This is a genomic window from Photobacterium sp. DNB23_23_1 (assembly GCF_052873815.1).
Window position 1 is genome coordinate 1 of record NZ_JBNNXT010000046.1, and the last position, 40,883, is coordinate 40,883.

38 protein-coding genes and 1 pseudogene are annotated in these 40,883 nt (G+C 45.6%); 22 read left to right on the plus strand and 17 right to left on the minus strand.

Annotation, left to right across the window (positions count from 1 at the left end; genetic code table 11):
• Positions 1–639: 639 nt before the first annotated feature.
• The 9 genes from ACVA53_RS21080 to ACVA53_RS21120 all read left to right on the plus strand — a co-directional run bounded on the left by ACVA53_RS21080 (position 640) and on the right by ACVA53_RS21120 (position 8,187).
• Positions 640–801 carry a hypothetical protein gene (locus ACVA53_RS21080; RefSeq protein ID WP_446506164.1) on the plus strand — a complete coding sequence of 54 codons (162 nt, stop codon included), beginning with the start codon at positions 640–642 and terminating at the stop codon, positions 799–801.
• A gap of 3 nt (positions 802–804) precedes the next feature.
• Positions 805–1,356, plus strand: coding sequence for an ABC-three component system protein (locus ACVA53_RS21085; RefSeq protein WP_446506165.1), 552 nt, complete (start codon positions 805–807; stop codon positions 1,354–1,356).
• Positions 1,350–1,853, plus strand: a complete 504-nt coding sequence (locus ACVA53_RS21090) for an ABC-three component system middle component 5 (protein ID WP_446506166.1) — start codon at positions 1,350–1,352, stop codon at positions 1,851–1,853. Before ACVA53_RS21085 ends, ACVA53_RS21090 begins: the two co-directional genes overlap by 7 nt.
• Positions 1,840–3,756 carry an AAA family ATPase gene (locus ACVA53_RS21095; RefSeq protein WP_446506167.1) on the plus strand — a complete coding sequence of 639 codons (1,917 nt, stop codon included), beginning with the start codon at positions 1,840–1,842 and terminating at the stop codon, positions 3,754–3,756. The genes ACVA53_RS21090 and ACVA53_RS21095 overlap by 14 nt, the downstream gene beginning before the upstream one ends.
• A 373-nt stretch (positions 3,757–4,129) precedes the next feature.
• Complete coding sequence (locus tag ACVA53_RS21100) at positions 4,130–4,723, plus strand: hypothetical protein (protein ID WP_446506168.1); 594 nt, start codon at positions 4,130–4,132, stop codon at positions 4,721–4,723.
• Between the two features lie 122 nt (positions 4,724–4,845).
• Positions 4,846–5,670: a hypothetical protein gene (locus tag ACVA53_RS21105; RefSeq protein ID WP_446506169.1), complete on the plus strand. Its 825-nt coding sequence runs from the start codon at positions 4,846–4,848 to the stop codon at positions 5,668–5,670.
• 674 nt (positions 5,671–6,344) lie between these two features.
• Entirely contained in the window at positions 6,345–7,343 is a 999-nt protein-coding gene (locus ACVA53_RS21110) for a permease (RefSeq protein WP_446506170.1), read from the plus strand.
• Between the two features lie 20 nt (positions 7,344–7,363).
• Positions 7,364–7,597: a thioredoxin family protein gene (locus tag ACVA53_RS21115; RefSeq protein ID WP_255040231.1), complete on the plus strand. Its 234-nt coding sequence runs from the start codon at positions 7,364–7,366 to the stop codon at positions 7,595–7,597.
• 83 nt (positions 7,598–7,680) lie between these two features.
• Positions 7,681–8,187 (plus strand): sigma-70 family RNA polymerase sigma factor, encoded by a 507-nt coding sequence (locus ACVA53_RS21120; protein ID WP_446506171.1) that lies wholly within the window; start codon positions 7,681–7,683, stop codon positions 8,185–8,187.
• A gap of 187 nt (positions 8,188–8,374) precedes the next feature.
• Here the strand turns inward: ACVA53_RS21120 and ACVA53_RS21125 are convergent, their stop codons facing one another.
• From ACVA53_RS21125 to ACVA53_RS21135, 3 genes are all read right to left on the minus strand, one after another.
• The gene (locus ACVA53_RS21125) at positions 8,375–9,124 is read right to left on the minus strand and encodes a hypothetical protein (protein ID WP_446506172.1); all 750 of its coding nucleotides are present in this window, start codon (positions 9,122–9,124) and stop codon (positions 8,375–8,377) included.
• 4 nt (positions 9,125–9,128) lie between these two features.
• Positions 9,129–9,527: a hypothetical protein gene (locus ACVA53_RS21130; RefSeq protein WP_255040228.1), complete on the minus strand. Its 399-nt coding sequence runs from the start codon at positions 9,525–9,527 to the stop codon at positions 9,129–9,131.
• Between the two features lie 326 nt (positions 9,528–9,853).
• Positions 9,854–10,069 carry a hypothetical protein gene (locus ACVA53_RS21135; RefSeq protein WP_274124867.1) on the minus strand — a complete coding sequence of 72 codons (216 nt, stop codon included), beginning with the start codon at positions 10,067–10,069 and terminating at the stop codon, positions 9,854–9,856.
• Between the two features lie 747 nt (positions 10,070–10,816).
• Between ACVA53_RS21135 and ACVA53_RS21140 the strand changes: the two are divergent.
• The 4 genes and pseudogenes from ACVA53_RS21140 to ACVA53_RS21155 all read left to right on the plus strand — a co-directional run bounded on the left by ACVA53_RS21140 (position 10,817) and on the right by ACVA53_RS21155 (position 15,086).
• A pseudogene (locus ACVA53_RS21140) lies at positions 10,817–11,705 on the plus strand (IS982 family transposase).
• 473 nt (positions 11,706–12,178) lie between these two features.
• Positions 12,179–12,667: a hypothetical protein gene (locus ACVA53_RS21145; protein WP_255040210.1), complete on the plus strand. Its 489-nt coding sequence runs from the start codon at positions 12,179–12,181 to the stop codon at positions 12,665–12,667.
• A 254-nt stretch (positions 12,668–12,921) separates the two neighbouring features.
• On the plus strand, positions 12,922–14,367 hold the full coding sequence (locus ACVA53_RS21150; RefSeq protein WP_255040209.1) for a methyl-accepting chemotaxis protein: 1,446 nt from the start codon (positions 12,922–12,924) through the stop codon (positions 14,365–14,367).
• A 209-nt stretch (positions 14,368–14,576) separates the two neighbouring features.
• Positions 14,577–15,086: a glycine cleavage system protein R gene (locus ACVA53_RS21155; protein WP_255040208.1), complete on the plus strand. Its 510-nt coding sequence runs from the start codon at positions 14,577–14,579 to the stop codon at positions 15,084–15,086.
• Between the two features lie 261 nt (positions 15,087–15,347).
• Here the strand turns inward: ACVA53_RS21155 and ACVA53_RS21160 are convergent, their stop codons facing one another.
• The 7 genes from ACVA53_RS21160 to ACVA53_RS21190 form a co-directional block, all read right to left on the minus strand.
• A complete protein-coding gene (locus ACVA53_RS21160) occupies positions 15,348–15,764 on the minus strand; it encodes a MarR family winged helix-turn-helix transcriptional regulator (RefSeq protein WP_255040207.1) in 417 nt (138 codons plus the stop codon).
• A 13-nt stretch (positions 15,765–15,777) separates the two neighbouring features.
• Entirely contained in the window at positions 15,778–16,725 is a 948-nt protein-coding gene (dmeF, locus tag ACVA53_RS21165) for a CDF family Co(II)/Ni(II) efflux transporter DmeF (RefSeq protein WP_446506173.1), read from the minus strand.
• A gap of 185 nt (positions 16,726–16,910) precedes the next feature.
• Complete coding sequence (locus ACVA53_RS21170) at positions 16,911–17,429, minus strand: CueP family metal-binding protein (protein ID WP_446506174.1); 519 nt, start codon at positions 17,427–17,429, stop codon at positions 16,911–16,913.
• A 16-nt stretch (positions 17,430–17,445) separates the two neighbouring features.
• A complete protein-coding gene (locus ACVA53_RS21175) occupies positions 17,446–17,943 on the minus strand; it encodes a cupredoxin domain-containing protein (RefSeq protein WP_446506175.1) in 498 nt (165 codons plus the stop codon).
• A gap of 45 nt (positions 17,944–17,988) precedes the next feature.
• The gene (locus tag ACVA53_RS21180; protein ID WP_446506176.1) at positions 17,989–21,117 is read right to left on the minus strand and encodes an efflux RND transporter permease subunit; all 3,129 of its coding nucleotides are present in this window, start codon (positions 21,115–21,117) and stop codon (positions 17,989–17,991) included.
• Positions 21,114–22,682 carry an efflux RND transporter periplasmic adaptor subunit gene (locus ACVA53_RS21185; RefSeq protein WP_446506177.1) on the minus strand — a complete coding sequence of 523 codons (1,569 nt, stop codon included), beginning with the start codon at positions 22,680–22,682 and terminating at the stop codon, positions 21,114–21,116. The genes ACVA53_RS21180 and ACVA53_RS21185 overlap by 4 nt, the downstream gene beginning before the upstream one ends.
• 8 nt (positions 22,683–22,690) lie before the next feature.
• Complete coding sequence (locus tag ACVA53_RS21190; protein WP_446506178.1) at positions 22,691–23,989, minus strand: TolC family protein; 1,299 nt, start codon at positions 23,987–23,989, stop codon at positions 22,691–22,693.
• Positions 23,990–24,193: 204 nt separating this feature from the next.
• Between ACVA53_RS21190 and ACVA53_RS21195 the strand changes: the two genes are divergently transcribed.
• Positions 24,194–24,367 (plus strand): hypothetical protein, encoded by a 174-nt coding sequence (locus ACVA53_RS21195; RefSeq protein WP_446506179.1) that lies wholly within the window; start codon positions 24,194–24,196, stop codon positions 24,365–24,367.
• Positions 24,368–24,603: 236 nt separating this feature from the next.
• Here ACVA53_RS21195 and ACVA53_RS21200 read toward each other — a convergent pair whose 3' ends face one another.
• The 6 genes from ACVA53_RS21200 to dinG all read right to left on the minus strand — a co-directional run bounded on the left by ACVA53_RS21200 (position 24,604) and on the right by dinG (position 31,144).
• Positions 24,604–26,031 (minus strand): hypothetical protein, encoded by a 1,428-nt coding sequence (locus ACVA53_RS21200; RefSeq protein WP_446506180.1) that lies wholly within the window; start codon positions 26,029–26,031, stop codon positions 24,604–24,606.
• Positions 26,032–26,555: 524 nt separating this feature from the next.
• Positions 26,556–26,741 (minus strand): pleiotropic regulatory protein RsmS, encoded by a 186-nt coding sequence (gene rsmS, locus ACVA53_RS21205; RefSeq protein WP_446506190.1) that lies wholly within the window; start codon positions 26,739–26,741, stop codon positions 26,556–26,558.
• 15 nt (positions 26,742–26,756) lie between these two features.
• A complete protein-coding gene (locus ACVA53_RS21210) occupies positions 26,757–27,689 on the minus strand; it encodes a histone deacetylase family protein (RefSeq protein ID WP_446506181.1) in 933 nt (310 codons plus the stop codon).
• Positions 27,689–28,240 (minus strand): primosomal replication protein, encoded by a 552-nt coding sequence (locus ACVA53_RS21215; protein ID WP_446506182.1) that lies wholly within the window; start codon positions 28,238–28,240, stop codon positions 27,689–27,691. The genes ACVA53_RS21210 and ACVA53_RS21215 overlap by 1 nt, the downstream gene beginning before the upstream one ends.
• Positions 28,241–28,266: 26 nt before the next feature.
• Positions 28,267–29,040 (minus strand): sulfite exporter TauE/SafE family protein, encoded by a 774-nt coding sequence (locus ACVA53_RS21220; protein ID WP_446506183.1) that lies wholly within the window; start codon positions 29,038–29,040, stop codon positions 28,267–28,269.
• Positions 29,041–29,062: 22 nt separating this feature from the next.
• Positions 29,063–31,144 (minus strand): ATP-dependent DNA helicase DinG, encoded by a 2,082-nt coding sequence (dinG, locus tag ACVA53_RS21225; RefSeq protein WP_446506184.1) that lies wholly within the window; start codon positions 31,142–31,144, stop codon positions 29,063–29,065.
• 537 nt (positions 31,145–31,681) lie between these two features.
• Between dinG and ACVA53_RS21230 the strand changes: the two genes are divergently transcribed.
• Both ACVA53_RS21230 and ACVA53_RS21235 read left to right on the plus strand, forming a co-directional pair.
• Positions 31,682–32,668, plus strand: a complete 987-nt coding sequence (locus tag ACVA53_RS21230) for a porin (RefSeq protein WP_446506185.1) — start codon at positions 31,682–31,684, stop codon at positions 32,666–32,668.
• A 110-nt stretch (positions 32,669–32,778) separates the two neighbouring features.
• On the plus strand, positions 32,779–33,420 hold the full coding sequence (locus ACVA53_RS21235) for a YccT family protein (RefSeq protein WP_446506186.1): 642 nt from the start codon (positions 32,779–32,781) through the stop codon (positions 33,418–33,420).
• A gap of 81 nt (positions 33,421–33,501) precedes the next feature.
• Here ACVA53_RS21235 and ACVA53_RS21240 read toward each other — a convergent pair whose 3' ends face one another.
• Entirely contained in the window at positions 33,502–33,867 is a 366-nt protein-coding gene (locus ACVA53_RS21240) for a conjugal transfer protein TraR (protein WP_255040194.1), read from the minus strand.
• 450 nt (positions 33,868–34,317) lie between these two features.
• Here ACVA53_RS21240 and ACVA53_RS21245 point away from each other — a divergent pair, with 450 nt between their 5' ends.
• The 6 genes from ACVA53_RS21245 to ACVA53_RS21270 all read left to right on the plus strand — a co-directional run bounded on the left by ACVA53_RS21245 (position 34,318) and on the right by ACVA53_RS21270 (position 40,104).
• The gene (locus tag ACVA53_RS21245; RefSeq protein WP_255040193.1) at positions 34,318–34,698 is read left to right on the plus strand and encodes a YbaN family protein; all 381 of its coding nucleotides are present in this window, start codon (positions 34,318–34,320) and stop codon (positions 34,696–34,698) included.
• Positions 34,699–34,853: 155 nt separating this feature from the next.
• A complete protein-coding gene (gene apt / locus ACVA53_RS21250) occupies positions 34,854–35,399 on the plus strand; it encodes an adenine phosphoribosyltransferase (RefSeq protein ID WP_255040192.1) in 546 nt (181 codons plus the stop codon).
• A 152-nt stretch (positions 35,400–35,551) separates the two neighbouring features.
• Positions 35,552–37,783, plus strand: coding sequence for a DNA polymerase III subunit gamma/tau (gene dnaX / locus ACVA53_RS21255; protein ID WP_446506187.1), 2,232 nt, complete (start codon positions 35,552–35,554; stop codon positions 37,781–37,783).
• A 27-nt stretch (positions 37,784–37,810) separates the two neighbouring features.
• Complete coding sequence (locus ACVA53_RS21260; protein ID WP_107350272.1) at positions 37,811–38,140, plus strand: YbaB/EbfC family nucleoid-associated protein; 330 nt, start codon at positions 37,811–37,813, stop codon at positions 38,138–38,140.
• A 3-nt stretch (positions 38,141–38,143) separates the two neighbouring features.
• Positions 38,144–38,746 (plus strand): recombination mediator RecR, encoded by a 603-nt coding sequence (gene recR, locus ACVA53_RS21265; protein ID WP_446506188.1) that lies wholly within the window; start codon positions 38,144–38,146, stop codon positions 38,744–38,746.
• A gap of 365 nt (positions 38,747–39,111) precedes the next feature.
• Entirely contained in the window at positions 39,112–40,104 is a 993-nt protein-coding gene (locus ACVA53_RS21270) for a porin (protein WP_446506189.1), read from the plus strand.
• Positions 40,105–40,883 lie beyond the last annotated feature (779 nt).

Consider the following 40,883-nt stretch of genomic DNA (forward strand, 5'->3'; position numbering starts at 1 on the left):
AGGGGTAGAGAAAAGCTTGGGGAAAAGGGCGTCCGGTTAAACGCGGAATGGGTGTCCGGAATCAGCGGAATACGCACTGACAACACGTTCGATGTGCAGCTTGTACCTAGCCAGTATCCCATAAGCCGATTTCTCCCTACCGCATTTGACTTAGCTGCCCCCTCAACCTGTCAGTTAACTTGGGAACTAAATTAGAAATGCCCAGAAGTTTTTTACGCTTTTAAACTCGCCATAGATAGTTAGTCAGTTTTGGTATACAAAAAGTAATGAGTGGTAAAACGACAAGACCTGATCCGTTGCCCTTTCTAAACGTTTGGTGGGTTGGCGGGAGTATCCTTTAAGCCTCATAAAAACAGTTACTTAATCAAGCATATCTACTAACTTCGTTTAAATTTTACGCTAAGTAATTGATTGTCTTTGGTTTCAACTCCCAAGTAGGGAGTTGAATGGAGCTAATTAATAAAGGGTAATTTTACTACTTTAGGTTACGTCACGATTCCTTGGTAGCGGTCACAAATTCCATTTCTTTCAGATGCTTACTTTGTAGTACAATCAGACTCATATTAAGGTAATGTATCTTTGGTAATTATCAAACATTTCCCTACCACTTGGTATACCTCATGAATTTTAGGTGTTTTGATGAATGATCTTATGACAATCGGCTTGATTGGTGTTGCTGTAGTAGCTGTTCTAGGTTTAGGGATCCGTGTTGTATTGAATTTTAAATCTGGCAAAAGCGTTAAGAATAATTTGAAAAATGTAGACATCGGTCGCGACTTTACAGGTCGTGATAAGAAGTGATAAATGACTTTGTTCAATCGACTAAAAAATGTACTAATTAAAGGTGATTATGCTGGGAGGGATATGGTAAAGAATGTCCTTCCTAAGCCTACTCAACTTGACCACCTATCAAAAGCTTATAAAGATGAGGTCACTGGCGATCAACTGACCTTTGAGTTTATTGATGAGCTGCAACACTATAAGACCAAAAAAAAGAAGCGTAGAGACCTAGTTCAGAAACTGTCTGATGTAGGTCTTTCAGAGTTTATTGAAGATGCAGAAGAGCTAAAAGAGCTAATAACTAAACTCATTTTGAAGTATCAGCATTACAACTCAGCACAAAAAATAATCACTTATCTTCTTGCAGATGTTGAGTCTATCTTTAATACAGAGATTAAACCGAAGCTACACCCTAGTATTTCAGCATCTGAAGTAAAAGTTCTCTTAAGAACATGTGTTGAAATAGAGATCTCTGAAAAGTTAGGGGAAAATGTTTTAGAGATATATCATAGACAGATTAATGGGATGGTATTTTATTTGACTGGTAACTGTCATCTGGAGTGGGATGAATGTTAGTTTATAACAAGTCTATAGACGTAAATCATACAGTCTTAAGGTTATCTGCTTTATCGATGGAGTTAGATGGCAAAGAAGTGGAAAAGGATAGGCTGAGAATTCTTGATTTTATTTTGGCACACCCTGTTCATATATCTAAAATGAAACTTGGGCGAGATATGGTCAAAGAAAGGAATGAGTTTAAGTCGTTTAATAATAACTATCAAAACTATAGTGATAATAACCTATTTGAGATTATGAAGCCTGTTCAAGATATGGCTATTTGTTACTTGGAAACTCTAGGTGTTATTAGCTTTGCAAAAGAAAACAATAGATTAGGATTGAATTATGATAAAGTTTCTCCAGAGATAAAATATATTCTATCTAAAGAACTAAATAGTATATCATCGCAAGCAGTGTCTTTTATAAGAAAGCACCTTATAGATATGGACTTAGTAGGTGATAATGGTTTGAAGTCAGCAAGTAACTTAATGGGATGTAAATATGATGCTATATAATCCATCATTAAGAGTTTCGAGGCTTATCGCTACTAAAAATAGTAGTTATATGTATGACGAAGACTTTCACTATGGAATAAATATTCTTAGCGGATGTAATGGTGGGGGAAAGACCTCAATTATTCAATTATTAGTTTTTGGAATGGGGTATGAAGTAACTAACTGGAAAGATGAAGCTGGTGAATGCGATTCCGTATATATTGGGCTTAAGGTAAATGGAATTGATATTACGATAAAAAGAGATATCAATGGTAAGGAAAAACAACCAATGTGGTTTTGTTTTATGCCAATATCTGATGCTCTAAATACTGGGATTGAAAACTGGAAAAAACACTCATACTCATCTCAATACGGTAGTATTAGCTTTTCTCAAAAGTTGTTTGATATTCTTAATATTCCTGAAGCTAAAGCGGATGCAAATAACAACAATGTTACTATTCACCAAGTATTAAGACTTATTTATGGTGATCAATCTAACGCTTCAGGAAATATTTTCAATATCGAACCATTTGACTCTGCATTTAAGAGGGAATCTATAGGTAACTACCTGTTAGGCTTGTACGATAACGATCTTTATGCTTATAAAATAGCACTTATTGAAGAAGATAAGAAACTCACCAAATTAGTTTCAGAGATTACAGCAATACACTCAGTTGTTGGTAAAACGTCTTTTTCTAGAGAGCATAACTCCATTGAAGAAGAAAAGCAGGAATATTTAAATCAGATAGTTGAATTAAATCAGGATGTGATTAATAGTAAGTTAGAGTCTTTTGGTGAATATAAAGATGAGAAGTCTACATCTGAGAAAATTGCTATTAACAACATTAAGCTGAAAACAAGTCTATATGAGTGTGAAAGTGAAATAAGGACACTTCAGTATGATATTGAAGACTCTGGACAATTTATCTCAGAGCTGAAAGACAAAAAATTAGCTATTAAAGACGCAATTATTGTTAATAAGTCAATATCAAACTTCTCTTTCCAAGTATGCCCTTGCTGTCAATCCAAACTGAACTCATTGAAAGAGAATAGTTGCGGATTATGTGGTTCAGAAACTAATGATAAAGGTGAAGCAAACGAAAATTTATTGCGTATGTCAAGCGAAATAGACCTCCAACTTGCTGAGTCTAATCGAATCATAGAGCGGAAAAATAAAAAACTTATCGCTCTTGAAGGAAAGAGAAAAGACTTAAGAACGCAGTTGAGAAAAAGCATTTCGGAAAGTTCGTCTGTCATAACATCTATAAATAACAAGAATGAATCAAAGATATTTGGTTGCTATCAGAAGATTGGTTATCTAGAAGAAAAAATTGAGAACTTAGATAAAATTGCTGAATTATTAAATTCAATAGCAGAGCTTACTGAAGAAAGAGATCGGACTCAAGAGGCTGTCAACGATCTTAAAGATAAAATATCTAGAAAAGAAAACATTTATAGATTGAGAGAGCCTGAAGTTAGAGAATGCATTTCAAAGAACCTTATCTCAGTTCTTAAGAAAGATATTGGTTCGGAGGATGAGTTTTCTTCTGCTGAAAATATAGAATTTGATTTTGCCTCCAATAGTATATCAGTTAATGGCAAATCATCTTTTTCTGAAAGTGGTATGGTCTATTTATACAACTCATTTAGGCTAGCATTATTGATGACATCATTAGAGAAAAAATACTTACGTGTTCCGAGGTTTTTGATTCTTGATGGTATTGAGAATGGTGGTATGGAAGATAGTCGTTCTAAAAACTTTCAAAAAGCTATTCATGATCTTCTTTCTGATTCTCAAGTTGAGTTTCAAATAATTTTTGCAACCAAGAGTATTGAGGGAACGTTAGACAATAATGAATATCTTGTAGGAAAGACATTTACCAGAAATAGTAAGAGTTTGAATTTCAAAGTATCAAAAGCATAGTAATAAAGCTATGTGTAAGTCTATCGATACATAGACTTTATCATCAGTAAATTACGTAATGTTGTGGATTAGAAAACTTGGCCAGCCACATTTAGGATGGCCAAATCATTGCGATACCAGATGGATTTCGTGGGGAATTTAGCTTACCAGAGCACGTTGAGAAGCCAATCGATGAACTCAATGAACTTTCGCGTCAATGCTATGAACTTCATCAGGAGTTGGTCAAATTCGTACGTGGTAAACTAAAGTGCTAACAAGGCAATCAAGGTGACCTTGGACACTCTGCGGTTTGGTGTGAGGTTCGGTTTGTTTTGCTGGTTTAGTATGGGGCACCTTATTGCAGATGTTATGTATTTGAAAGGGATTTTAAGTAGTGTTTGAGTTCTTGTATTCGCTTGTTTTTCGTTTTGAGTCTGGAGCTCTGAATGCAACTTTGTTTGTCGTATTGACCATAGTCATTCCTGCTGCACTTATGGCTCATACAGCAATAACCTTGAATAATCCTACTCGGTCGAAGCTTCTTTTCAATGGAGGGGGGTTGATAGCATATTGCTTGCTTGTTGCACCGTTACTCTTAGTTGTTTTAGACACAATTGGAAACTATGAGAGGGAATATGAGACGTGTCAATTAAACTATGTGTATACGAAGCTATCTGAGCCTGAGGCTGTCACTGACAGTCTTCCTAAATGTGAGCGTAGGCAAGAGTCAATAAATGACGAATTAAAAGATTTTAAAACGTTTATGGTTATCATTTCACTTTTTGTCAATGTTGTGTTGTTGTCACTAAGTGTAAATTTGATCTCCTCAGCATCAACAATGTCCAGCGAGAGGATGTGTCAGGATAACATTCACAGTGAAATTGATCACTTAAGCTCTAGAATTAGAAATTTGGCTTCAAATGTGAAAGTGCTAACAGTTGTTTTGGTTGTCCTACTGGTAATATCTATTGCATTGGTGTTGGCATAAATACATAACAATGCCACTTAGGTGACTTGTTATACTCGGAATTTTTGGTTTGAAGTCCTGCTGAATTGGTGAGTTTATAGTGGCGCACCTTATGGCTGGCGTTAGGCTAAAAGGATTAAATAGTGACTGAAAATTATGCTGCAAGAACTGAAGAGTTTATTATCCATGACCTTGCGGTCCTAAGTGATAGCGACAAATGGAAGAAATACTGTCGCATAACTGCTAATGCGATGAGCGTTATTCCTTGGGTTGGTAGCTTACTAGCTTCAGGTGCAGCGGTTCATGGAGAAAAAAGCCAAGGGCTGGTTAATGCACTTTATGAAGAGTGGTTAAAAGTTCACAAGATTAAAATTGAGCAATTGGGTCAATCGCTTGATGAAGTTACTGAGCGCTTGGAGTCGATTCCTGAACAATTTGAAGATCGTATTCAAAGTGAAGAATATTTAGGGTTAGTACGCCGAGCGTTTAGGTCTTGGGACAACTCGGATACGGCTGAGAAAAGGCAGTATGTTGTTAATCTAATCTCTAATGCTGCAGCTTCAAATCTATGTCCTGATGATCAAATCAGATTATTCAATGATTGGCTTGATACTTATCATGAAATTCATTTCAAAGTAATCAGATCAATTTACCAAAATCCTGGTGTTACAAGGTTAGGTATATGGCAGTCGGTGAGTGATATTATGCCCCGTGAAGATAGTGCAGAAGCAGATTTGTTTAAGTTACTTATTCGTGATTTGAGTACAGGTGGGGTAATTCGCCAGTTTAGACCAACGAATGCTTATGGTCAGTTTGTAAAGCAATCACGCACTACAAAACGAGCTGGATCTAGCAGTAGCACAATGGAGTCGGCATTTGAAAACACCAAGCAATATCAGCTCACAGAGCTTGGTTCTCAGTTTGTACACTATACGATGAACCAAGTTGTTAAACGCTTGGAAAAATAAGCTATGCAAACTATTTAAGAGGGATTCGCAACACTTGGCATTTCTCATTCTATCGTTGGTTTTGTGTTTACAGCGAGCGTTCTGACTGCTTAACGAAGCTACTTACTGTACCTAATCCATAATATTCTAATTTAGTAATATAACTGTCTCTGTTTTGTCTATAGGTGGGTTACGTAGGCGTTTACCTGCCTTAGGTATTTTATCTGTCGTCAGTAAATTTCTTTCATAGGGATGGTAAAAGAGAATGAATACTCTAAGTATATGCAAGGATATGATTCTAAGTCATGCATACTTATGCTGCATATTTTAGTGTAATGTATTGATTATTATGCAGGCTTATGCTGCAAGCAACACGTTTGCCTTTTATATCAGAAGCTTATCTGCTTTAACTTCTCCCCTGTGACACATTATAGATCACAAAATAGATCCCGCTAAATTTGTTCATATCACCTCTTGATTGAAGTTTATTTCAAATATAGTAATTCTGCTTAATGAATGATACTCATCGTATTGTATTTTGCTTGCCTGCGAACAAGGCGGTTGCTTAGGTTATTGATATAAATCGAATAGGTGGTGCAGCGAAATCTTTTGGCGCTTAACTCTTTTAAAATAAAATGCATCCTTTTGAACGCCCATACGTGTTGTAAATAGATATACATTTAAAGGGCACATCAATGTTGGATGTATTTACTCATTTTGCCGATTGGTTGAGCTACTCAATCATGGGGCTAGCACCTGATACTTCGGTAGGTATCGGGGTTCATTTCTTTATTGAAGATACCAGCAAAATTCTCGTGTTATTGATTGTTCTTATTTATGTTATTTCGTATCTAAGGGCGAGCTTGAGCGTTGAGAGAGTTCGTGATTACTTGAGTGGCAAGAATCGTGGTGTTGGTTACGTTTTTGGATCCATGTTTGGAGCGATTACACCATTTTGTTCTTGTAGCTCTATTCCTTTATTCATGGGCTTTGTCACTGCCCGTATTCCCATCGGTATTACCATTGCTTTCTTGATCACTTCACCATTAATTAATGAGGTTGTGGTGATCATGCTTGGCAGCATTTTGGGGCTGAAATTCACAGTGATGTACATCATTATTGGTATGCTTTTGGGCATCTTGGCTGGCGTCATTGTGGATTTATTCAAAGCTCATCGTTGGCTGCAGCCGTTTCTTGCCAAAGCTTATCTCGAAGATGAGATGAGCGATAACCAATCTCATTGTAATCAAGTTGCTACCCCCACGGCTCCAGCACTGACACATCACCAGCGCCATGCCTTTTTAGTGAATGAAACGAGCACCATTGTTAAACGTATTTGGAAGTGGGTAATTATTGGCGTTGGGATTGGTGCGTTTATTCATGGTTTTGTACCGGCGCAATGGTTTGAGCAGAACTTGTCGGATGGTCAATGGTGGACCGTACCTATGGCCACCTTAAGTGCGATTCCAATCTACACCAATGCTTCTGGGGTGGTGCCAATTATGGCTTCTCTCATTCAAAAAGGTATGCCTTTAGGGACGACCTTAGCGTTCTGCATGGGAGCCGTGGCAGTGAGTCTGCCTGAATTTATGATGCTCAAGCAGGTGATGCAATATCGCTTACTCGGCTTAATTGCCGGTTACTTATTTGTTGCTATCTCTGTTGTGGGGTGGCTGTTTAATGCTTATCACTGATTCTATTCGTGGAGATGAAGATGAAAACAATTCAAGTATATGGTCCAGGGTGTAATAACTGTGCGGTCACTGCGGAACGTTTTGCTAAGGTGGCAAAAGATCTCGGCCAAGATGTTGTGGTTGAGAAGATCTCGAGTTTAGAAGACATCATGAAAGCCGGGGTAATGAGTACCCCTGGAGTCGGAGTGAACGGTATAATTCAACATACAGGGTCTGTACCAACGGAAGAACAAGTACGTGCTATGCTTGCATAGCTTTATTGAGGTGCGGCCCGCGTTGTTCACTATAGTGGGCAGCACTCTTGTCTTTTTTGAAGGGTAAGATGATGAAGTGCTTAATGAAAGCATGGGATGAAACAGAGGCGATCTTGTACAGCTGGTTGTTGAAGCAAACAAACAGCCAGCATGAAACAGAAGATATTATTCAAGAAGTGTTTCTTAAAGCAATGAGTAACAGCAAGCGGTTTTGTTCATTAACGGATGGCAAAGCTTGGCTGTTTAAGATGACTAAGAATCACTTTATTGATCGGTTGCGTAAAAGGATAGCGTTGGAAGATATAGGCGAGCACCAGGCCGCCGAAACGTCATTACCGGTAATGACTCAATTACAAACGTGTTTGCCGCGCATTTTGCCCAAACTATCGGATAACGATCGACATATAATCGAAATGTGCGACCTGAATGGCCTCACCCAAGTTGAGTACGCCAATGCGCATGGCCTGACGTTGCCAGCAACAAAAGCGCGACTTCGCCGCGCTCGTATAGAGTTAAAACAGAGGCTCGTGAAAGAGTGTCAGGTTAAGCAGGATACATCTGGTGTTTGTTGTTTCAAACGCGTTCAATGAATCTCGTCCGCTAGCGAATCAAGGGCACCTAATCCGCTATCTACTCAATTAGAAAATCACTAGCTTTAAAGTGTCCTGAGGTGTGCCAGCGTGAACAGCTCTAGTACGTTTCTGCCCCAAAAACTTTTAGTTAATCTTATCAGTAGTGATAAGCAGGCAACACAGATGGTGGAGCTGTGATAGATGATTACTTGAGCTCACTAAACGGTGTTCCTGCTGGGTTGTTATACAGAGTGCGAATTAACTGTTGCGCTGGTCCAGAAAACTCGGTCAACCACCAATCTCCAACGAGAAACTCTCTTGGTAAACCTAGGCTACGTAGCAACTCATTTGCGATCACCTCCGGTGTGAGGTTAGCTTGGTTGCATCTTGGATGCCCCACATGCACCCAAATAACCTGATCCTCTTGATAATAATGGGTGTCAGGCGCGAAATAGGTCAGAAGCTGGCTTGAAAAAGGCTGGTTCGAGGTACCGACACAATAATCATTTTGCCCCTCACTGAGCAATGAGAACTGAGTATCATGACCAATCACTACGCCAAAGTCGATTTCATGCGTGGCGTAAAAATGCTCATCAAATTGGTTGTTGGAAATGTTCAATACGTCGTCACGATAGTCACTCAATGGGTGATAGAGGACTTGCGGCACGCTAAACACCTTAAACCCAATAGCCGAATGAATTAAATCAATCGCTTCGCTTACATTGGCAGGTACCTTGCCCTCTGTTTGCGATACAAAGTAAAGTGGTACGGGGTGTTCGGTGTTCCAGCGTACGGTGGCTTTATTTTGCAGGTAGCCATGAATGGAAACACCATTGCGAAACTCAATGATTTCGGCGATCTCCTTGGTATTCAGTCGCCAAGATTTATTTTCATCCTTGTCATCGAAACACCCAGTGAGCAGTATCAAGCAGGAGGCGAGTAATGCTTTTTTCATGTGATTAGTTTTCAAAAATGATTTTAGAACCAAATGGTATTCCATCGGTTTTGTCAGTGAAGATATTGACCATGTGCAGTCTTCCGCGCTCAGTCTGAACGGTCGCGACAAGCGAGTTTGTCCAACTTCCTAAAGAGATAATAAGAGATTTACCATCTTGACTAATCTCTGCTCTCATATTTGAGCTGCTTGAATCTAAGTGGTAGTCGATAACTCTGTCACTACCAGTCAATACAATTGCTACCTGCCCATTTTGTTGAACAGTGGTTTCGACCATCCCATTATGTCCACGCTCTGCGTCAATCACTAGTGGGCCAACGTAGGAGCCAACACAACCATTTGCTAATACTTGACCGGTGAACATCGTTGCCGCAATGACCGAAGCAACTAATACGTTTTTCATTTTTATTCTCGATTGTTAAAGGGGAGGGAGCATAGCATTTACTGAGTAACAACCTAATAAATCAAAGTGTTAATTTGTATTTCAATGTTTAGTTGCATGTTCCTGAGTATTGTCCCACTGATTCCGGGATTATCCGGCCATTTTTACCTAACTCGGGAAGCTATGATCGTAATCGCTGGAATCCCTGCTTTTTCTCTTTTAAATCAATGGCTCAGTATCCTTGCTATACATCAGATGGTTGTAAGGAAGTGACAATGCGAAAAATGAGAATACCGGTGACCAAAATTAAAGAGGTGTTACGCCTGAAATTCGATTTATTCATGGCGTTAATCTGGAGCAAGCCACACAAGGATAATTCCAGTTAAGGTAAACGATGCAAGCAACTTAATGTCCAGGTTCTGATAATTGTTATATACCTCAAGAACACACATAGCGAGCAGATAGGCTCCCATAATGCGCATGGCACCACCGATAACAAACCTAACTATGGAAAAGGTACCGCCTACAGCAGATCTAATGATGGAAAGAGGTGTGTTACGCATGATAATCCTTCTGTATTGCTAGAATATGAAATGAGGGAGTAAACTTATATTGAACTCACAACCTGTATAAGTCATTGTATAATATGTGTTTTAATTTAACTTTCGTTAGAGTTAGCAAACTAACTAACACATTATGTCCAAAACTATGTAACAGTAGCCGAACTACAACTTTCGGTCGCTTAACCTAGTGCCATACATAAAAGACAATCGAGAGATGTTGTTAATTAACAACACGAACTATTGAAAACCGTCCAGCGATGAAGTTATTTATTGCAAGGCTATGTGAAATTATGTTGCAAATAGTCCTTTAACTTAATGATTTTATAAACTTATCAGGCTGGTATTTTTCGTATTTCTCTTAATGCCATGCATCATTGCCATGATAGCATGCATAAGCTATTTTTTTGTGGCTTAACAACAAAACGGGTGAGGTACATCATGTGCCATTGTCAGCTAAAACATTCCTGAGGAAAGGATCTTTTTAAGCTCGTCAGTGCAAAAATGAATCGGGTAATGGCAGTCGAGCCATACTCAACCAGAATGGTTAAAATGATCTTATTTTCATTAAAATAAGATCATAAATGATGGGGCAGGGTAGACGACGAGTTAGTCTTTAATAAGTTTATTGATTAGTTTGTTCGATCATGTGATTGACCTGAACTCGGGATAAGAATAGAAGGGAACTAAAAGCTGGTTCTGCGATCAGATCTTTCGACCAAGAACGACTAATCGCAAAAGGAACCAGCTATGAACAAATTAGTAGACTTTTTTTGTCATGTCGATGACTTTTTGTTTGGCTTTTTTACCTCAATGGCAAAAACTTCAGTTAAAAAATGGTGAACGTAAACGGAACCGAAAAGGTCGCATGTCGGAGAGCGAGATAATGACCATCATTATTGCTTTTCATATGTCTCATCAGCGTGATTTCAAGAACTTCTATCTTGGCATCATTCATCGCTATCACAAAAGTGATTTCCCAGCCTTGTTGAGTTACACCCGCTTTCTTGAAGTCATGCCATCAGTACTCATTCCGCTTAGTTCTTTCTTCACGCATGTAAAAGGTGAGCCAACAGGGATTGAGTTCATTGATTCCACAAGCATTAAAGTCTGCCACAATTTACGCATACCACGGCATAAGGTTTTCAAAGGAGTAGCCGCAAGGGGTAAAGGAACAATGGGTTGGTTTTATGGATTTAAGCTTCACATCATCACTAACCATCTTGGTGATATCGTTGCAGCCAAACTCACACCCGCGAATACTGATGATAGAAAGCCAGTTCGAGAGCTATCAAAAGGCCTACTCGATAAACTCTATGCTGATAAAGGTTATATCAGCAAAGCACTTACCGCCGATTTAAAAGAGGATGGGATCACTCTTATTACGACTCACCGTAAAAACATGAAACCCAAAATACTTGCTGCTTGGGATAGAGCAATGTTATCAAAGAGGTTCATTATCGAGACCATCAATGACCAACTGAAAAATATTTCTCAGATAGAGCATTCTCGCCACCGGAGTCTACACGGCTTCATGCTGAACTTACTTGGCGGGTTAATCGCCTACTGTCTGAAACCAGAAAAGCCATCGCTCAACATCACAAGCACAGAAAAATCAGGGTTGATGGCGATGGCTTAAACCGATCTGAGGTTAATTACGTACTTTAGTCTTCGCGTATTACAATATTCATTTTTTGAAAGTGAAGTCCATGGAGGTAATGAGCGGTTTATTTTCATACAGACCTAGATGGGAGCTTGTAAGTCTGGAAGAAGCCATGTAGAGATCTAAAGGCAGGCGACCGAGATTAAAACTATCAAATCCTCAAGAATGAATCGAGTAGATGTACCGTTCCATTACATATGGCAGCCGAACAGCTTGAGGCAGTGACCGAAGGTATTTCGTCGAAGCCTACTGCATCTTTATTGAATGCCAGAACTGATTTTTTTGTGAAAGATTATGCTTTGTGGCACGATATGCTCGCCAGCTTAATTGCCAAAGCTTGAAGTCGGTCACCCTATTTGCAACAAATATTGATAAAACGCATAGTTCTTTGTTGCTGGAGTGCATAATGTCACTGTTGTTCTGTTCCAGAGAAATGAAAGGTTACCAATATGTCTGATGTACCAGTATCTGTTACAACCGCCGCCGAAGTGATCCAGCCTGTTGCTGAATCTTCGGGTTCTATTTGGGGTTATGTAGCTGGTGGTGTTGCCTTACTGATTCTTGCCGGTTTCTTCGGTTACAAGATGATCAATAAGCCAGCATTTATTATCAATCGGGTGCGAAAGCGTAACCTGAAAGAGATTAAGAAGTTAGGTGTTGAAAATTCTGACTTCGTGAATGATTTAGATAAGCTGTTGGATTCTGTTGAGAATTACGCTACTAAAAACGGCATGAAAGGCACCGATGTGGTGAAAATCATTAGCCCAATGAACGATAGCGCTCGTATCAAAACAGCAGGTGATATGTACCAGTCAATGATTTACATTGCCAACGATATCAAAGATACGTCGCTGGCACGTGAGTTCAAGACTAAATCCAAGCAAGTTAAAGCAAATTCACCATTAATGGCTGGTTTGTTCAAGCGCGCAGGTATCTAAGCTTCCTTCGTTTATTGACGAAAAGTAACATACAAAACCGGTTGGTATCGCTCTGGGATTCAGAGTGATAACGACCGGTTTTTTTTATGTCGGTATTAGTTAGAAGCATTAAATTGGTGGTTTTTTTGTGATAAAGATCAACTTTTCGTGAAATGGTGTGCTTCTGTTATCTGAAAAATAAATCCTGCATCACAACAGCAAACGTTGAGCTGTTACCATATGGCCAAACCCAATAATAACTACAGGGAACGAGGATGAGAGAGGTTGAATTTCGTACCGTTGACAGACTGTTTGTCAAGATGTCTGTCAACGATAAGTTTTGGGTGCTCTTTGCACTGATTGCCACGGTCGTCACGGCGATTGCCGGGTTGCATTACCGCCAAAGCGTTAGCCAACTTGAGCGGCAGCAATTGATGGTGACCGAAGCAAGACTTGCGGCAATGGTCGAAACAGTACAGGGTTCCGGTTTGGACAATGATGCCCAGCGCAACTTATTGCAACAACAAGGTGTGAACTTTACCGGCAATACCTACGGGACAGCCCGAGAGCAGGCGCAGATGGTGACATCAATGGGCATGGCGAGCTTGCCACAGGCGTTGTCCACATCATTCCAGGCAGAAAAAGATCAGGCCTTGCAGCGCTTTTTTTATTCACTGGCTGCACTCTTACCAATTGGTTTGCTGTGTTACTGGATAGCGACTTTCCTTGGCGGTGCGCTGTGGGTGATGCACCAAGCCACTAGGCGTATTGCCGATGGTGATTTGACGTCGCGACTGGGTTTCCACGTTGGCCGAGACGAGTTCGGTATCATCGGTTTTGAATTAGATCGCACTATGGATACCTTAAGCGAGCTGGTCAATACGGTGAAGCACAGTGCTCAGAACCTGCAGATTGCGGCAGGTAATTTCGGTAATGATGCACAAGGTGCAGGCCAACAAGTGAACCAGCAATACGCTTCGCTTGATTCAGTAGCGACGGCGATGGAAGAAATGACAGCGTCGGCTAAAGATATCGCTGGTTTGGCACAGCAAACCTCTGATCAATCGGATGCTGACATGCAAAGCATCGAGCAGGGTAATCGCAATGTTCAACAGGCGATTGTCAAAGTGACCCAGCTGTCTGAGCAAACCGACGAAGCCTCGCGTGCTGTTGGTAGCCTCAATGAGAAGGCCGAAGAAATCAATGCGGTGATCACCACGATCAATGCTATTTCTGAACAAACTAACTTGCTTGCGCTGAATGCGGCAATAGAAGCGGCCCGTGCCGGTGAGCAGGGGCGTGGCTTTGCTGTGGTTGCCGATGAAGTCAGAACGCTGGCGGGGCGCACGCAGCAGGCAACGGTTGAGATTCAGGCTATGATTGACAAGCTTCAGCTTGAGACGAACAGTATCTCCAACATTACCGCTGTGACGCTTGAGCAGTCGCACCACAGTCGTGAGATGATCACCGAAATCGGCCGCGACGTGGATAACATTGCCGAATCGGCACGTCAGGTGATGGACATGAGCACTCAAATTGCGACGGCGGCACATCAACAGACTACGGTTGCCAATGATATAGCCTCAGAGTTGCATGATATCCGTTCCCAGTCGGAAGTGATCCGTACTATGAGTGAACAGTCGATTGATAACAGCACCAGCTTGGCGGATACCTCGCGTCAGTTGGGTGATATTTTGCATAAATATCGTACCAATAGCTGAAACCTTAAATCAGCTTGAAAGATCCACAGCCCTTATGAGCCAGTTACTTTAGTAACTGGCTCTTTTGCATGGATTTGTGAATTCAGTATGGGGGAAACAATGGTTTTCATAACCAGAATGGAGCCTGGTCACGGCACGTTGCCCAGTTGCTTGCTAATCTGACTATATAGCCAGCGTGTTTCTGGCTGGATTGTAGAGGGGAAGCGCGTATGAATACTCAATTAACCGTAACATTGGCGGGAACAGATCATCCTCAACTTATCAATAAATTAGCAGCCAAGACTCACGAACTTGGTGGCAAGTGGCTGATCAGTAAGATTAACAGGCTGGATAACCAAGTTGTCGGGATTTTGAAGATTGATATTCCAGCACAATCTGCGGGTCAGCTAAGAGAGCTTTTCCAAGCCCAGCAAGAATTAGATATCCGGATCATAGAAGCGGCGGAGGTTGGTGAAATCAAAACCGACCATCTAACTTTGAAGGTCGAGTCGAGTGATCGTCCGGGTATCGTCAATGATATTACCCGTATTTTGGATAATATAGGCATCGGTATCGTGAAGATTGAAAACCACCGTATAGGTGTCCCTGATCTTGGCCAGGCTTTATTCTTTGCCGAGTTGCAAGTTGATGTGCCTACCGAAGTGGATACTGAACAGTTGCTTGAAGCGTTGCAGCAAGTCGACGATGGTCTGATTGTGAAAGTGTTAGAAACGGCTTAACGCTATAGCGTATTAAACACAACGCTAAAGAAGACAATAACAGGTACGGGTCCGTACCTGTATCGGGTGGATAGCTGGCGTTGATAGGATCGTAACGTTTATACCAACCTACATAAATATTTGCTCAGTCTTGCTGGTTAAAATCGATGTTCTCTGCGTTAGATATTTTGTAATTAGAGCCACTAGTTACTGCAATATCTGCTTTGATAACAACGATTTTTCCAGTGCAAATACTTGATCAACGACTTATCCAGATTGGTATTAGAACTCTTGGTTCATTTTGGCCAGGCTAGCAAGCAGTTGTTGCCGCTCTTCAGTACTGAGCTTTGCGGTGATGTCTTGCGTCAGGCTGAGATGAAGCTGATCGTGCTCGTGATACAGCTCCTCTCCTTCTCCAGTTAGCTCAACGAGAATCGATCGACGATCTGATTCATGCGGGCGGCGCACCAGAAGACCCAGCTTGACCATTTTATCGACCTGAACAGTCAGGGTACCGGTCGTCACGCCAATTTTATCCGCCAACTCCTTCATCCTCATTGCACCATGTGCACCTAGAATTTCAACGACATGAATCTGTGGCAGGGAGAAGCCCTTGCCACGGACAACGGATTGCTCCCAAGAAGAGAGCTTTTCGTAGAATTCAATGATGGTGTGGTTCAACTGTTCAATGTCTTTCATTTCTGTCTCGTTGTCAGTGTGCCGTTTGGCACGGGTTGACCTCTATCGTGAGATGACTAAGTTTATCGAACTCTTTCAGTAATTGCTTGTATTCGTTGGCTGCTTTGGGTTGGTGGGTCACCAGCGAAATCATCGCAGCATAATGGTCGGCGCTGATTTTCCAGATATGGATATCACTGACTTTGTTATCGGCATTACTTTCAAGTGTGTCGACAATTTTTTGTTGGTATTCATGGTCAATACTGCCATCAAGCAAGATTGGGCTGGTTTGCTTCATCAAGCCCCATGCCCAGCGAGTAATGATCACCGCACCGACCATGCCCATGATGGCGTCGAGCCAGTCGTAGCCAAGGTATTTACCAAACAACAGGGCAACGATGGCCAATAGAGATGTCAGGGCATCTGCCAATACATGGAAATAGGCTGCGCGGAGGTTATGATCGTGACCATGACTATGCCCGTGGTTATGGCTATGTTCATGATGATGGTGACCATGATCATCATGGTGGCTACCGTGCAACAAGAATACGCTGACGATATTGACTAATAAACCGATCACAGCCACAAGAATGGCTTCATTGAATTGTATGGTTTGTGGATTAAGCAGGCGGTCTAAAGATTCAACCAACATCAATAAGGCAACAAGGCCAAGTGCGATGGCACTAGTGAACCCTCCGAGCACACTGACTTTGCCTGTTCCGAACGAGAACGTTGGGTTGTTAGTGTGCTTGCGGGCATAGCGGTAGGCAAACAGAGTAATGAGGAAAGCGGCTGCGTGGGTCCCCATGTGCCAACCATCGGCCAATAACGCCATCGAGCCAAAGAGTGTACCTGCGGTGATCTCCGCCACCATAGTCACGACTGTCAACCCTAGCACCCACCGCGTCCGCTGTTCCCCTTTATGGTTGATTGAAACAAAGTCATGGCTATGCTGCCATTGTTGCAAATTAGAACGGTGCATGAGTGTTCCCCTGATTGGTACAAGCTATTTTGTTTGATAATTATATATTTTGATAGTCAAGGTATTCTGTGATCATATAGTTTGAAAGTCAAAGCATATTGAGAGGTGAGGGAATGCGTGGCGCATAGAAAACACCCTGCAGAGTTATGGTCTGCAGGGGAGAGGCTATAGCGTGATGACGCTTTTTAGATTAGCTGCATAGTGGTGATACAGGTGCGGCTGTTACCTTTGGTGCTCAGTACTTCCGTAGCTGTTTTGCCTTGGTAGGTGAAGGTGAACTGGTAGTTACCATTTTTCGGCATCCAGAAATCAATAAAACCGTCTTTCTGGGTTTTTACCATGCCAGATTGAACCACTTCATTGGTTTGGGTATCGGTAATTTCCACCGTCATGGCTTTGTTGACCATTTCTCCTTGGCAGCCAGTTGGAACATGGAAGGTACAGCCATGGGTCACGTTCTCGAACGGGGCTATAGAGAGAAGAAACTCTTCTTCAATGGGGACCGTCGCTTTTGAGCCGTCAGCAAACTCTGCATAGATAGCGTCAGGCATGATTCTCACGGTTGCCTCGCCAGTCCGGTGCCACTGATGGGATTGTTTCAGTGCCGCTTGCGGTGACAGCTTACTGAAAGCTTGTGCATCTGTATTTGCTAGCGTTTGTGCGCTGCTTAAAGAGAGTAGAAGTGCAGGTAGTAGGTATTTCATCGTATGTTCCATCTCGTTATTTTAAAATTGTATTACGCTTCATGCCGGCCTCGGAGTGGCCTGCTATGTTGCAAGAAAACTCAACAAAGTTCTGGCCCATGAAGTGCCATCCCATTTCTGCGATTTCACCTGGTGCTAAGGTGAGAGTGGTTCCGTCATGGTGCTCCATATCCGGCATTGCCCGCATCATTTCGCGATGCTTGGCTTGTTCGTCGAGACTGCCGATGGAAAACTCATGGGGGATCTGGCCTTGGTTGGTGATAATAAACCGCACCACATCACCTTGTTGGATGGATAAGTTTGGCTCGAATTGCATTTTCATATCGTCGGTCAGTACCACTTGATAGGTTTGGCTCGCTTGAGTGACTGGTGCAGGCATACCAACGGCTGAGGCCATCGCGCCGTGGCCAGACATATTACCGTGCCCTTCGTGATGATGAGCGTGGTCCCCAGCGGCAAAACTCAAGGGAGTCGCCAGTATTAGAGCCAGTGATAAGGTGGTTTTTATTATCATCATAGTTCCTTACCCGGTGCAGGGCACCGGGAATTGTGTTTGTCGTTATTGCGTGAGTTTGTAGCTAAAGCGTTTCCAAAGCTGGAAGGAGGCAGGTAATACCACAAGCGTGAGTAACAGCGCCGAGGACATACCGCCAATCATGGGTGCGGCAATACGCTGCATGACTTCCGAGCCAGTCCCTGAGCCGTACATAATAGGGATAAGGCCGATGATGACGGTGGAGACGGTCATCATGATTGGCCGCACCCGCAGTCCCGCCCCTTCCTGAATGGCCTTGTTGAGTGAAAAAAGCGTCAATGGCTTGTTGGTGTGCTCGGCTTCTTCTAGCTGGTACTTCCAGGCTTGATTGAGATAAACCAGCATGATGACCCCGATTTCTACCGCCACTCCGGCAAGGGCAATGAAACCGACACCGACGGCAATCGAGAAGTTGTAGCCCAGCCATTCCATCAGCCATACCCCACCGACCATCGCCAAAGGCAGGGTACCCATGATGATCATGACTTCTCCAGCACGGCGGAAGCTCAAGTACAACAACAGCATGATGATGGCGATAGTCGCCGGTACCACCACAGTCAGTCGGGCCTTGGCCCGCTCCATGTACTCGTATTGGCCTGACCACACCAGCGAATATCCTGCGGGCAGTTCAAGTTGCTCGGCAACCACTTGCTGGGCATCCTCCACATAAGATCCGAGATCGCGACCATCAATGTCGATAAAGACCCAGCCGTTGGGGCGGGCATTTTCGGTTTTGATCATCGGCGGGCCATCTTCAAAGCGGATATCGGCGACATCAGCCAGTGCGATCCGAGCACCACTAGGAGTAACAAGAGGCAGGTTGCGCAATTTATCCAATGAATCTCGGTAGCTCTGCGGGTAGCGGACATTGATAGGGTAGCGCTCCAGCCCCTCGACAGATTCTCCAACGTTCATGCCACCAACAGCGGTACTGATCACTTGCTGAATATCTCGGATGCTTAGGCCATAGCGGGCGGCTTCTCGGCGCTTGATATCCATGGTGATGTAGCGGCCTCCGGCGACTCGTTCGGCATAGACTGATGCTGTGCCTTCAACGCCTTGCAGTACGGCTTCCAGCTGGGCACCGATTTGCTCAATGTGTTTGAGATCTGGTCCGGCAATTTTGATCCCTATTGGGGTTTTAATACCGGTGGCCAGCATGTCGATACGGGTCTTGATCGGCATTACCCAGGCGTTGGTCAAACCGGGGAACTGAATCAAGCTATCCAGCTCACGCCGTAAACTTTCTGTGGTGACGCCGTCGCGCCACTCTTCTTTCGGTTTGAGCTGGATAATGGTTTCGATCATGGTCAACGGTGCGGGATCGGTCGCGGTTTCTGCTCGGCCGATTTTGCCCCAGACGGTTTTTACTTCAGGGATGGTTTTGATCAGCTTGTCGGTTTGTTGCAACAGTTCTCGCGCCTTACCGATTGATATGCCAGGGTAGGTGGTAGGCATGTACATCAAGTCGCCTTCATCCAGCGGTGGAATGAATTCGCTACCCATCTTTTGCATTGGATAGTAGGCCGATGTCATCAACGCCAGTGCAATCACAATGACTGTTTTTGGGAACGCCAAGCTGAAATTAAGCAATGGACGGTAGAGTGCAATCACCAAGCGGTTGATGGGATTCTTATGTTCGGGCATCACGTTGCCACGGATCAGGTAGCCCATCAGTACCGGTACCAAGGTGATTGCCAAGCCAGCGGCCGACGCCATGGCAAAGGTTTTGGTGAAGGCCAGTGGCGAGAACATTTTGCCTTCTTGGCCTTCCAAGGCAAACACAGGTACAAAGCTTAGGGTGATGATAATCAGCGAGAAAAAAAGCGGTGCGCCGACTTCTTCTGCTGCTCGGCTGATCACCTGCCAGCGGTTTTTATCCGTGAGTGGGGTCCGTTCAATGTGTTTGTGGACATTCTCGATCATCACGATGGCACCATCGACCATAGCGCCGATCGCAATCGCAATCCCCCCGAGTGACATGATGTTAGCGTTGATCCCCTGCCAGTGCATGATGATAAATGCAGACAGAATGCCGATAGGCAAGCTGATAATCACTACCAGTGATGAACGGAAGTGGAATAGGAATAGGGCGCAGACGATGGCGACAACAATAAATTCCTCGAGTAATTTCTCGTAGAGGTTCTTTACTGCGCTGTCGATCAAGCCTGAGCGGTCATAGGTGGTTACGATCTCCACGCCATCAGGCAAGCTGCGCTCTAGATCAGCTAGCTTGTCTTTAACGTTGTTGATGACTTCTTGGGCATTTTCGCCAAAGCGCATGACGACAACCCCGCCAACCGCTTCGCCTTCACCGTTGAGTTCCGAGATCCCGCGGCGCATTTGTGGACCGAGGTTAATATCGGCAATATCACCAAGTAGCAGTGGTGTGCCTTTGTCGGTGACTTTGAGCGGTATGTTCTTGAGGTCGTCGATGTTGGTAACATAGCCGGTTGCCCGCACCATGTGCTCAGCTTCGGCCAACTCAATCACCGAGGCTCCCGCTTCTTGGTTACCGGCCTGAATCGCCATATTGACCTGTTGTAGCGTCAGGTTATAGGCGCGTAGTTTGTTGGGATCAATCTGGACTTGGTACTGTTTGACCATACCGCCAACCGTGGCGATTTCCGATACGCCTTCAACGGTTTGCAGCTCGTATTTTAGGAACCAGTCTTGCAAGCTTCGCAGCTCGCTCAAATCGTGTTGGCCGGTTTTATCAACCAGAACATAGCTGTAAATCCAGCCGACACCGGTAGCATCAGGCCCTAATGTTGGCTTGGCGCTGTCGGGTAGGTTTGGGGCGACTTGGCTTAAGTATTCCAATACCCGCGAGCGTGCCCAGTACATATCGGTCTCATCGTTGAAGATGATATAGACATAGGAATCGCCGAAGAAGGAATAACCACGAACCGTTTCTGCCCCCGGTACTGCCAGCATGGCAGTGGTCAGCGGGTAGGTGACTTGATCTTCTACCACTTGCGGTGCTTGGCCGGGATAGCTGGTTTTGATTATGACCTGTACATCAGATAAATCTGGGATGGCATCAATCGGAGTTTGCTTGACGCTGTATAGGCCGGAAGCAATTAAAAAAGCGGTGGCAACCAAAACCAGAAAACGGTTTTGGATTGACCATCGGATGATGGTACCGATCATTGTTCAGTCTCCTTAGTCGCTGGAGTCTGGATATCATGTTCCATGTTTTGATGGTCGTGGGCGCTGTGATCGATCATTGCACCACTTTCTCCGCTATCTGCTTCTATACCTGAAAGCGTGTACTGGCCATTGTCCTGCTTGGTCACTAGAAACCGTACCGACTGGCCACCGACCAATTGGTTTAGGTCACTGTCATCGCTGACCGTAAAATCCATGGTCATGGCAGGCCAGCCCCATTCAGGGATGGGTGGGTGCTCTATCGTTAGCATCTTATGATCCAGCATGATATTTCGGATCACCCCGGTGGTGTGGACTTGGCTGGAAGGTTGACTCAGTGTCTGGGTGTTGATGCGGCTGAGATCGGCGCTTTGGCTCGATTCAGAATCAAGCATAAAGTGAGCCGAGGTCACGACGGTGTCGTCAGTCGTCAGCCCGTCAATAACCTCAATCATGCCAGCAGCGGTACGCCCCGTTTTAATCCGTACTGAGCGGTATTTGCCTTCACCTAGGGCGAGGACAACACGGGCCATATTGCCAGAGCGGATCACGGCTTGCTCCGGTACCACTAATACCGATTCCTCGGTTTGCGGGATCAAGGTTAAGTTGGCAAACATGTTGGGTTTTAGGTTGGCTTCGCGGTTACTGAACTTCAAGCGCACCCGTAATGTACGGGTTGCAGGATCTAAAATCGGATAGATGTAGTCGACCCGGCCCTGCCAACGTTTACCCGGAAGGGCATCGACCCACATATCCGCACTGGTACCGGGTTTGATCCAATGGGCTTGGCGCTCAAACACCTCGGCATCAACCCAGATATCAGAAAGAGAACCACCGCTAATAACGGTTTGCTGTGGTGACAAGTAAGCACCATTACGGATGTTAAGGGTCGCAATGACCCCATCGGAAGGGGCTTTGATCGCAATGTACTGACGCGGTTTGCCGCGGCGAATAATATCGCTGATCTGGCCGTTATCCACGCCTAATGAACGCAAGCGATCTTTGGCGCCATTGACCAGCACCGCTTTACCCATGCGCTTGGCATTGAGCAGCTCTTCCTGGGCTCGGACTAAGTCTGGCGAGTAAATTTCAAACAGTACCTGCCCAACAAGCACACGCTCACCAATGGCATTGACACTGAGGTTTTGGATCCAGCCACTGACACGGCTGTTGATCTGCCATAGCTGGCTTTCATCAAAACTAACATAGCCCACGCTATCAATTTTTGGGGCGAGCTGCTGGCGTTCAACCTGGGTTGTTTTGACGCCGAGGTTGTTCTCAACCGCTGAATTGATCGTGACGGTACCGGCCGGGTCATCATTGCCGCCTGCAAGATCTTCTTCATAGACTGGGATCAAATCCATCCCCATCGGTGATTTACCGGGCTTATCACGCTGGTAGTTCGGATCCATGGGAGCGACCCAGTAAAGAGGCTCGTTGCTAGCTGCTTGGCTGTTTGTGTCATGGCTTGTGCCTAATGGCTTATTAGCGAAGTAGCTGTTACTGAAATAACCCAGACCAGCACCAATGGCGAGAGCGATGAAGGCAACAGAAAATGACTGTTTCATGATATCCCTTAATATTTGTTCAGCAGGTAAGCCAAGGTGTTATTTGTTTGTTGTAAGTCGGCGGCAAGGCGTGCCTGTTCCAGCTCGATGGCCAGTTCTTCACTGGCTGCCCGGATATATTCATCCAACTGGCTGGTATTGTTTTGATAGCCTCGCTCGACCGCTTGGGTTTTTTCCTTGGCTTGCTTTAGCAAGGCTGAGCGGTAGCGATCCAGACGCTGCAGGGTGTTATCCCTGTTGATAACGGCAGCACTGATCTGTGCATGCATCTGGCGCAGCATGAGATCACGCTGTGTTTTGGCCGCCCCGACCTGATGCTGGGCGGCTGATAGCTTTCTGTCCTGGCGTTTTTCGGTGAACAGCGGGAGATCCACGGTGACATAGGCGCTGACCAAGTCTGGAGCGGCAGAGCCATCCATCCTATCCGCCTGACGATGGGCATACATCACCTCGACGCCGAACTGTGGTTGGTAGGATTCATTGGCAATCTCGACACCGGTTTCACTACTTTTGATCAGCTCATCTGTCACGAGAATATTCGGATGGCTGGCGAGTTGTTGATAGTGATCCTGTGTAGACGCAGCTAGATAGGCTTGCAGAGCCTGCCATTGTGGATAGGCTTTGGGTTTGATCTGCCAAGCTTGTTCTCCTAACCATTCAGATAACTGGGCACGCAGCTGCTGTTGCATCTGTTGGTTTGACTGAAGTTGGTCATCAATTTTGTTGACTTGTAACTCGGCTTGGATCAAATCCTGCACTTGGCTAGCCCCGACACCGTAGTTGGTGCTGAGGTAGCGGGTGAGTTCGCGGAAGAGATCTTGGTTTTGTTTAATCAATCGCTGGCTTTGTTCAAGGTAGGCCAGTTCGATCCAGCTAGTTGTAATCGCTTTGGCGACATCCAGCTTGCGGATATCGGCTTGTTTGCGAATACTCCCGGCTTGTTGCCGGCTCTGCTTTTGCAGCAGGGATAAGCTATCGCCACGACCAAATTGTTGCATTAAGCCGACAGAAATATTGGTCATTGGGTCTTCATCGAAAGCAAAGCTATCGACCGGTAAACCGCCGATACCCACTTTCACTTTGGGATCCATAAGTTGGCTATTGGCAATCCCCATTTCGCTGATCGCATCAGCCTGAAACTGTATTTGCTGTTGGGCAACATCATGTTCAACCGCCCAGTTAATAAGTCTCTTTAGTGTTGCTGGCTCTGAATGGGCATGTTCTGGATAAGAATTCGCCCAAGAACTGGCGGCAAAACCAATGAGAGACACCATGCGGATCGCACGGAATATCTTGTTGTTATACATGTTTTTTTCACTTTTTCGACGTAAATAGCGACTGGACAAGCGAACTGGCCCAGTGATGTAAACGGAAGCGAATTAGTGAATAGGGGGGCGGAGGCTATTTTCGGGGCGGGAAATTGGAGCACTTACCAATAAACGCTGGGGAGTACCTTGAGCGGATAAGTTTACTTGTGCGAGATAAAACTCGGGCAGGGTGGAGTATTGACAATGGCTGCTGTTGCAGCTTTTACAATGCTTGTTATCGCTATCATTGCCGCAGTGGTTGGCGTCCATTGTCGAACCATCAGCGCAGTTATCACAGTGAAGCATGCCTTGGTTATGAACACTGTGATGAGCAGTGCTCTGGGCCGTCGATACAGCAGAGTCTGTATGATGGCTTGAACCTGTTTGTTGACTTGGCATGGTTTGATGACCAGACATAGCAAAAACTGGGTTGATAATCAGGCTGATTATCAATACCAGAAGTAATGCCAGCATATTGTGCGGTCGGCGCAAGATCATCAATATCTAACTGTAAATTATAAGATTGCCAATAAGTGTAAACCTTCCCCTAGGGGAAACGTCAATAAAAAGAAGTGGCCAATTAGCCACTTCTTACTATTGAGATGGTTTAGGGGTTAGCTTGCCGCTTCTGGCTCAATTTCAGCGGTGAGTTTTTGTGGTGCAGACTCTACGTCGGCAGCCTCAACCTCAATGGTTTCATTCGCCACTTTTTCTGTTATTGCTTCTTCAGGCACTTCTTCATTAGCTACCGCTTCTACAAGTGCTGGTTCTTCGGCAACGGCTTTCTCTGTAGCTTCTAAAGCTGTCTCGTCTTCTGAGGCTGTCTCTTGTTCTTGTGCTAAATCTTCTGATTGCTCGCTCGCTTGAGTGTAGGCTGCAACAAGGGAGGTATTCAGTTCAGCAACCTTGGCTTCCAATTGCTTCATTTTCTCACTGGTTTGAACGCTAGCTTGCTGCTCTGCTGTCAGTGATGCTTCAAGCTCAGTGACTTTTTTCTGCTCGTCAGTCAGCTGCGCCAAAAGTTGTTGTAAGCTCTGCTCACCTTCGCTTGATTGGGCTTTCTGCTCTTCAATCAGAGAGACAAGAAGTTTGCCTTGTTGATTAATCGAGTTATCACGCAGGTCGTCACTACCAAGTGCTTTAGAAATGTTGACCAGTAGTTTTTCAAACGTCAGTACATGACGCTCATAGTCTTTTTCTGGTAATGCTTTTAATTGCTGTACTACGTCAGCGATGTGCTCGGCATGCTTTAGCGAGAACATGGCTTCAGCTGCCTTGTCTTCAATCTCGTTAATCGAACGAGGCTCAGCACCAATGAAGGCTTCAGCAGCAGTCACACGAGTTGCGGCTACAGCTAGGGTATCTGGCGCATGCAGTGCCGTGTTACTCGCCTTCAATCGTGCCAATTCTTTTTGTGCATCGGATAGATAAATACGAGTGACTGTTTTGACTTCTAGCGCACGCTGGCGGCTTACTAAATCCGGTTGGCCAGATGTAGCACGTTCTGTTCTGTCCTCTGCAATAAAGTTGACCAATGTTTGCAGCTGAGTGTCTAAACGTGCATTAGTTTTCGGATAATATTCATTAACGTCTAAAGACGCTAATTGTGCACGGTAAGAAAATGCTTCATCGAGAACAGATAATGCTTTCTCGCGGATCATTTCTGCTTTTGCAATATTTAAGTTGAATTGGTTTAGCGCGTCTTCAGTTGCTTGAATATTGGTTCTTGAGCTAAAGAAGCCGGTACTACTGTGGGCTTTGCTTGGGTCCGTTTCAAACACAGCGTAGTACTCTTTGGCATCACTGAGTGCTTTATCAGCATCTTGGTAGTGCTTAGTTGCAAACCAAGGAAGGTCATCCGCTTTTGCATTGCTAAGCTTTTCTTTAGCTTGATTAATGCTCTGAGCAATTGAATTTATCTGGGTGGAGATTTCAGACTGATTGCTTTCTAGAGGAAGTGTTTTTGTTGCATCAGAATCAGACGCACAGCCTGATAAAAGTACAGTAACAGCAATGGCTGACAGTGTTAGTCCCTTTTTCATTACAGCTCCAACGGGTATGTATATGAGTAAAAATATGTTCTGAAAATATAATTATATTTTTTGCGGTAAAGATTGTAGAACGATATAAAAATAAGTTAAATACCAATGATTTAATTATTTATTTAAAAACATGTCAATTGAATAAAGTGACTTTTTCATGGCGAGTAATGGTCGGTTAGTCATTATTTTGACGGGCGTTGTACCTATTGGGTATATGTTTAAAATGGAAATAGGTAAGCAGCTTGAGGATGAGCTTCGCTGGGTATTAATATCAACCTACATAAATATTTGATCAGTCTTGCAGGTTAAAATCGCTGTTCTCTGCGTTAGATATTTTGTAATTAGAGCCACTAGTTACAAAATATCTGCCTTGATAACAACGATTTTTCCAGTGCAAATACTAGATCAACGACTTATCCAGATTAGTATAAGCTGCTTGTTTGAGATGCATTAATGATAGGCAGTGACTACTCACCGTCCTCATCGGACGAGGGTTTACGGCGAAATTGCTCAAAGAGGTCGGGCTATTGGGCTTTTGACACTTTTAGTGCTTTTAACTTGGCTTCTAGATCCCCTTTCACGATATTGATCGCAGACAATCCTGTTTCAAGATCGACCTCATTGCTTTCGAGTAGGTAGATAAGATCCACCGCTAATTTGATATCGTCCGGGGCGTTGTCTAGGGGTGATGATGTTGATTCAGTCATAATGCTCACGTTGTCTGGTTAGTTACAAGGGCGCTGCGCCAGTATATCCAGCGCTGAGTATATAAGCTGGGCATGCAGGTTGACCAGATGTTGATGCTCACTGCGGTAACCACCGCCAACGACAGCTGCAACGGGGGTACTGGTATTATGGCAAAGGGCCAATACTAAATGATCGCGCCGGTAAATACCGTCGGTACATACGTTGAAGTAGCCCAATTCATCGTGCTGGTGGATATCAACTCCGGCATCGTAGAGCACCATATCCGGTTGGTGCTGTGCCAGCGCAAGGTGCAGAATACCGGCAAAAGCGTCGAGGTATTCTTCGGTGGTCGTTTCCCTAGGCAGGGCGAGATCGATATCTGAGGCTGGCTTACGGGCGGGGAAATTCTTGTCGCAGTGGACGGAAAAAGTAATGATCTCCGGATCATCAGCCAATAAGGTTGCCGTCCCATCACCATGGTGGACATCACAATCAATGATCATGACCTTGTCGATACCGTCAAGGGTAAGGGCGTGGCGGGCAGCAAGTGCCAGATCGTTAATGAGACAAAAACCACTGCCAAAATCATGATGGGCGTGATGATAGCCGCCGCTAAGGTGGATCCCGATGCCGTGCTGGTAAGCTAAATCGACGGTTAGCTTGGTGCCACCCGAAGAGGTCAGGGTACGCTCAATAAGCTGCGTACTCCATGGAAAACCAATTCGACGCATTTTTGCGGCAGGCAAGGTGTTGCCAAACAGGGCATCAATGTAATCGGGATGATGCAGTTGTTTGACCTCATCAACACTGATGGGGTGTGGTTGGTGCAGTTTGAGCTGGGGGTGGGCTTCGAATCCCAGTTCTTGGTCAAGGTGCTGATACAACATCCGGTATTTGTGGATGGGATAGCGGTGCTGCGGTGGCAGATCAAGCTCTGAGTAAATAGGGTGATAAACCAAATGAAGTGCCATTAACCTTTTCGCTCCCGCATACTGATCTGCTTTTCGAGTTTTGCCAGTGCGGCGCGGCAGCGGTACAAGCGATCAGCCAAGGTTGCGGCTTCGCTCTCCAAACTTTGTCGCTCTTCAACTGAGCGGCAGCGGCTCACTGCACGCTCTTTGTTGCGCTGCATCGTCGTTAAGCGTTTGGCCCATTCTTGGTGCTGGGCGAGATCTTGCTTGAGTTCATATATCGGCTTGCGCCAGCTCCTTGTTCGTTGCGGTTCATTTTTGCGAATTTGCTGCGTGGCCAGTTCCCGCTGTACCGCCTGGATTTGTGAAACGATGCGTTCACAAATATGCTGGGTACGGCTGGGGGCGAGCTTTCCTTGGCTGTGCTCACGGCTGAGTGCCAGAATTTCTTCTCGGATTTCCTCGACACAAGGAACCAGCAGTTTACTGCGGCAATGAAACAGCTGCTCATCAAATAGCGGACGCTGGGCTTCTCCCCGCTTGCTATCGGTTCTGGCAGCCTCGTCGGTCAATTGGGTAGCGATTTCTTCCAGTCGTTGGAAGTCGAGCATAGTATGACTCCAGATTCAGCGGCGGGTTAAAACCAGGCCTGCAGGGCCAGTTTGATGGCTAGAACAATAACCACGGTGACAAAAACGGGCCGGATGAAGCGTGCGCCAAAGCGAATGGCAGAGTGAGCGCCGATATAGGCACCGATCATCAGGCAGACGCCCATTGTTAGGCCTAGCAATACATTAATATGCCCTAAGATGGCAAAGGTCACCAGTGAGGTTAGGTTACTGGTAAAGTTCATCGCTTTGGCAAGGCCTGATGCCATCAGGATATCGAGACGGTACAGCGCCATATTCGACACGGTCCAGAAGGCACCGGTTCCGGGACCTGCAACGCCATCATAGAAACCTAAGCTTGTTCCCTGTGCCCACTGTTTCTTGGTCAGGCTGGCTGATTTTTCCGGCAAGCTATGGTTGCTAGCTTTTGGGTGCGGATGCCAAATAGTGTATACCGCGGCAGCTAGAATGATCAGCGGTAGCGCTTTCTCTAACCATTCGGTAGAAATCATATCAACCACCAGGGTGCCGCCAATCGCACCGATAAGGGTGGCGATGAAGGACTGACGCCAAAATGAGGGTGAAAAAAGCTGTTTCTTGTAATAGGTCCATGCCGCTGTAGAAGAAGCAAAAGTGGCTGCCAGTTTATTGGTGCCTAATGCAATGTGAGGCGGCAGGCCAATAGACAACAGGGCGGGGACGGTTAGCATGCCCCCTCCACCCGCGACCGCATCGATAAAACCGGCCAGAAGGGCAATTAATCCAAGTAAGAGCCACATTCCTGGCTCTATCATTTCAATCATGAGTCGTAATCAACTATATCTACTATTTGACGTGTTCTATGACACGTTCGAAAGGTGGTAATGAGTCGAGCAAGGCTTTGCCGTAGCGTCTGGTGATCACCCGGCGGTCGAGCAGCACGACTCTCCCTGTATCATCTTCTTTACGCAGCAGGCGTCCCACCGACTGGATAAGCTTCTTGCTCGCTTCCGGTACCGAGATTTGTAAAAACGGGTTACCACCGCGGCTTTCAATGTACTCTGCGTGGGCTTCTTCTACTGGCGAGGTCGGCACCGCGAAAGGGATCTTGGTTATGATCAGGTTTTTAAGTAAATCACCTGGCAAATCAAGACCTTCAGAGAAGCTACCAGTACCAAGCAAAATGCTGGTTTTACCTTTTTTACAGTTCTCTTTATGTTTTTTTAGAGTGGTTTGGCGTGACTCTTCACCTTGAACAAGGAGTTCCCACCGGTTCTTTTTCGCCAGAGGTCGGAGCTTGTCTGCGACTTGGTTCATCTGCCAATAGGAAGAAAATAAGACAAGGCTAGATGTTTCCCCTTCGAGGTATTCTGGCAGGGTGTCGATAAGCAAATCGGTAAATTTGTCTGCTTGCGGCTCGAGAGGTAGGGCCGGGATCACCAGTCGGGCGTTATTTTGGTAGTCAAACGGTGAGGCCAGGGCTAAGAAGCGGGTGGCTTCTTTTTCATAAATACCGGCCTGGCGACAAAAGTAGTCAAACTGGTTCAATGCCCGTAGGGTTGCCGATACCAGAATTGAGCCTACAGCGCGGCTCCATAGTAATTGATCGAGGCGGTAGCCGACTTCAAGCGGGGAGACTTCAATAACGTAGTCATTCTCACGGTCTTGGCTTTTTTCTATCCAGCGTGCGAGCGGGGCGCCTTTGTCCTTGTTGGGCTGGGCCATTAAGCTCCAGACCTTCTCAAGGTTTTCAAGTCGCTGTAAATAAAAGCCGGATTCGGTAAGTGCTTGTTCACCGAGTCTTGGTAAGATTTCATTGTCTTTCGTGCGCTCGGAGATCAAATCGTGGATTTTCCCCAATGCCTGTAAGGCCTTCTTGCTGGCATCTTTACACCCCTTGGCTTCTTCTTGCAGCCATGCTGGAAGTTCGCCGTGTTCAAAGCGGTAAACGCCGTCTTTATTGAATTGGCTGTCATCGATGCTGCTGGCGATTTGGCGCAGTGTTGGAATCAGCGTCGCAATGTTCTCGCTCAATGCGGTCTGGAACCGGCCTGATTTTTTGTAATCGGCCAACTCTGCCAATTTACCGATAGATTGGTTGAGCTTTTCCAACCAGCTGGCTGCACCTTTAAGGCTGGCTGCAGCCGAAGAAAAGTCGCGCGCAACCTGAGGCAAGTGGTGTGCCTCATCAATGACATAGATGGTTTTTTCTGGCTCCGGTAAGATAATACCGCCGCCCAATTCAATGTCTGCCATTAGTAAGGCATGGTTGGCAATAATGACATCGGCTTTTTCTAGATGCTCTCGTGCTTTAGAAAACGGACAGTCCCGGTGCTTGGGCAATCCGGCATGACAGCTGTGCTTATCGGCAACGATCTGCTGCCAGACACGGTCCGGGATGGTGGTTGGCCAACTGTCCCGGTCGCCATCCCATTTTCCGCCCTCGCTGGCTATCAACATCCGCTTCAAAAGATCTAAATCTGACTTTTTAGGTTTTTCATCCCAAAGGCTAACCTGCTGACTTTCATCACTATTACAACTGGCTTCCAATTTATGGTTACAACAATAGCGTTGACGGCCCTTGGCCAAGATAAAGCTGAACTCTTTGGGATAAATGCGGTTGAACAGAGGCAAGTCTTTATTGATCAGCTGCTCTTGCAGGGCAACCGTCGCGGTGGAAATCAACACCTTCTTGTTGTTGAACACCGCAAACGGGATCGCCCCTAGTAGGTAGGAGAGTGATTTACCAATTCCTGTCCCGGCTTCACCGACCAGCATGCGGTGTTTGGCATGGTATTCACCGCCAAGTGTCTTGGCTATCTCTGCAACCAGATAGTTTTGAGCTCTTCTAGGTATAAAGTTATCGAGCTGATTGCCCAGGTTCTCATAGCACTGCTTGATATCACTCTTTATCTGGTTGTGTAGCATAACTGAAACTTCATCGGGACAGGGGCGCGCATTATAGCACGAACATCTGAATGTGACCGCTCACTGGTTTTTGAGCTTTGCCTTTTAAAAATGAGAACCAGTTCACGAAATAAGATTGAACTAGTGGGAAGCAGATCTGTGCCGGTGGTTTTTAATGCTAAATCACCACAAATATCTGCTAGTCGCGGTGTTTTGCGCTTCTAGTTGCTTTATTTTGCTAAATTTGTAGTTTTTTGTGTTGATAATTCATGCATTACTTTTTTGTGAATAGGCATTTTTTATATAAAAACAATGCTCAATTAGCATGCGTGTATTTTGTAACTCATTGAATTTAATGCTTGTTAATGTTTTTTTAGTTTGGCTTTAGAAGATTTGACACAAAGAGGAATCTTCTGTCAGGATGAGTTCATAAATTTCGACTCTTTAGTTTTCTTAATGCGTTATATGTTTGTAGGGCATGGAAAACTGGGGATAAAAAAAGAAAAGGAATTCTGGAAACAGGAATTCCAGTCTAAATAAGAAAAGGCAGTGGATATTATGAAAAAGACTCTTCTAGCTCTAGCAGTACTAGCAGCAGGCTCAGCGCAAGCTGGCATCAACCTATATGACGCAAACGGCGTTCTCGTTGACCTTACCGGTGCTGCGGAAGTTCAGTACATGCAAGGATACGCCCCAGATAGCAACCCACTATTACGTTTGGATGATGGTGACCTACAACTAAACACAACGATTGCACTATCTAGCCAGCTAAATGCGGTTGCCGGTATCGGTTTCTCATTTGATGATGATGCTGACTCAAAGGTAACAAATGATAAGTTGTTCGTCGGTCTTGGTGGTGATTTTGGTACCCTAACGTTCGGTCGCCAGCTTTTGATTGCTGATGACTCAGGTATCGGTAAAGATTACGAGCTAGGTGGTGACGGTCTGGATTTTGTGCAGGCTGAAGGTAATCAGGCTATCAAATACGTTTTCGATAACGGTCAGTTCTACGCCGGTGTTTCCGGTATTCTTGGTGAAGACAATAAAGATGGAACACCAGACACCAGTATCATCGATGGTCGTTTAGGTGCCCGTTTTGGTGACTTTGATGCCCGTGTTTACCTATACTCAGGCTCTGATGTTGACGGTGATTTTGTTGATACCATCTCCAGCTCTGAATTGTTGGACATCGATGGCTACAACCTTGAGCTTGAATATTACATGGGCCAATTTGCTCTTGCTGCTTCATTCGGCCAAGTCGAGTATGAAGATGCCGCTGCAAATGAAGGTAAAGTTGAAGCTAACACAGCAGCCCTTGCTGGCTCATACACTATGGACAAGACCACCTTTGCTCTTGGTTACACCTACCTAGATTATGATAAGAAGCCTACAGCTGGCGCTAAAACATCTGGTGATGCCAACACTTTCTATGCGAACGTGACTGAGCAGCTTCACAGTAACGTGAAAGCTTACGGTGAAATTGGCTACACAGACGCTGATGACGCAGAGTTCGGTTATGTAGTTGGTATGGAAGTCATCTTCTAATCGTCATTTTCGGTTAAGAAACGCTCCCAAAAAAGCCGCCTCATTCAGGCGGCTTTTTGTTATCTTAGTGATGACAAAATTGTGTTATGACAGCAAGTAAGGGATTAACAATGAATAAATGGTTAGTGGCCATTGGGCTAATGGCGCTGCCGGTGGGCCTGCAGGCAGCCACACTGAGTACCGGCCAAAACATCAAGCTGCTGGTAGTGGATGGTAAGCAAGTCGAGTCAACGTTTTGGTCAGAAGCCGACAGTATTGAGCTGACCGAAGGTCGACATCAGGTAGTGGTTCGTTTTGACGGTGAAGTTAAAGATGGCTCGAAGAGCAAGATGTACACTACGCGACCATACCTGTTTGAGATGGATGTGCCCAAACAGGATGCCACTATTGTCTTGCCTCGATTATCGAGCCTGAGTCAGGCTAAAGCCTATTTCCAGCGCGGCCCTGAATGGCAGCTTGAATTGGCGGATGGCACCACGAAGGCGCTTGAGCATGTCGAGTTGCAAGGCAAAGGTTTCGCGTCTTATAGCGACATGGAAGGCTTGGTTGCCGATTACAACCGTGAACACGGGATCACTTTTGAAGAAGGTTACGCGGTCGATCTAGAACAGGCAACAGTCGAAGTGAGTGATAAAGGGGAAGTCAGCATCACTGGCGATGCATTTATCCAGCTCAAGCTCTGGTATAGCAAAGCCAATGCGGAAGAAAGAGTTGCTTTTGAGCAATGGGTTAAGCAGCAATCAGCGCCCTAATGACAAGCCGTATTCAGGGCGGTACTGTATTAGCTGAAACCCTGATATACCAAGAGGCGGGAGAGCCCGCTTATTGGTGTATTAGTTGTCGTGGTGGTAGCGGCTGTGCTCGCGGCAACTGCTGCAGCGCGGTTGAGCTGGGTCTTTTTCAAGATCTTCAATTGCAATTTCATCTTCGCAATCGACACACAGTCCATACATCCCCAGCTTGACCGAGCATACTGCCGCGTCAATGCGCTCCATTCGAACGGCCAAATCAAATAGGTTGGGGATGAATGCAGATTTGGCCATCACGATTAACTCGCTCAATTCGGCATCCTCAATCGCTGTTGCCGACGGCACCAAGGTATTGAGTAGCATCTCGTGCTTGAGTTCGCGTGACAACATACCGTGCTCTTGTTCCAGGCGCTGTTGCAGCTGCTCGTAAAGTTTATCTGACGTTGTCATAAGCCTTTTATTATTTTATTAGTGATTATTTCAGTCTAAGACGATCCTTGAGAATGATTGTGATTTGAATCAAATAATTATGGGGTTGTATGGCAATAACCATAAATTCTCTCGGTTTTTGTCGTAGTACCTTTCCGCTATATTGATTGCACAAATAAATGGCGGCCTAAGAGCTGTTAATACCTAATCAATCAATAAAGGAAGTCTACCATGGAGCAGGGATTTCAAGATCCGTATAACGTTAAATATTTCTTCGGTTTTGTTGCTGTGTTGGCGCTGCCGACACTACCCGCAATCTTAACTTGGATCGGTATGCTTACCTCATAAGCACTGACGATGCTTGCCAAGGCTTGAAATAAATACCAACAATCCACTCTGACAAGATTTGGATTGTTGGTATTTTTATTTTAGCTGGTAAACTCGTAGTAAAGGGTAAAGAGCCGTTTCGCTATGGTAAAGAAAACACTTCTGTTGTTATGTGGCTGGGTCTGTGTTGCCTTGGGGCTAGTCGGGGCCTTTCTGCCACTGCTACCCACGACGCCATTTTTGCTGCTAGCCAGTGCCTGTTTCATGCGGGGATCGCCAAAGCTCAACCATTGGCTGCTTAACCATCCGAGATTTGGCCCTATTTTGCAGAATTGGCACCATCACCGAGCGGTGTCCAAACACGTTAAGCGACGAGCCAATATCATGATTGTCGCCAGTTTTAGCCTGTCTATTTTCCTCGTGCCGCTGCTTTGGCACAAAGTCATGCTGGTGGGTATGTTGGTTATTCTGCTGGTTTGGTTTAACCGCTTACCTGAGCGCGATCATTCCACGGCGCAAGGTTAGCAGGCCCCTCGTCACTCTTTGATGGTATCTGGATCATCCTCTGAACGTTGAGTATGTAGCAATCCTTGCCCCGCCATGGGAAAAAAACTACTATTTGAACCAGTTTTTTCGGCAGTGTGTCATCATGCTGCCGTATTATTTATTGGAAAATTATTATGACCCAAGAAAAGCTCGCGTTGATCAAAAATAGCATCAAATCCATTCCTGATTATCCAAAGCCAGGGATCCTGTTTCGCGATGTGACTAGCCTGATGGAAGATCCAGCCGCTTACCGCGCGACCATGGAGATCCTCATCGATAAATATAAAGGTAAAGGGATCACTAAGGTAATTGGTACTGAGGCGCGTGGCTTTTTGTTCGGTGCCCCTCTGGCTCTTGAATTGGGCGTAGGTTTTGTGCCGGTTCGTAAGCCTGGCAAGTTGCCACGTGAAGTGATTGGTGAGAGCTACGAGCTAGAGTATGGGCAGGATACGCTTGAGATCCACGTCGATGCGATCAAAGAAGGCGACAAGGTTTTGCTGGTCGATGATTTGCTGGCAACCGGTGGCACCATTGAAGCGACAACCAAGCTGGTACGCCGCTTAGGTGGCATCGTTGAAGATGCTGCTTTCGTCATCAACCTACCGGACATTGGTGGCGAAGAGCGACTGAAAGGGATCGACCTGAATGTGTTCAGTATCTGTGATTTCGACGGCCACTAATCATCTTCTTCTGTTTTGGTCATTCAGCTTACCTCTAAGTTATATTTTTCTGTGGTAGCTGGCTAATCATTGGGCGCTCGTTGGAGCGTCCTCTCGCTCAAAAATCCTCCCTGTGCTAGCATTGAGTTCTTGATTCTGTAAGGTTAGTTAACATGAGTTATCAGGTTCTGGCACGTAAATGGCGTCCGCACCAGTTTGATGATGTGGTCGGTCAGTCCCATGTCTTGACGGCACTGGCCAATGCGCTTGCCCATAACCGTCTTCACCATGCCTACTTGTTCAGTGGAACAAGAGGGGTAGGTAAAACCACGATTGCCCGTATTTTTGCCAAGGGCCTGAACTGTGAGCAAGGTGTTACAGCCTCGCCATGTGGCCAGTGCGAAACCTGCCGAGAAATCGATGAAGGTAGATTTGTCGATTTGCTTGAAATTGATGCGGCATCACGTACCAAGGTCGAAGATACCCGAGATCTACTGGATAACGTCCAGTATAAGCCGGCGCGTGGTCGTTACAAGGTATACCTGATTGACGAAGTGCACATGCTCTCTCGTCATAGTTTTAACGCTTTGCTGAAAACGCTTGAAGAGCCGCCTGAGTATGTAAAATTTATTCTGGCGACCACCGACCCGCAAAAACTACCGGTTACTATCCTGTCCCGCTGCCTGCAGTTCCATCTTAAGCACCTGGACAATAGCCAGATCCAGACGCAGTTGGAAAAGGTTCTGGGCGAAGAGCAAGTTGCATTTGATTCTAGGGCACTGGGACTGATCTCTCGTGCCGCCGAAGGCAGTATGCGAGATGCTCTGAGCTTAACCGATCAGGCGATTGCGCTGGGTAATGGCCAGGTTGAGGCGGATGCCGTGTCGGAAATGTTGGGTACTCTCAATACCGAACAGGCTCTTTATCTGCTTGAAACCGTTGCGGGTGGCGAAGCACAGCCTGCGATGGCTTGTTTGGAAGAGCTTGCCTCGGTCGGTGTCGAGTGGGATAGTTTGCTACGTGAAATGGCTACCCAGCTTCACCGTGTTGCGATGCATCAGGCGTTGCCAGCTTCGCTGGATGACAGTGCTCCAGATGCATCGCGAATTAGCACGTTGAGCCAGTCGGTATCACCACAAGAAGTCCAGCTTTGTTACCAGATTGCCCTTCAGGGACGCCAGGATTTGGCTTTTGCCCCTGACGGCCGGACCGGCCTAGAAATGGTGTTACTTCGTATGCTGGCTTTTAGGCCGGTATCGGTTAATGCCGTGACACCGCAGCCTATCGCTGTACCAACAACTCAACCAGCAGCGGCACAGCCGTCGCAGGTACAAGAGCAGGGTATTCAGCGGGTGCAGGCACTGAAAGCACAGATGAATGGCAGTCAGGCGGCGGCTCCGCAGCAGACTATGTCGCCCCAGAGGCAGCCACCACAGGGTCAGCCGCAGAATAACCAACCACAAACCGGTTATGAACAGCCGATGCCAGAGCACCAGCCGCCAGCGGGGTATGATTCAGTCGGTACTGCGCCAGCACCAAGCTATCAGTCATCACCAAGCCATCAGCCAGCACAAACTCAGGTTGCTCCTCAACAGCAAATGGCGCCGACAGCCCCGGCTCAATCCCAGTCTCAACCCTCATCGGCAGCGTCTGGGCTACTGGCGGCAAGAAACCAGCTTCGCAGTAAAAACAAGCGTGACGGCCGTGGGCCGGACAACGGAAAAAAGGGTGAACCGGTACGGGCTACAAAGGTTGCAAGCAGCAGCGTACTTGATCGTATTGCCAGTAAGCAAAATGGTCAGGTAAAGGCGGCTGGAAATGCGATGCCGGTACCGGGTGCACCGATAACAGCGGCAGCGCAGGTTGACGCCATGGAGCCGCGAGGTGATGATTCCTCCGAGTACCGATGGCGCCCGACCATGCTTCCTGAATCGACCGAGACTCAGCAAGTCGTTGCTCCCAAGCTTTTGAAACAAGCCTTAGAGCATGAAAAGACACCTGAAATGGTGAAATTACTTGTCAAGGAAGCAGCAATTCAGGATAGTTGGTCGGATTGGGTGACCAAGCTGCAAGTTGGCCGTATGGTTCAGCAGCTGGCACTTAATTCAGCGTTCGAAAGAGAAGGTAATCAGGTGAAATTATGTCTCCGCCCTTCTCAGCAGCACCTGAATACCCCCAAGGCGCGGGAGCAACTGGCGATGGCAATGAGTGAACTTTTTGCTGAGACCGTGTCGCTAGACGTTGAATTAAATGATAATGGCCGCTCGCCCCTTGAATGGCGTGAGGCGATTTATCAGCAGAAATTGGATCAGGCCAAGCAAAGCTTAATGTCCGATCCGAACGTTAATTTCATTTGTCAGCGGTTTTCTGCTGTACTTGATGAAGATAGCGTAAGACCCTTATAGATTAACCAGACCACAGAGAGAGAAGATATGTTTGGTAAAGGCGGTATGGCTAACATGATGAAGCAGGCGCAACAGATGCAAGAGCGCATGCAGGAAATGCAGGAAGAGATCGCAAATATGGAAGTGACCGGCGAGTCTGGTGCTGGCCTGGTAAAAGTGACTCTAACTGGTAGCCACAGTGTACGTCGCGTTGAGCTGGATGAAAGCTTGATGGAAGACGACAAAGACATGCTAGAAGATCTGATTGCGGCAGCGTTTAACGACGCCGCTCGTCGTATCGAAGAAGCGCAGAAAGAAAAAATGGCAGGCGTAACCGGTGGTATGAACTTACCAGCCGGCTTCAAGATGCCATTCTAATTAATGCGTACCAGTCACTTACTGGAACAACTGATGGAGGCCTTACGGTGCCTGCCTGGGGTCGGTCCCAAGTCAGCGCAACGTATGGCCTTCAGTTTGTTACAGAGAAATCGACAGGGTGGCCTGCAACTGGCTGATGCTCTGAGTAAGGCAATGACCGAGATTGGCCACTGCCGCGACTGCCGCACGTTTACTGAAGAAGAGGTTTGTGCTATTTGCGTTAACCCTCGTCGTCAGGAAAACGGTGAGATCTGTGTGGTGGAATCGCCGGCAGATATCGTGGCGGTTGAAGCAACTGGGCAGTTCTCTGGCCGTTATTTTGTGTTGATGGGACACCTGTCACCACTTGATGGCATTGGCCCTTCGGACATTGGCCTAGATACTTTGGAGTTTCGTTTGCAAAACGAGCCGATTAACGAGTTGATCTTGGCGACGAACCCAACGGTGGAAGGTGAAGCGACCGCTCATTACATTGCTGAGCTATGCAGTGAGTATTCGATTCCAGCCTCACGGATTGCCCATGGCGTGCCTGTCGGTGGTGAACTAGAGCTTGTCGACGGTACGACGTTGTCCCACTCCCTAGCGGGACGGCAAAAACTTTACTGATACATATAAAACTTGTTTTATATAAAGTTATTTAATCAAAATACCAACGTTTATCGTTGGTATTTTTTTGTCTTTTTATTACTTACTTGTCATATCAGTTACTTACAAAGCCAAATTTAGCTGCTTTAGAAGGCTAAAGAAAAATTTAGTTTTCATTTCAAGTTGTTTTCTAATAATTTCTATCAAAATATTCTTTAATAGGATTTTTGTTCATAACTAGTTGTTTTCATGTATTAAATAATAGTGTCACTTGCCGGGAAATAATTATTGAGGGTTGTAAAACAATCGTCATTGCCGGCGTATCAAATAAAAAATTAATACTAAGTTTTCGACTATTTAAGGTCAGGGAACGATTAGGAGTGAACATGAAAAAGACAGTAGTTGCAGCCGTAATCGGCTCGGTAGTGGCTAGCGCATCAGCAATGGCGGCAGAGGTTTATAAATCAGATGATCTATCTGTCAACGTATACGGTAACCTACGTGCCCGTTACGAGACGACAGACAATGGTCATATGGGCGCAGACAGCACTTTCACCGGTGAAGGTACTGAGCTAGGCCTAAGCATCAATTACTTTATGGATAACGGTATGTACATCAATGGTGATGTACTGAAAGAGTTTAACATCATCCCTGAGGATGGTGATGGCTTTGATGATGGAGATTTCTTGAAATTCGGCTCGGTTGCCATCGGTGGTGAGTTCGGTGAGTTCCGCATGGGTCGCATGTCAGCAGTACAAGATACCTTGGCTGGCCAGTACGATATCACGTGGGAATACGGTGGTACGGCAAACATCAAGTCCGATGCCGCTGCAACCGATCGCTTGACCAACGGTATCGAGTATAAGATTGATATCAATGACTTTACGGTTATGGCTCAGTACCACACGGGTACAGAAAGTGACGATATAGACATTGATCAAGCATTTGCATTAGGTGCGGCGTGGAACTCCAACTTCGGTCTAGGTCTATCGGGTACCTACACTCAGTCAGAGCGTACTGAGAAGAGCACCTACGGCGATGATAAAGACACCTCTTGGACGTTGAATGCTACTTATGAATGGCAGGCCTTGTCTCTAGCGGCGATGTACTCTGATTACGATTTCGCGGGTGATGAGCAAACCGGTGTTGGTGCGATGGCGCGCTACGACTTCCCTATGGGCTTCGGTCTGTATGGTGTTTATGACTACGTAGATTACGATACTCAAAACGACAAGCTAAACCAGTACACCATTGGTGCTGATTACTGGTTAACTAGCCAGGTTGTGTCTTACATGGAATACGCTGATCAAGACTATGATAAGGCTAATGCAGGTCAGGACGATAACGCATTCACTATCGGTATGCGTCTGTACTTCTAATTTTATTTAATTGCTAGACTGTTCATTGTGTTTGGGGGAGGCTTGGCTTCCCCCTTTTTTGGTCTCAGCAGTGATACTCTGTCCCCTTTGTAAGAGATCTCTTACAAGCTCGTGAGAAATGAAGGTGATATATATAGGGGTAAATCGACTAGTTTTAAATTAAGCTTCTGTATTTATTGTGATTTTATTGCCTCTTTCTGTTTGTCAATTTTATTGCAAAAGTGAGCTTCACCTGAGGTTGCTATTTTATTCGGCCTACTGGCGTATATTTATAGGTGTCGGAAGGAGCTGACGGAACGGAACAGGAAATACCCAAGGATTGGGGAGTCTCAGGATGAGACCGGTGTACTAGGATGGTATATCGAACAAGGACTGTGAAGGGATAGCCGGGGAACGGCAAAAGGTAAGCAGGATGTTTACCCGTCAGGATGACAAAAGGACCACTTCAGGACGAAGTTAGGGACCCCTCCAGGAAGGATGTTGAGAGTCAGTATAGGATATGCTGGCAGGTCAGGAAGGCCAAAGGACAACTTCAGGACGAAGAATAAAAGGAATATGCTGACGGACTACAGCAATTCAATGGAATGATGCAGGGAGCACCATAGTAGCGGGACTGCTGCATGTAAGACCTAAGGGCGCAACGAAAGTTGCGCCCGTTCTTGTTTAAGAGCGGCAAAAACGGCTCTTGGCCCTAGGCACGAGTAATACCAATCTGGATAAGTAGTTGATCAAGTATTTGCACTGGAAAAATCGTTGTTATCAAGGCAGATATTGCAGTA

Excerpts from the sequence above, each read along its gene's own strand:
- ACVA53_RS21080 (WP_446506164.1), top strand. The coding sequence starts at position 640 with ATGAATGATCTTATGACAATCGGCTTGATTGGTGTTGCTGTAGTAGCT.
- ACVA53_RS21085 (WP_446506165.1), top strand. The coding sequence starts at position 805 with ATGACTTTGTTCAATCGACTAAAAAATGTACTAATTAAAGGTGATTAT.
- ACVA53_RS21090 (WP_446506166.1), top strand. The coding sequence starts at position 1,350 with ATGTTAGTTTATAACAAGTCTATAGACGTAAATCATACAGTCTTAAGG.
- ACVA53_RS21095 (WP_446506167.1), top strand. The coding sequence starts at position 1,840 with ATGATGCTATATAATCCATCATTAAGAGTTTCGAGGCTTATCGCTACT.
- ACVA53_RS21110 (WP_446506170.1), top strand. The coding sequence starts at position 6,345 with ATGTTGGATGTATTTACTCATTTTGCCGATTGGTTGAGCTACTCAATC.
- ACVA53_RS21115 (WP_255040231.1), top strand. The coding sequence starts at position 7,364 with ATGAAAACAATTCAAGTATATGGTCCAGGGTGTAATAACTGTGCGGTC.
- ACVA53_RS21120 (WP_446506171.1), top strand. The coding sequence starts at position 7,681 with ATGAAAGCATGGGATGAAACAGAGGCGATCTTGTACAGCTGGTTGTTG.
- ACVA53_RS21125 (WP_446506172.1), bottom strand. The coding sequence starts at position 9,124 with ATGAAAAAAGCATTACTCGCCTCCTGCTTGATACTGCTCACTGGGTGT.
- ACVA53_RS21130 (WP_255040228.1), bottom strand. The coding sequence starts at position 9,527 with ATGAAAAACGTATTAGTTGCTTCGGTCATTGCGGCAACGATGTTCACC.
- ACVA53_RS21135 (WP_274124867.1), bottom strand. The coding sequence starts at position 10,069 with ATGCGTAACACACCTCTTTCCATCATTAGATCTGCTGTAGGCGGTACC.
- ACVA53_RS21145 (WP_255040210.1), top strand. The coding sequence starts at position 12,179 with ATGTCTGATGTACCAGTATCTGTTACAACCGCCGCCGAAGTGATCCAG.
- ACVA53_RS21150 (WP_255040209.1), top strand. The coding sequence starts at position 12,922 with ATGAGAGAGGTTGAATTTCGTACCGTTGACAGACTGTTTGTCAAGATG.
- ACVA53_RS21155 (WP_255040208.1), top strand. The coding sequence starts at position 14,577 with ATGAATACTCAATTAACCGTAACATTGGCGGGAACAGATCATCCTCAA.
- ACVA53_RS21160 (WP_255040207.1), bottom strand. The coding sequence starts at position 15,764 with ATGAAAGACATTGAACAGTTGAACCACACCATCATTGAATTCTACGAA.
- dmeF (WP_446506173.1), bottom strand. The coding sequence starts at position 16,725 with ATGCACCGTTCTAATTTGCAACAATGGCAGCATAGCCATGACTTTGTT.
- ACVA53_RS21170 (WP_446506174.1), bottom strand. The coding sequence starts at position 17,429 with ATGAAATACCTACTACCTGCACTTCTACTCTCTTTAAGCAGCGCACAA.
- ACVA53_RS21175 (WP_446506175.1), bottom strand. The coding sequence starts at position 17,943 with ATGATAATAAAAACCACCTTATCACTGGCTCTAATACTGGCGACTCCC.
- ACVA53_RS21180 (WP_446506176.1), bottom strand. The coding sequence starts at position 21,117 with ATGATCGGTACCATCATCCGATGGTCAATCCAAAACCGTTTTCTGGTT.
- ACVA53_RS21185 (WP_446506177.1), bottom strand. The coding sequence starts at position 22,682 with ATGAAACAGTCATTTTCTGTTGCCTTCATCGCTCTCGCCATTGGTGCT.
- ACVA53_RS21190 (WP_446506178.1), bottom strand. The coding sequence starts at position 23,989 with ATGTATAACAACAAGATATTCCGTGCGATCCGCATGGTGTCTCTCATT.
- ACVA53_RS21195 (WP_446506179.1), top strand. The coding sequence starts at position 24,194 with ATGGCTGCTGTTGCAGCTTTTACAATGCTTGTTATCGCTATCATTGCC.
- ACVA53_RS21200 (WP_446506180.1), bottom strand. The coding sequence starts at position 26,031 with ATGAAAAAGGGACTAACACTGTCAGCCATTGCTGTTACTGTACTTTTA.
- ACVA53_RS21210 (WP_446506181.1), bottom strand. The coding sequence starts at position 27,689 with ATGGCACTTCATTTGGTTTATCACCCTATTTACTCAGAGCTTGATCTG.
- ACVA53_RS21215 (WP_446506182.1), bottom strand. The coding sequence starts at position 28,240 with ATGCTCGACTTCCAACGACTGGAAGAAATCGCTACCCAATTGACCGAC.
- ACVA53_RS21220 (WP_446506183.1), bottom strand. The coding sequence starts at position 29,040 with ATGATTGAAATGATAGAGCCAGGAATGTGGCTCTTACTTGGATTAATT.
- dinG (WP_446506184.1), bottom strand. The coding sequence starts at position 31,144 with ATGCTACACAACCAGATAAAGAGTGATATCAAGCAGTGCTATGAGAAC.
- ACVA53_RS21230 (WP_446506185.1), top strand. The coding sequence starts at position 31,682 with ATGAAAAAGACTCTTCTAGCTCTAGCAGTACTAGCAGCAGGCTCAGCG.
- ACVA53_RS21235 (WP_446506186.1), top strand. The coding sequence starts at position 32,779 with ATGAATAAATGGTTAGTGGCCATTGGGCTAATGGCGCTGCCGGTGGGC.
- ACVA53_RS21240 (WP_255040194.1), bottom strand. The coding sequence starts at position 33,867 with ATGACAACGTCAGATAAACTTTACGAGCAGCTGCAACAGCGCCTGGAA.
- ACVA53_RS21245 (WP_255040193.1), top strand. The coding sequence starts at position 34,318 with ATGGTAAAGAAAACACTTCTGTTGTTATGTGGCTGGGTCTGTGTTGCC.
- apt (WP_255040192.1), top strand. The coding sequence starts at position 34,854 with ATGACCCAAGAAAAGCTCGCGTTGATCAAAAATAGCATCAAATCCATT.
- dnaX (WP_446506187.1), top strand. The coding sequence starts at position 35,552 with ATGAGTTATCAGGTTCTGGCACGTAAATGGCGTCCGCACCAGTTTGAT.
- ACVA53_RS21260 (WP_107350272.1), top strand. The coding sequence starts at position 37,811 with ATGTTTGGTAAAGGCGGTATGGCTAACATGATGAAGCAGGCGCAACAG.
- recR (WP_446506188.1), top strand. The coding sequence starts at position 38,144 with ATGCGTACCAGTCACTTACTGGAACAACTGATGGAGGCCTTACGGTGC.
- ACVA53_RS21270 (WP_446506189.1), top strand. The coding sequence starts at position 39,112 with ATGAAAAAGACAGTAGTTGCAGCCGTAATCGGCTCGGTAGTGGCTAGC.